This window comes from Copranaerobaculum intestinale (assembly GCF_009831105.1).
In the GTDB taxonomy this organism is placed as follows: Bacteria; Bacillota_I; Bacilli_A; order Erysipelotrichales; family Erysipelotrichaceae; genus Copranaerobaculum; species Copranaerobaculum intestinale.
This window is the reverse complement of record NZ_WUUQ01000003.1, coordinates 1-54,459: the sequence shown is the minus strand read 5'-3', so window position 1 is coordinate 54,459 and position 54,459 is coordinate 1. Positions and strand designations below refer to the sequence as shown.

The 54,459-nt window shown below is 47.1% G+C and carries 69 protein-coding genes and 2 pseudogenes (1 of these 71 only partly in view); 2 read left to right on the top strand and 69 right to left on the bottom strand.

Annotated elements, in window-relative coordinates; genetic code table 11:
* The 32 genes and pseudogenes from GSF08_RS08785 to GSF08_RS08625 all read right to left on the bottom strand — a co-directional run.
* A protein-coding gene (locus GSF08_RS08785; RefSeq protein ID WP_160625452.1) for an LPD28 domain-containing protein crosses the window boundary here: on the bottom strand, positions 1 to 2,988 show its 5' portion. It extends 381 nt beyond the left edge of the window; only the first 2,988 of its 3,369 coding nucleotides appear in the window; its start codon is at positions 2,986 to 2,988; the stop codon falls past the left edge of the window.
* A 6-nt stretch (positions 2,989 to 2,994) separates the two neighbouring features.
* A complete protein-coding gene (locus tag GSF08_RS08780; protein ID WP_430641236.1) occupies positions 2,995 to 3,216 on the bottom strand; it encodes an immunoglobulin in 222 nt (73 codons plus the stop codon).
* Positions 3,217 to 3,269: 53 nt separating this feature from the next.
* Entirely contained in the window at positions 3,270 to 5,369 is a 2,100-nt protein-coding gene (locus GSF08_RS08775) for a type IA DNA topoisomerase (protein WP_249806028.1), read from the bottom strand.
* Positions 5,350 to 6,069, bottom strand: a complete 720-nt coding sequence (locus tag GSF08_RS08770; protein WP_249806026.1) for a conjugal transfer protein TraG — start codon at positions 6,067 to 6,069, stop codon at positions 5,350 to 5,352. The genes GSF08_RS08775 and GSF08_RS08770 overlap by 20 nt, the downstream gene beginning before the upstream one ends.
* A gap of 160 nt (positions 6,070 to 6,229) precedes the next feature.
* Positions 6,230 to 6,991: a DUF4366 domain-containing protein gene (locus GSF08_RS08760; protein ID WP_249806025.1), complete on the bottom strand. Its 762-nt coding sequence runs from the start codon at positions 6,989 to 6,991 to the stop codon at positions 6,230 to 6,232.
* The gene (locus GSF08_RS08755) at positions 6,984 to 7,238 is read right to left on the bottom strand and encodes a DUF4315 family protein (RefSeq protein WP_003526242.1); all 255 of its coding nucleotides are present in this window, start codon (positions 7,236 to 7,238) and stop codon (positions 6,984 to 6,986) included. The genes GSF08_RS08760 and GSF08_RS08755 overlap by 8 nt, the downstream gene beginning before the upstream one ends.
* A 29-nt stretch (positions 7,239 to 7,267) precedes the next feature.
* The gene (locus tag GSF08_RS08750) at positions 7,268 to 9,004 is read right to left on the bottom strand and encodes a CHAP domain-containing protein (RefSeq protein ID WP_117960385.1); all 1,737 of its coding nucleotides are present in this window, start codon (positions 9,002 to 9,004) and stop codon (positions 7,268 to 7,270) included.
* Entirely contained in the window at positions 8,997 to 9,377 is a 381-nt protein-coding gene (locus tag GSF08_RS08745) for a DUF3851 domain-containing protein (protein WP_430641235.1), read from the bottom strand. Before GSF08_RS08745 ends, GSF08_RS08750 begins: the two co-directional genes overlap by 8 nt.
* Positions 9,377 to 11,776 carry a VirB4-like conjugal transfer ATPase, CD1110 family gene (locus GSF08_RS08740; protein ID WP_117698262.1) on the bottom strand — a complete coding sequence of 800 codons (2,400 nt, stop codon included), beginning with the start codon at positions 11,774 to 11,776 and terminating at the stop codon, positions 9,377 to 9,379. Before GSF08_RS08740 ends, GSF08_RS08745 begins: the two co-directional genes overlap by 1 nt.
* On the bottom strand, positions 11,733 to 12,188 hold the full coding sequence (locus tag GSF08_RS08735) for a PrgI family protein (protein ID WP_025487368.1): 456 nt from the start codon (positions 12,186 to 12,188) through the stop codon (positions 11,733 to 11,735). The genes GSF08_RS08740 and GSF08_RS08735 overlap by 44 nt, the downstream gene beginning before the upstream one ends.
* 20 nt (positions 12,189 to 12,208) lie before the next feature.
* Positions 12,209 to 13,078, bottom strand: a complete 870-nt coding sequence (locus GSF08_RS08730; RefSeq protein WP_003525155.1) for a VirB6/TrbL-like conjugal transfer protein, CD1112 family — start codon at positions 13,076 to 13,078, stop codon at positions 12,209 to 12,211.
* Between the two features lie 69 nt (positions 13,079 to 13,147).
* Positions 13,148 to 13,366: a Maff2 family mobile element protein gene (locus tag GSF08_RS08725; RefSeq protein WP_160625448.1), complete on the bottom strand. Its 219-nt coding sequence runs from the start codon at positions 13,364 to 13,366 to the stop codon at positions 13,148 to 13,150.
* Between the two features lie 219 nt (positions 13,367 to 13,585).
* Positions 13,586 to 13,891 (bottom strand): annotated as a pseudogene (locus GSF08_RS08720) (VirD4-like conjugal transfer protein, CD1115 family); the annotation flags it as partial.
* A gap of 119 nt (positions 13,892 to 14,010) precedes the next feature.
* Positions 14,011 to 15,810 (bottom strand): reverse transcriptase/maturase family protein, encoded by a 1,800-nt coding sequence (locus GSF08_RS08715; RefSeq protein ID WP_075053151.1) that lies wholly within the window; start codon positions 15,808 to 15,810, stop codon positions 14,011 to 14,013.
* Positions 15,811 to 16,385: 575 nt separating this feature from the next.
* Positions 16,386 to 17,909: pseudogene (locus GSF08_RS08710) on the bottom strand (VirD4-like conjugal transfer protein, CD1115 family); the annotation flags it as partial.
* Positions 17,906 to 18,406: a PcfB family protein gene (locus tag GSF08_RS08705; RefSeq protein WP_050005939.1), complete on the bottom strand. Its 501-nt coding sequence runs from the start codon at positions 18,404 to 18,406 to the stop codon at positions 17,906 to 17,908. The gene GSF08_RS08705 and the pseudogene GSF08_RS08710, both read right to left, overlap by 4 nt.
* 101 nt (positions 18,407 to 18,507) lie before the next feature.
* Positions 18,508 to 18,819: a DUF5720 family protein gene (locus GSF08_RS08700; protein WP_160625447.1), complete on the bottom strand. Its 312-nt coding sequence runs from the start codon at positions 18,817 to 18,819 to the stop codon at positions 18,508 to 18,510.
* On the bottom strand, positions 18,812 to 19,174 hold the full coding sequence (locus tag GSF08_RS08695) for a DUF7768 domain-containing protein (protein ID WP_027644087.1): 363 nt from the start codon (positions 19,172 to 19,174) through the stop codon (positions 18,812 to 18,814). Before GSF08_RS08695 ends, GSF08_RS08700 begins: the two co-directional genes overlap by 8 nt.
* 48 nt (positions 19,175 to 19,222) lie before the next feature.
* A complete protein-coding gene (locus GSF08_RS08690) occupies positions 19,223 to 20,101 on the bottom strand; it encodes a DUF6017 domain-containing protein (RefSeq protein WP_117509620.1) in 879 nt (292 codons plus the stop codon).
* A gap of 69 nt (positions 20,102 to 20,170) precedes the next feature.
* On the bottom strand, positions 20,171 to 20,356 hold the full coding sequence (locus GSF08_RS08685) for a hypothetical protein (protein WP_055224629.1): 186 nt from the start codon (positions 20,354 to 20,356) through the stop codon (positions 20,171 to 20,173).
* 32 nt (positions 20,357 to 20,388) lie between these two features.
* Positions 20,389 to 20,667 carry a DUF5720 family protein gene (locus GSF08_RS08680; RefSeq protein WP_160625446.1) on the bottom strand — a complete coding sequence of 93 codons (279 nt, stop codon included), beginning with the start codon at positions 20,665 to 20,667 and terminating at the stop codon, positions 20,389 to 20,391.
* A gap of 12 nt (positions 20,668 to 20,679) precedes the next feature.
* A complete protein-coding gene (locus tag GSF08_RS08675) occupies positions 20,680 to 21,606 on the bottom strand; it encodes a ParB/RepB/Spo0J family partition protein (protein WP_160625445.1) in 927 nt (308 codons plus the stop codon).
* On the bottom strand, positions 21,563 to 22,384 hold the full coding sequence (locus GSF08_RS08670) for a ParA family protein (protein ID WP_136891459.1): 822 nt from the start codon (positions 22,382 to 22,384) through the stop codon (positions 21,563 to 21,565). Before GSF08_RS08670 ends, GSF08_RS08675 begins: the two co-directional genes overlap by 44 nt.
* Before the next feature lie 482 nt (positions 22,385 to 22,866).
* Entirely contained in the window at positions 22,867 to 23,271 is a 405-nt protein-coding gene (gene rpsI, locus GSF08_RS08665) for a 30S ribosomal protein S9 (RefSeq protein ID WP_160625444.1), read from the bottom strand.
* 12 nt (positions 23,272 to 23,283) lie between these two features.
* Complete coding sequence (gene rplM / locus GSF08_RS08660; RefSeq protein ID WP_160625443.1) at positions 23,284 to 23,721, bottom strand: 50S ribosomal protein L13; 438 nt, start codon at positions 23,719 to 23,721, stop codon at positions 23,284 to 23,286.
* Between the two features lie 198 nt (positions 23,722 to 23,919).
* Complete coding sequence (locus tag GSF08_RS08655) at positions 23,920 to 24,546, bottom strand: flavin reductase (protein WP_160625442.1); 627 nt, start codon at positions 24,544 to 24,546, stop codon at positions 23,920 to 23,922.
* Between the two features lie 154 nt (positions 24,547 to 24,700).
* A complete protein-coding gene (locus GSF08_RS08650; protein WP_160625441.1) occupies positions 24,701 to 25,510 on the bottom strand; it encodes a histidinol-phosphatase in 810 nt (269 codons plus the stop codon).
* Positions 25,440 to 26,237, bottom strand: a complete 798-nt coding sequence (truA, locus tag GSF08_RS08645; RefSeq protein ID WP_347337997.1) for a tRNA pseudouridine(38-40) synthase TruA — start codon at positions 26,235 to 26,237, stop codon at positions 25,440 to 25,442. Before truA ends, GSF08_RS08650 begins: the two co-directional genes overlap by 71 nt.
* Positions 26,237 to 27,040: an energy-coupling factor transporter transmembrane component T family protein gene (locus GSF08_RS08640; protein ID WP_160625440.1), complete on the bottom strand. Its 804-nt coding sequence runs from the start codon at positions 27,038 to 27,040 to the stop codon at positions 26,237 to 26,239. The genes truA and GSF08_RS08640 overlap by 1 nt, the downstream gene beginning before the upstream one ends.
* Entirely contained in the window at positions 27,033 to 27,893 is an 861-nt protein-coding gene (locus tag GSF08_RS08635; RefSeq protein WP_160625439.1) for an energy-coupling factor transporter ATPase, read from the bottom strand. Before GSF08_RS08635 ends, GSF08_RS08640 begins: the two co-directional genes overlap by 8 nt.
* Positions 27,869 to 28,696 (bottom strand): energy-coupling factor transporter ATPase, encoded by an 828-nt coding sequence (locus tag GSF08_RS08630; RefSeq protein WP_160625438.1) that lies wholly within the window; start codon positions 28,694 to 28,696, stop codon positions 27,869 to 27,871. Before GSF08_RS08630 ends, GSF08_RS08635 begins: the two co-directional genes overlap by 25 nt.
* 62 nt (positions 28,697 to 28,758) lie before the next feature.
* Entirely contained in the window at positions 28,759 to 30,081 is a 1,323-nt protein-coding gene (locus tag GSF08_RS08625) for an HdeD family acid-resistance protein (RefSeq protein ID WP_160625437.1), read from the bottom strand.
* Between the two features lie 120 nt (positions 30,082 to 30,201).
* On the opposite strand from GSF08_RS08625, the gene GSF08_RS08620 reads away from it, so the two are divergent.
* On the top strand, positions 30,202 to 30,621 hold the full coding sequence (locus GSF08_RS08620; protein ID WP_160625436.1) for a pyridoxamine 5'-phosphate oxidase family protein: 420 nt from the start codon (positions 30,202 to 30,204) through the stop codon (positions 30,619 to 30,621).
* A gap of 102 nt (positions 30,622 to 30,723) precedes the next feature.
* On the opposite strand, the gene GSF08_RS08615 is transcribed toward GSF08_RS08620, so the two are convergent.
* The 37 genes from GSF08_RS08615 to rpsL form a co-directional block, all read right to left on the bottom strand.
* Complete coding sequence (locus GSF08_RS08615) at positions 30,724 to 31,308, bottom strand: ribonuclease E inhibitor RraB (RefSeq protein WP_160625435.1); 585 nt, start codon at positions 31,306 to 31,308, stop codon at positions 30,724 to 30,726.
* Positions 31,309 to 31,369: 61 nt separating this feature from the next.
* Complete coding sequence (locus GSF08_RS08610) at positions 31,370 to 31,951, bottom strand: O-methyltransferase (protein WP_160625434.1); 582 nt, start codon at positions 31,949 to 31,951, stop codon at positions 31,370 to 31,372.
* 7 nt (positions 31,952 to 31,958) lie between these two features.
* Entirely contained in the window at positions 31,959 to 33,128 is a 1,170-nt protein-coding gene (locus GSF08_RS08605) for a CapA family protein (RefSeq protein ID WP_160625433.1), read from the bottom strand.
* A gap of 2 nt (positions 33,129 to 33,130) precedes the next feature.
* Positions 33,131 to 34,144 (bottom strand): M15 family metallopeptidase, encoded by a 1,014-nt coding sequence (locus tag GSF08_RS08600; protein ID WP_160625432.1) that lies wholly within the window; start codon positions 34,142 to 34,144, stop codon positions 33,131 to 33,133.
* A gap of 173 nt (positions 34,145 to 34,317) precedes the next feature.
* Entirely contained in the window at positions 34,318 to 34,680 is a 363-nt protein-coding gene (gene rplQ / locus GSF08_RS08595; protein ID WP_160625431.1) for a 50S ribosomal protein L17, read from the bottom strand.
* A gap of 23 nt (positions 34,681 to 34,703) precedes the next feature.
* Entirely contained in the window at positions 34,704 to 35,663 is a 960-nt protein-coding gene (locus tag GSF08_RS08590) for a DNA-directed RNA polymerase subunit alpha (protein ID WP_160625430.1), read from the bottom strand.
* Between the two features lie 28 nt (positions 35,664 to 35,691).
* The gene (rpsK, locus tag GSF08_RS08585) at positions 35,692 to 36,084 is read right to left on the bottom strand and encodes a 30S ribosomal protein S11 (protein WP_160625429.1); all 393 of its coding nucleotides are present in this window, start codon (positions 36,082 to 36,084) and stop codon (positions 35,692 to 35,694) included.
* Positions 36,085 to 36,104: 20 nt separating this feature from the next.
* Positions 36,105 to 36,470, bottom strand: coding sequence for a 30S ribosomal protein S13 (rpsM, locus tag GSF08_RS08580; protein ID WP_160625428.1), 366 nt, complete (start codon positions 36,468 to 36,470; stop codon positions 36,105 to 36,107).
* 17 nt (positions 36,471 to 36,487) lie between these two features.
* Positions 36,488 to 36,604 carry a 50S ribosomal protein L36 gene (gene rpmJ / locus GSF08_RS08575; protein ID WP_102267906.1) on the bottom strand — a complete coding sequence of 39 codons (117 nt, stop codon included), beginning with the start codon at positions 36,602 to 36,604 and terminating at the stop codon, positions 36,488 to 36,490.
* A gap of 22 nt (positions 36,605 to 36,626) precedes the next feature.
* Positions 36,627 to 36,845 carry a translation initiation factor IF-1 gene (gene infA, locus GSF08_RS08570; protein WP_160625427.1) on the bottom strand — a complete coding sequence of 73 codons (219 nt, stop codon included), beginning with the start codon at positions 36,843 to 36,845 and terminating at the stop codon, positions 36,627 to 36,629.
* Positions 36,838 to 37,614 carry a type I methionyl aminopeptidase gene (gene map / locus GSF08_RS08565; protein WP_160625426.1) on the bottom strand — a complete coding sequence of 259 codons (777 nt, stop codon included), beginning with the start codon at positions 37,612 to 37,614 and terminating at the stop codon, positions 36,838 to 36,840. Before map ends, infA begins: the two co-directional genes overlap by 8 nt.
* Before the next feature lie 3 nt (positions 37,615 to 37,617).
* Positions 37,618 to 38,262 (bottom strand): adenylate kinase, encoded by a 645-nt coding sequence (locus GSF08_RS08560; RefSeq protein ID WP_160625425.1) that lies wholly within the window; start codon positions 38,260 to 38,262, stop codon positions 37,618 to 37,620.
* A 1-nt stretch (position 38,263) separates the two neighbouring features.
* A complete protein-coding gene (gene secY / locus GSF08_RS08555) occupies positions 38,264 to 39,556 on the bottom strand; it encodes a preprotein translocase subunit SecY (protein WP_160625424.1) in 1,293 nt (430 codons plus the stop codon).
* 1 nt (position 39,557) lies between these two features.
* The gene (rplO, locus tag GSF08_RS08550) at positions 39,558 to 39,995 is read right to left on the bottom strand and encodes a 50S ribosomal protein L15 (protein ID WP_160625423.1); all 438 of its coding nucleotides are present in this window, start codon (positions 39,993 to 39,995) and stop codon (positions 39,558 to 39,560) included.
* 15 nt (positions 39,996 to 40,010) lie between these two features.
* A complete protein-coding gene (gene rpsE / locus GSF08_RS08545; RefSeq protein ID WP_160625422.1) occupies positions 40,011 to 40,520 on the bottom strand; it encodes a 30S ribosomal protein S5 in 510 nt (169 codons plus the stop codon).
* Between the two features lie 13 nt (positions 40,521 to 40,533).
* On the bottom strand, positions 40,534 to 40,890 hold the full coding sequence (gene rplR, locus GSF08_RS08540; protein ID WP_160625421.1) for a 50S ribosomal protein L18: 357 nt from the start codon (positions 40,888 to 40,890) through the stop codon (positions 40,534 to 40,536).
* A 21-nt stretch (positions 40,891 to 40,911) separates the two neighbouring features.
* On the bottom strand, positions 40,912 to 41,457 hold the full coding sequence (gene rplF / locus GSF08_RS08535) for a 50S ribosomal protein L6 (protein WP_160625420.1): 546 nt from the start codon (positions 41,455 to 41,457) through the stop codon (positions 40,912 to 40,914).
* An 18-nt stretch (positions 41,458 to 41,475) separates the two neighbouring features.
* On the bottom strand, positions 41,476 to 41,871 hold the full coding sequence (gene rpsH / locus GSF08_RS08530; RefSeq protein WP_160625554.1) for a 30S ribosomal protein S8: 396 nt from the start codon (positions 41,869 to 41,871) through the stop codon (positions 41,476 to 41,478).
* Between the two features lie 24 nt (positions 41,872 to 41,895).
* Positions 41,896 to 42,081, bottom strand: coding sequence for a type Z 30S ribosomal protein S14 (locus GSF08_RS08525; RefSeq protein ID WP_160625419.1), 186 nt, complete (start codon positions 42,079 to 42,081; stop codon positions 41,896 to 41,898).
* A 14-nt stretch (positions 42,082 to 42,095) separates the two neighbouring features.
* A complete protein-coding gene (gene rplE, locus GSF08_RS08520; protein WP_160625418.1) occupies positions 42,096 to 42,635 on the bottom strand; it encodes a 50S ribosomal protein L5 in 540 nt (179 codons plus the stop codon).
* A 12-nt stretch (positions 42,636 to 42,647) separates the two neighbouring features.
* The gene (gene rplX / locus GSF08_RS08515) at positions 42,648 to 42,956 is read right to left on the bottom strand and encodes a 50S ribosomal protein L24 (RefSeq protein ID WP_160625417.1); all 309 of its coding nucleotides are present in this window, start codon (positions 42,954 to 42,956) and stop codon (positions 42,648 to 42,650) included.
* 12 nt (positions 42,957 to 42,968) lie between these two features.
* On the bottom strand, positions 42,969 to 43,337 hold the full coding sequence (rplN, locus tag GSF08_RS08510; protein WP_160625416.1) for a 50S ribosomal protein L14: 369 nt from the start codon (positions 43,335 to 43,337) through the stop codon (positions 42,969 to 42,971).
* Between the two features lie 20 nt (positions 43,338 to 43,357).
* Entirely contained in the window at positions 43,358 to 43,618 is a 261-nt protein-coding gene (rpsQ, locus tag GSF08_RS08505; protein ID WP_160625415.1) for a 30S ribosomal protein S17, read from the bottom strand.
* Between the two features lie 13 nt (positions 43,619 to 43,631).
* Positions 43,632 to 43,832: a 50S ribosomal protein L29 gene (gene rpmC, locus GSF08_RS08500; protein ID WP_160625414.1), complete on the bottom strand. Its 201-nt coding sequence runs from the start codon at positions 43,830 to 43,832 to the stop codon at positions 43,632 to 43,634.
* Positions 43,833 to 43,834: 2 nt separating this feature from the next.
* Complete coding sequence (rplP, locus tag GSF08_RS08495) at positions 43,835 to 44,251, bottom strand: 50S ribosomal protein L16 (RefSeq protein ID WP_160625413.1); 417 nt, start codon at positions 44,249 to 44,251, stop codon at positions 43,835 to 43,837.
* 2 nt (positions 44,252 to 44,253) lie between these two features.
* Entirely contained in the window at positions 44,254 to 45,069 is an 816-nt protein-coding gene (gene rpsC / locus GSF08_RS08490) for a 30S ribosomal protein S3 (RefSeq protein WP_160625412.1), read from the bottom strand.
* A gap of 11 nt (positions 45,070 to 45,080) precedes the next feature.
* Positions 45,081 to 45,416: a 50S ribosomal protein L22 gene (gene rplV / locus GSF08_RS08485; RefSeq protein ID WP_160625553.1), complete on the bottom strand. Its 336-nt coding sequence runs from the start codon at positions 45,414 to 45,416 to the stop codon at positions 45,081 to 45,083.
* A gap of 12 nt (positions 45,417 to 45,428) precedes the next feature.
* Positions 45,429 to 45,707 (bottom strand): 30S ribosomal protein S19, encoded by a 279-nt coding sequence (gene rpsS / locus GSF08_RS08480; RefSeq protein ID WP_160625411.1) that lies wholly within the window; start codon positions 45,705 to 45,707, stop codon positions 45,429 to 45,431.
* A gap of 21 nt (positions 45,708 to 45,728) precedes the next feature.
* Positions 45,729 to 46,562 (bottom strand): 50S ribosomal protein L2, encoded by an 834-nt coding sequence (rplB, locus tag GSF08_RS08475; protein WP_160625410.1) that lies wholly within the window; start codon positions 46,560 to 46,562, stop codon positions 45,729 to 45,731.
* A 56-nt stretch (positions 46,563 to 46,618) separates the two neighbouring features.
* Positions 46,619 to 46,921 (bottom strand): 50S ribosomal protein L23, encoded by a 303-nt coding sequence (rplW, locus tag GSF08_RS08470; RefSeq protein WP_160625409.1) that lies wholly within the window; start codon positions 46,919 to 46,921, stop codon positions 46,619 to 46,621.
* Positions 46,914 to 47,549, bottom strand: coding sequence for a 50S ribosomal protein L4 (gene rplD, locus GSF08_RS08465; RefSeq protein WP_160625408.1), 636 nt, complete (start codon positions 47,547 to 47,549; stop codon positions 46,914 to 46,916). The genes rplW and rplD overlap by 8 nt, the downstream gene beginning before the upstream one ends.
* A gap of 4 nt (positions 47,550 to 47,553) precedes the next feature.
* Positions 47,554 to 48,243, bottom strand: coding sequence for a 50S ribosomal protein L3 (gene rplC / locus GSF08_RS08460; protein WP_160625407.1), 690 nt, complete (start codon positions 48,241 to 48,243; stop codon positions 47,554 to 47,556).
* Between the two features lie 17 nt (positions 48,244 to 48,260).
* Positions 48,261 to 48,572, bottom strand: a complete 312-nt coding sequence (gene rpsJ / locus GSF08_RS08455; RefSeq protein ID WP_160625406.1) for a 30S ribosomal protein S10 — start codon at positions 48,570 to 48,572, stop codon at positions 48,261 to 48,263.
* A gap of 284 nt (positions 48,573 to 48,856) precedes the next feature.
* A complete protein-coding gene (gene tuf / locus GSF08_RS08450) occupies positions 48,857 to 50,041 on the bottom strand; it encodes an elongation factor Tu (protein ID WP_160625405.1) in 1,185 nt (394 codons plus the stop codon).
* A gap of 65 nt (positions 50,042 to 50,106) precedes the next feature.
* A complete protein-coding gene (gene fusA / locus GSF08_RS08445) occupies positions 50,107 to 52,185 on the bottom strand; it encodes an elongation factor G (RefSeq protein ID WP_160625404.1) in 2,079 nt (692 codons plus the stop codon).
* Positions 52,186 to 52,203: 18 nt separating this feature from the next.
* Positions 52,204 to 52,674 (bottom strand): 30S ribosomal protein S7, encoded by a 471-nt coding sequence (gene rpsG / locus GSF08_RS08440; RefSeq protein WP_160625403.1) that lies wholly within the window; start codon positions 52,672 to 52,674, stop codon positions 52,204 to 52,206.
* A gap of 29 nt (positions 52,675 to 52,703) precedes the next feature.
* On the bottom strand, positions 52,704 to 53,123 hold the full coding sequence (gene rpsL, locus GSF08_RS08435; protein WP_160625402.1) for a 30S ribosomal protein S12: 420 nt from the start codon (positions 53,121 to 53,123) through the stop codon (positions 52,704 to 52,706).
* A 573-nt stretch (positions 53,124 to 53,696) separates the two neighbouring features.
* Between rpsL and GSF08_RS08430 the strand changes: the two genes are divergently transcribed.
* Positions 53,697 to 53,882 (top strand): rubredoxin-like domain-containing protein, encoded by a 186-nt coding sequence (locus tag GSF08_RS08430; RefSeq protein WP_160625401.1) that lies wholly within the window; start codon positions 53,697 to 53,699, stop codon positions 53,880 to 53,882.
* Positions 53,883 to 54,459: the final 577 nt, after the last annotated feature.

Below are 54,459 nucleotides of genomic sequence, written 5' to 3'. Positions count from 1 at the left end.
AAAGTCCACGGGCTTTTCCAGATTGAATTGCTGATAGAGTTTTTCCAACTGCTCCGGCACAGTGCCAGACGCACTTAGCGGAGCTGTGTAAATGAGGTCATAATTGCTGCGGTCTATGGAAATGTCATGGGACTTTAACCAATCCAGATTCATAAAGCGCACATTCTGCGGATCGTCACGGCTCACCTGATAGATGGCAAAGCAATCTCTGTTCTGGGATAGAAATGCCTGTTCGCGTTCCTGCTGATGTTCCTGACGCTCCATGACCTTTTCGTGGAACTGAGGGCTTTTCTCCCATTCCTCATGGTCCACACCGAAAAGACCGCCATGATCCATGATTTCCTGCGGGTCAAACACCATGCTCTCCGTATTGTCCTCATGCAGCACATAGACGGTCAAACCGGCGGCATCCAGTTCCAGCGCCCGTTCTCTGGTAACAGGGAGCATCCCATCATAGGAGTAGCCATATTCCTGCATATCCGGTGTGGAGACCTGCTCATCCGGCATGGGGTATTCATCCAGTGCCTGCTCCTGTGCCTCCGGCAACTGGGAAGAAGCAATCATCTGACTGGTCTCTGCCTGCATTTGCTGATAGGCCGCTTCCTGCAAGGTCTCAATCATGGACATAGGAGCGTGTCTGAGCGAAGTGCTGTCCAGATTGTTGTCATCACAAATCTGGAGAACTGCATTTTTGCGGGAAAGCTCCGACATATCCAGCTGACCACCATCCAGCTCTTTCATGGACGCAGCATCGTAAAGAGTGTAGTCCCATCCGCTGTCACAAGGCTGGATATGAAGATAGGTAGTATCGTTGATCAGAAACAAAGCCTCCTGCTGGTTGGCATCCGCCCCCAGTACCTCCATTTCCGGCATGGTCGCAGCCAGTTCCTTTACCGCTTTCTGTACCAGCGGATTGTCACGGTAATAGTCGATTGCCTGAATAGTGTCCAGGTCAATGGTCTGCCCGGTCAAAATCGGAAACGGTCCTTCATAGTCGCTTCCGTCTTTCAGCTCAAAACCAATTCCTTTGATCCCGTTCATTCGCTCTGCCGGAATTTCCTGATAGATGCGGACCGCCTCCTCCAAAGACAGGTTATCGTGGTATTCTCCGAGGTTTGGAAACTCCATGCACTCTGCCACATAGTAAGTCAGATTGCCGGTTGGCTGCTCTATCGGGGCGGTTTCCGGCTCTGCCTTTGCATGGGGATCAATCCCACGCTCTTTGCAGATTTCCTTATAGTGGCGCTCAATGTCAGAGATCAAAGTGCCGGAGGTCTTATTGATGGTCTCCAAACTGGCTCTCAGCTCTTTCAGTTCCTTGCCCTGACTCCAGCTTGCAATATAGCCGAAGCTGTTTTCTCCGGTCTCAATGCCAAAATATTTGCAGACCGCATAGGAGATGCTTTCAGCCTCCACTTCCTCCGTGTGGCGGTCTTTCCTCTGTTCTTGCAAAAACTGGGTGAGGGTAGAAAAGCCGCCAACAAAATTCAGCCCTTCTTCCTCGGTCAGCATCAGGCGTCCATCTTCCGCCAGCTCCAGCGGCTCTGTCAGCAGAACGGAACCTGCATGGTTTACAACTACTTGTTCTTCTACACAGACCGGCTCTCCGGGGTCGTAGTCAGAACCGCACAGGTCATAGCAATAAACGCCCTCCGGCAGATTATCACGGACAATCCGCCCATTGGAGAACAGACCGGGTTTATCAAACAGCTCGATCTCCTGATATTGCTCGTCATTGGCAATCTGAATCTTTTTCTGATTGTGGAGCTTGCTGTGGGCAATCTCGTGTACTGTGGCCGAAACCGTCTGCACCTCACTCATGCCCTGACGAATGGCGATTTTCTGATGATCGGCAGAAAAATAGCCGTCCGTATCGGCGGCCATTGCTTCAAAAGTGATCGGCACCGGCGCACTGCGGCGCAGAGCCTCCATGAATGCCTCATAATTTGGCACATTGCCGGAAAGGGAGGAAGCAAGCTCCGGCAAAGGTTTCCCGTCGGTCTGGCTCACATCAAAGACCTTGACCGGACGAAACATGGGGATTTCGATTTCTTTTTCCTCTGTGACGATCTTTCCGTCTTTATCCAGAATCGGAGCCTTGGTATCCGGGTCCAGTTTCTGCTCCTCGATTTTCTTCTTATACGGTGTGGGGGCAATGATGGTAATGCCATGCTCGCCCTTTTTTACATGACGCTCAAACTGGTCTTTCCACTTATTGTATCCGGCTACCAAAGTGGCGTCCGGCTTCTGCATATAGATGAGCATGGTGTTGTTTACCGAATAGCGGTGAAATCGGGACATGACGGACAGATAACGCATATACTTTTCGCTTTCAAACAGTTCTTTGATACCCTGCTCGATGCCATCTGTGATTTCCCTTAGCCGTTCTCGGTTGGTGGGTTTATTCTCAGCCATGATTTTCAATCTCCTTTCCAAGTGTGTGATTTCTGCTGTGTGTTCTGCAATCCATGCCTTTTGTTCTTCTTCACTTTCATAAAGAAAAAGGTCCAGCAGGTACTCTACATAGGTTTTCTTCTGGATTGCTTCCACAAAGCGGGGGTGCGGTTCTTCCTCCGGTGTCCTGGGAGAACGGTCGGCTTCCCATTTTTTCAGCAGATAGTAGTAATCGGACAGTACACGGTAACAGCGCTGTCGATCCTCCCGAAACTTCTGTGCCTCGGTTTTTTGCCGGACATATCTCCTGCGGGGCGGGGCCTGACTGTCATAGATCAGGCCAAAGTCCTGTGCCAGTTTCTCCGCCGCTTCTTTTGGGGAGAGGTCAAAGAGCTTTGCGGTAAAGTCGATCACATCCCCATCTTCACCGCAGCCAAAGCAGTGGAACCGCTGGTCTACCTTCATGCTGGGGTTCTTATCATCGTGAAAAGGACAGCAGGCCATGCCATTTCGCCTGACTTTTATCCCATAAAACTCTGCCGCTTCTCTGGTGCTGACTGACAGCTTGACTGCTTCAAATACATTCTCTGCCATGTGCCTTTAACTGCTGGGCTTTCTCACAGGAGGCTGGTATCCGGCAGCTTTCGCACGCTCACTGGCAGCTTTGCGGCGTTCTGCGCTGTATGGCTCCCTGACTGATACACACCGCTTGGGGACGGTAAAGTTATGGGCGTCCTTTCGGATGATCTGGTCGGGGTGCTTTTTTGCCAGCAGTTCCAGCTTCTCCATCAGATGGGGATCGTGGGTGTAAACCTCAGCCATTGGTTCTTCCTGGTTATAGAGGAGAATGGTTTCCCGTTCCACTAAAGAGAGCTTCATCGGCTGCCTCCTTTCCGCTGGTCAAATTCCAGCTTGAAATTGGCATACTGTCCATCGTCCTCCAAAACCACAGTGGCATCGTAGGTCTTGCCGGTTTTCTCCGAATATAACCCCGTCACACGGACACGGCCATCGTTCAGCAGCGCAGACACCACAGCTTTGGTCGGCTCTTTTTTCTTGGCAGCCCACCATTTGTTGTTTTTCCAGATTGCAAATCTGCAAGAATCATTCTGACAGAAGAAGCCTTTTTGCAGTTCTGCAACCTCCCCGCCGCAGCGAGGGCATTTGCCCACCACCTCACGGGGCGGAGTGAACAGGTACTCCGTTCCCTTGATGACCTGATAAGTCCCCACCAGGTCTTTCAGCATGGTGCTGATCCCGTCCAAAAACTCCTCCGGGGCAAGCTGCCCGCGCTCGATCTCGCCCAGGCGGTACTCCCACTCGGCAGTCAAAAGCGGCGATTGCAGTTGTTCCGGCAGAACGGTGATCAGGGAAACTGCATCATGGGAAGGGAGAAGCTGCACCGTTTTCCTGCTCTTTTTTCGTTCCAGAAAACCGGCAGATACCAGCTTTTCCAAAATACCGGCACGGGTGGCCGGTGTCCCCAGACCTTTTCGTTCGGCATCCTCCGGCATATCCTCTTTTCCGGCAGTCTCCATCGCGGACAACAGGGTGTCCTCCGTAAAGTGCTGGGGCGGACTGCTTTTGCCTTCTTTGACGATTGCAGCAGCAACCGAAAGGATCTGTCCTTCGGTCAGCTCCGGCAGGGCTTTCTCTGCGCCCTCTTTTTTCGGCTCTGCATCCTTCATTTTGGCACGGTAGGCGTCCTCCAGTGCTTTCCATCCGGGGTGCTTCACCGTTTTTCCTTTGGCAGTAAACTTCCTACCGGCACACGTTGCAATCACAACGGTTTCCGAATAGATATGGGGCTGGGCCACGGCACACAGCAGACGCAGGGCCACCAGCTCCAGCACCGCTTTTTCTCCCGCAGGAAGGGCAGAAAGGTCTGCATCCTTGAGATTTCTGGTAGGGATTACTGCGTGGTGGTCGGTTACTTTCTTGTCGTTGATGACCGTCTGCGGATCACAGGTAATGGCGATCCCTTTGCGAAATGGCATAGCATTGGCAACCAGATTCACCAGCACCGGCAGGCTGTCTGCCATATCACCGGTCAGATAGCGGCTGTCAGTACGGGGATAGGTGCAGAGCTTCTTTTCATACAGGCTTTGCAGATAGTCCAGGGTCTGCTGGGCTGTAAATCCAAGCAGGCGGTTGGCATCTCTTTGCAGAGTAGTCAGGTCATAGAGGGCAGGCGGCTTTTCGGATTTTTCCTTGCACTCCACCTTTTTGATCGTGACAGCTGCACCCTGGCAGGCTTCTTTCAGCTGCTCAGCAGCGGCCTTATCCGCCATGCGCTCCCCGGATATGGTAAGACCGGGCAGTTCCAGCGCCACGGTATAAAAGGGAACCGGCTTAAAGGTGTCGATCTCAGCTTCTCGCTGAACAATAAGCGCCAGCGTCGGGGACATCACGCGCCCGATGTTGAGGGTTCGGTGATACAGCACGGAAAAAAGCCTTGTCGCATTGATCCCCACCAGCCAGTCGGCCTTGGCACGGCAGAGGGCAGCATCCCGAAGTCCGTCATAATCCGCACCGGGGCGCAGATTTGCAAAGCCTTCCCTTATGGCAGAGTCCTCCATCGAAGAAATCCAGAGCCTTTTCATAGGCTTTTGACAGTCTGCCAGCTCATAGACGCTGCGAAAGATCAGCTCGCCCTCGCGTCCGGCATCACAGGCATTTACTACCTCCGTCACATCCGGGGCGTTCATCAGCTTTTTGAGAATATCAAACTGCTTTTTCTTATCCTTTCCCACTACCATCTGCCAATGCTCCGGCAGAATAGGCAGGTCATCATATCGCCACTTGGCGTACTTGGGGTCATAGCTGTCTGCGTCCGCAAGACCGGCCAGATGGCCCACACACCAGCTGACACGCCAGCCGTTGCCCTCCAGATACCCGTCCTTACGGGCAGTTGCACCGATCACCGCCGCCAAACTCCGGGCAACTGATGGTTTTTCAGCAATCACCAGCTTCATATTCTTCAACCTCCCATTCTTCCCGCACAGGCGTGTGCAGTTTTTTCTCTATGCTGTTTTCCTCATCCAGTAGCAGGTTATAACCAAACCGGTAGTCATAGCGGTACAGTTTCCCCAGCAGGTCATTGATGATGATGCGGCAAGCCAAAATGACACGGGTTTTATCCACCTGCATCAGCTGGTAGCGTTGATAATTGCTGTAATATTCTTCGTGACGGCGGGTATTGCAGGCGGCATCTTCAAGTAAACTATCTACTGCATCCTGGCAACCATCTTCTTTTTCCCCTTCCATGCAGTTCAGAAGTTCCATCATCAAAGGAAAGCTCTGTTCATCCATAGGAGCTTCTGCTGCAAGAAAACCGATCAGAGCAGATAAGAGCAGACGAGTCGCCGTCTGTTCTTGTTCCGTTAAAACGGCCATTGTTTTCCCCGCATTTGGCAGGATCTTTTCTTCCACAAACTCTGCCGCGTCACCGGAATAAAGCTGACGGATAGAATCTATGGACAATGAAACTGTCACGGTATCTAAGGAGAAATCAAAGGGGTCATCTTGCTTTGGCTTTCTCCGAAGTTTGTTTAACATGGTAGAAAGAATGTCGCCGCCAAAATACACGGCGATCACCAGCAGGTCAAAAACAGCAATCAGCTTGATAAATATAATCAGAACACTCATTTTTTTCGTTTCCTTTCTTTGAGCCATCGTTCCATCTCACGGTGGCAGACACCTACGCAGGGGCTTCCATAATTTCCGCAGCCATAACAGGGGTGGCTTTGGGGCAAAGAGGGAGGACGGGAAGTTTCCTTCCCGCCCTCCGGCCTGCGTGTCATCATGCGTTCATAGGGACTGTCTGTGAAACGGGTCATTTCACGCTGTCCTCGTCATCTTCTTCTGCGCTGCCCCCGTCAGCATCCGGCTCGTCCGACTCCTCATCCTCGGTTTCCCATTCCTCGGAATCTTCCTCGCCATAATCATAATCGTCCAGACTGTCATTGCCCTTGGTCTTAGGCTTGTTCTTAACGAGCTTCAAGTAGGCAAATACACCACCTCCACCAAGCAGAGCCAGCAGCAGGATCAGCGCAGCCGGGTTCAGTCCGGCAGGCTTCTCTTTTTCTGGCTTCGGTGTTTCTGCCGGAGGTTCCGGTGCTTTTCCCGTACATTTACTCTTATCCGTTACACAGACCGGACAGGCCGTATTGACTGCCCCTGCTTCACATTTCTTCGTGCAGCTGCACACCGCAGGCGGCTCCTCTTTGGCATTTCCATCTTCCATCAGTGCCATCAAATCCGCTTCATCCACCTGGTTCAGAAAGTGAACAGCAGTCTTTTTATCCTCATTAGCCCTGTCGATCAAAATGTAAAAATAGTTGCCAGCCTTGGTAGTAACGGTAATGAGCTGCTTATTGCCACCAAAATCATCCACCAGAGCGGCATTGCCATCTGGTGTAAGTGCCGGTGCCGGTTCTGTTTCTTCCACAATCACATTGCTGTCATTGGTAGAATCCTCTGCCGGTGCCGCCGGAGCCTGTTCTGACCCCTGTGCAAAAGCAGGGATCGTAAAGCCAAATGCCACAACCATTGTCAGGCAAAAGGCGGAAAGTGTTTTGCAAATTCTTTTATTCATAAGCGGTAGCCTCCTGATTATTTGATTCCGACAGTGCTGTATCTCTGCCGTGGTTCATTCCACCGGAAAGCATAGCGTTCAGCTGTGCTGGAGTCATGCGTAACGCACGAACCATCTGAACGATCTCCAAATTTTCTGCCTCGGTTTTCTGTGCTTCCAGCGCCTTGAGCTTTTCCTGATACTCTGCGATCTTCTCGCGGACCTTTGTAATCTCCTGGTCAATGCGCTCAATTTTGTTCTTTGCCATCGTCTATCACTCCTTCTTAAAAATCTCTGTTACCAGTTCATCAGGCCGTAGCCCTTAATGCTTTGATAATTCAGGTCATAACTTTTGATCTTGCAGGCATCGCCGGAATTTCCCTCCACGGTATAAACACGGCTGCCATCCGTACCGATCACGATACCTACATGGTCTGCTGTCCCATCCAAATCCCAGTCAAAGAAAATTGCATCTCCGGGAGCCAGATTGTTATAGCCTCTTGCACCCCATTGTCCATGGGACTGGAACCACGGAACGCCCTGCCACTCACAGCCTGCAAAGCGCGGTTCACTTTTTCCTGCCTGGTTATAGCACCAGGATACGAAGCAGGCGCACCATTCCACACGGGAGTCAAAGCCGTACCAGCTCCAGTAGGGATAACCGCCCACATTGCCCACCTGACGCTTGGCCAGTTCCACCAGCTGAGGATTGCCGGGGCGGGTACCGTTAATGAACTGCACACCGGACAGATCTTCCGAGCCGCTGGTATCAGGGGAGCCGCCGCCAAACAACAGCGGCTTATTGCCCATGGTCTGCCGGTAAACCTGATACATTTTCATCTGCTCCGGGGTCAGAAGCTCCGACACCACAGCGGAAATGGGCTTGCTGGCGAGTTTCACATTCAAAATGTAATACTCATAGGGGACTTCTTCTGAGGTGGTCTCGCCGGTCTCCGGGTCGGTGGAGGTCTCCGTGCGGTAGCGAATCTCCACTTCCTCAGTAAGCGTCAGCTGATACTGTGCTGCAAACACACGCGCCAGCTCTGCCTGAGCGCTCTGCCGGGTGTAGCCTTGCAAAACGGCAGACAGAAATGCTGCCAGCTCATGAGGGTCATGGCCGATCATACCAAGGTCATAGCGATACTCGTCATACCCTGGGTGGCTGCTTTCTATGTTGTCGATTTCCTCCTGCAACTGGGCTTCTCTGGCTGCATAATCTGCCTCCACCGCCAGCATTTCCGGGTCATCCGACGGATAGGTGGTGCCGGAGAGAACGGAACCGATGCTCTGCGCCATCATGGAGCAGGAGGACATGGTATTCATCAGCATACAGGTAATGAGGAACAAAACCCCTGCCATCAGGAAACCCTTCTTGTGGCGCATGACGAATGCCCCTGCCTGCTGTACCTTTTCTTTTACCGTCCTTGCGGCTTTTCCTGTTTTGGATGCAGCCTGGGCAGTATTTCCAGCAGTCTGACCGGCATGTTTGGCGGCGGCATACTGCTTTTTGATGGCCTGCTTTTGCTGCCAGCGGGAAAGTGGATTGCTGGCAAACTGGGGATTTTCCTGCAAAGATTTCTGGTACAGAACATTTACATTTGCCTTTTCCAGTTGGCGCTCTGCCTGTGCTGCTTTGCGGTACGGCTTCAGCTTGTGGCTGCGATAGCCCTCCCGCACCAGATAAGCGCCGGTCTCCACCGCTTCCTCGGACTTGTGGGCGCTTTCCACGCCCACATTGTCCTGTTCTGTTTCCCGGATCTCTTTGTGGAGCTTGCCCACAACCAGATGGACGGGAGCTTCCTTGACCCCTTGAGAAAGTTTGGAGGGTGGCTTTTTCTTGTCCTCAAAGGTCAGCTTCGAGGTCTTTTTTCCGGTATCCGGGTCGATGACCGTCTGCCTGACCTTTTTCTTTGGGATATTGGCCTGCGCCTTATCTGCTCTGGCCGCAGCTTTCTCCGCTTTACGGATCGGCTTTTCCAGTGCAGGGTCAGACCGTTCCTCATCAGTAAAGCGCAGGCGCGGCTCCTTATTCAAACCATTCTCCCAGCATGAGGGAGGACATCATGTAGTGCAGCTCTGCATAAATGGCCATTCCCACAGGATCGTTGAACATACAACCGGACAGGTAGGCGTAAAACTGTGCCACCACATCGGACAGGATTTTCGCTTCGGTTCCTTCCAGAACCAGACCACTCATACCTTCCTTGGCACGGATGGTGCTCCAGACCTCTGCCAGACGGAGCAGCCCCACCTGACCGGTCTCATTCAGTTCGGCTGCCTGATCTGCCGCCGTGCGGCACTCACTTACCGCATCGGCCATGACCGTAAGCAGCTGGCTGCGCTGGGCATTTACCGCCCTGTCAAAAAACATCAACGGGTTTTGATTCAAAATGTTGGGGTTCATCATCATTCATCCTCCTTTTTCAGTTCCTGGGGTTTGGTGGTCATAATGCGGTACAGCTCGGTATTCTTCGGGAAGTGGTCCACGAAAGGCAGAATTGTGGAGCCATAGAACAGCAGGCCCTCGCCCTCACCGGAGTGGGTCACATAGCTAAGCTGGTGTGTGGAAATGCCCAGCTGCTTGGCAAGTATCTGACGGTCTCCGCCTGCCTGGTTGAGCATATACACGAAGTCGGAGTTTTCAAAGATGTTCTCTACCTCGCGGCTGCTCAAAAGGTCTTTGACATTCTGGGTAATACCTGTCGGAATACCGCCCCATTTACGGAATCGCTTCCAGATTTCCACCGTATAGGCAGCGGTCTGTTCCTCCTTCAAAAGCAGGTGCATCTCGTCGATATAGTAACGGGTGGACTTGTGGGCGGCACGGTTAATGGTAACACGGTTCCACACCTGATCCTGTACCACCAGCATACCGATTTTCTTAAGCTGCTTGCCCAGTTCCTTGATGTCATAGCAGACAATGCGGTTGTTGATGTCCACATTGCTCTGGTGGTTGAACACATTGAGGGAGCCGGTTACATAGATTTCAAGGGCCGTAGCGATATACTGAGCTTCCTTTTCCTCCTGTTCCCGAAGCAGGTTATACAGATCCTCCAGTATGGGCATATTCTCCGGGCGCGGGTCATTGAGGTAAGTCTGATAGACCAGACGCACACAGCGGTCGATGATGGTTTTCTGCACCGGCTGCAAGCCCTCCTTACCGCCCACGATCAGCTCACACAAGCTGAGAATAAAGTCAGACTTGAGGGACAGCGGGCTTTCATCATCCGAGTAGTCCAGGTTCAGGTCCATCGGATTGATGTAGTTGGTGGAGGTAGGCGAGATCTTGATGACCTGCCCATGCAGACGCTCCACCAGAGGTGCATACTCCGCTTCCGGGTCACAAATGATAACATCATCACTGGTAAGCAAAAAGCAGTTTGCGATTTCTCGTTTTGCGCTGAAGGACTTACCGGAACCCGGCGTACCCAAAATCAAGCCGTTGGGGTTTTTCAGCAGCTTTCGATCCACCATGATGAGATTGTTGGACAGGGCGTTGATGCCGTAGTACAGAGCTTCTTTGCCGTTCTGGAATAATTCCTGTGTGGTGAACGGTACAAAGATGGCCGTAGAACTGGTGGTCAGTCCTCGCTGGATCTCGATCTGATTGAGTCCCAGGGGCAGACAGCTCATCAGCCCTTCTTCTTGCTGGAAGTCCAGCCTGGTCAGCTGACAGTTATACTTCTGGGCAATGGAGCCTGCCTGGAAAATGTTGTTGCCAAGCTGACGGGGATTGTCCGCTGTGTTCAGCACCAGAAAGGTCAAAAGGAACATTCTCTCGTTGCGGCTCTGCAAATCCTGCAAGAGTTTTTTCGCTTCACTGCCGTATGTGGCAAGGTCAGAGGGAATGATGTCCATGTCATATCCGGCGCGGACCGCTTTTTTCTGTTCCTCAATCTTACTGCGGTCAAGGTCGGTAATCTTGCGCTTTACCGTTTTGATGGCTTTCACCTGATCCACCGACTGAATGTGCATACTCACAATGAGCGAGCTTTCCATATCCAGAAAATCAGCCAGCAGACGGTCATTCAGCTCCGGTGCGAGAATCTGCAAAAAAGAAACAGCCCCGTATTTCTTGCCCATACGGAACTGCTTGCCGGTGCGGAACTCAAAGGAGCTTGGTGCAATAAAATCCTTTGTGGACAGACCGGAAGGGGCCAGCCAGTCCCATTCAAACTGAAATGGGAGCTGTTCGTCCATGTGGAATACTGCATGAAGCTGAGAAAGCCTTTCTTTACCGTCCAGCGTTCTGGCAGCTACACCAAGACGCTTGAAGTTATTAAGTATATCGGTCTCAATACGCTCCAGACGGGGCTTGGCAGCTTTGATGCTGTCTGCGTCGATACCAAAAGTCAGGTATTTGGTCTTGATGAGACCGTTGTTACCTCTGGCCAGCTGATTTTGCAGCATTGTGGTGTATTCCTCGCGGATACTGTCAAAGGCATCCCTCTGGGGCGGGATGGAAATGGAGTTAGCAAAGGTCTCCTCCGATGCCGCAAGGTTCAAAAAAGACAGCTGGAAATGAATCGAGCTGTCAAAATAATTGAGGAAATCACACCAACCCTCAAAGATTGCCGTCTTATCTTCGTTTTGGGAGAGCTGATAGTTGATGTCCTGAAACTGAATGGTCTTTGTGTAGTGGCTGTCCGATATGCGGCAGATTCCGTCCGGCCACATCCGTTCATAAGGGATACTGTCCTGCGCAGATTTTCCTTTTTTGTCCGTGCGGTTGGCGCGGACAATGGCCGCTTCGATCTGCTTCTTATCGGCGCGGGACAGCTTTTTCTTTGTCTTTACCGGCTGCACAGTTTTTTCCTCGGTTTTCCCGAACATCCGATGCAGCCATTTTTTTATTGCGGTGAACAATGTCATACACCTCCTTATCGAGCATTTCCTGCCGCTTTAATACGGCATAAAAGTTATTGGTCTGGTAGGGACGCTGCTTGGGACGGATCACAGCTACTTTGAGAATGTTGCCCACGATCTTTTCCAGGGGCTGTCCATGCTTTTCGTACATAGCCATCATAAAGAATGGCAGCATAACCAGCATCATACACATAGCCGCTACACTGTTTCCGGTAGGTTTTCTGAGCAAAAAGAAAAGCGGTACGCCAATAAGCGCTCCGCCCGTGAAGCAGATAAGCTGCCGCTTGGTCAGATTGAACATGACCTTTGTTTTGACTTTTGTTAAGTCCTTGGGTACGGGTACATAAGCCAATGTGGAAACCTCCTTCCGTTTTAGTGCGCCTGAAAGACTGATTTGGCGAGACTGCCGGTTTTGAACAGCGTAAAACATAGCAGTACGGTGTAGCCCACGCAGCTCCAGATTGCCATGATGATGTCATCTTCCAGAGCGATGTTCTGCACCAGCACAGCATAAATTGCCACGCAGACGATAATGAGAAACGCCTGAAAGCCCAGCGCCAGCAGGGATCGGAGATAATTCTGGCCCATACCGCCCCATTCTTTACCCATCATTGCAGCCATTGGAACGGGAGCCACCGAAGTCACAAGGTAGATTTCGATCATACGGCCATAAATAACGATAAAGATACAGATATATAACGCCCACATAGTAATGCCAATAAAGAGGGATTGGAACCACAGTCCGAACAGCGGTCCCAGATCCATTTCCATCAGCCTCGGTTCCAGATCGGTCATAACTGAGGAAATGTCAATGGACGCATCCGAATTGATAACCCCTGCCGCCTGCGCCACTACGCTCTGCGCCATATCAAAGACGCCCATCACGATATTCCATGTGTTTGTGACAATGAGGATGGCAGCGGCTGATTTGAACACCCACTTGAAAATCATCCAGGTGTCCACATCATGCAGGTTGTTCTTGTCTGCGATCATCTGGATCAGGTCTACGGTCATCACGATAGCCAGGATCACGCCTGCAATCGGCACCATGATGGAGTTGGACAGATTCTCAATCATGCTGAAAATATTGCCATTCCATCCCTGTGGGGTCTGGCCTACCTGTACGGATATATCCGCGACCTGCTGATTTACACTGTCAAACATCCCCGAAAGGTTGCTCATAATGCCGCCCACCAGCATTTCTTTCAGCCAATTTGTCAGGGCTTCAAGTAAGAAATCCATACGGTGTCAACCTCCTTTCCGCCGCCCCCGCAAAACTGCGGGAGCGGCAAGGATTTCATACGGAGACGCTTAGACAGAGAAAAGCCCGGAGAGCAGAGGTACAAGGATCATGCCTACCACGGCTACACCAGCACCGGCCATGAGCTGCTTCATGCCCTGGCTCTTGGCGCCGGGGTTGTCGTTGCCGTAACCTTCCAGCAGGTTGATAACGCCCCAGATACCGAGACCGGCACCGAGCGCGATAACGAGGGTCTGAAGAACGGTGATTGCCTGTTCAAAAAATGCCATATAGTTTGTTAGCCGGAATCTGATTAAAAAATAGGTTTGTCATGTTTCATAGGCATACAAAAGCCGGAACAATCTGCCGCCCGGTTTCCGGGGGCATGATTCCGGCTGTCCTCCTTTTTCATTATTTTTTCTCGCGATTGTCCGCTTTGTACGCCAATGGCCCATAGAGGGCAAGTGCGGCGAATAGATAAGATCACTCCCTTCTAAAGCGGAACGAAATTAAGCGCCCTTTGTGTCTACTTCATATACATCGCAGACCTCATTGGGCTTGAGTTTCAGCCTTGCAGACAAGAATGCTTCAATGTCAAAAGCGTTCTTATCATCCGCGTCGGCAGTGTACTTGAAATTGGGGTGCTTGGTGATGTCGTACTTATCCGAAAGGAAAGGACGCACACCGCGCAGCTGGAGGATACACTTGCCTCCATCCATAACAGCAAGCTCATCCTGGCTCATCAGCTCTTTCCCCAATTTTTGATAGTTGAGTGAATGGGAGGTTTCCCTCCCACGGCTCTCTCCGGTGTTGTAGTGGAGTAGGGAGGCACCGCCTTGCCATATTACTATGGTAGGTTCGCACCACCCTCTCCGGGAACCGGACTTACATCTCTCAATGTATCCGGCTCTGTTATCGTTCGGTCAGCAGTTACTCACTGGTTGTGGATTGCAACATGGCATTTTTTGCACACAACCAGCGTTTTACGCCGTTTTGCAATCATTGCAACCTCCCATGCCTGCTTGCCCTTAAGGTTTTTGAGCTTGTTGACATGGTGAACTTCGTAACAATCGCTCTCGGTCGTACCGCATAGCTCACAGACCTTTGCTTTCAATCTCTGCTCCAAGGCTGTTCGGGAATATCCGTACTCCACCGCAGCATTGCATACGATGTCCGTCGGATTGGCCTTATCCTTGCAATCGGAGTATTTTGCAAAATAGCATCGTTTTTGCCCCGTTTTGGTTTCGTAGGGGATTCCCCATTCTCCGTAGTGGTCTTTGAATTTCTCAACCACCTTGGCTATGGTGCATTTATGCTTACTTGCGAGGGTTTTGAGGCAACTGTATTCCATGAGATAGGAAAAGTAGCACAGTTTATAAAAATTGCTGGCAATTCCATAGTAGTTGCAGATTCCCCGCAGTTCCGCATTGTAGGCAGAAACGATTTCCAAATCTGTGAGTCGCAAAAGAGATTTACGGCGGACAGGCATGAGTTTCCCATCCGGTTTCTGTATCGCAATTTCCTTGGCGAAAATGAAGCTGTGAATCTTATCATCGAATGGGATAGACAGTTCACAGGAATTGTTGAGGGTGCGTTTTGTCTTTTTGCCTGGCCCACCATGCTTGATAATGCTGCTTCTGCGAACACGAACATCATACCCCAAAAATCTTGCCCTTTCGCTGCTGTGAGTGATGAGTGTTTTTTCTTCGCTGAGTTCCATCTTTAAGGTTTCACGGATAAACTCAGAAAGTTTACTCTTTATCCACTGGCAGTCCTCTTGACTTCCTTTCACACCGAGAATAAAGTCATCCGCATAGCGGATATACTTGATGCACTTTTTTGTCTGAGCTGTACAGGGCATTTTCAGCATGAGCTTCCGCTTTTCGTTGTATTCGGAAAGCAGTTGTTCTCTTTCTGCCCCGGTGCGTCTGCCGATGTGATAGGAAAGTTTCTGGAGGTCATTGCTTAGGAGGCGATATTCTGTCCTGACAGGTTCTTGCCCATGGGTATCAAATTCGCTTTTCAGCTTCATTACAAATTTGTCCAGCTCATGCAGATAGATGTTAGCAAGGAGCGGAGAAATGATACCGCCCTGTGGAGTACCACTGTAGGTTTTGTGATATTTCCAATCCTCCAAATATCCAGCCTTTAGAAATTTGTAAATCAGCTTTATCAACCGGGCATCCTTGATTTTACTATGAATCAAGCCTACAAGAACGCTGTGGTCGATATTGTCAAAGCACCCTTTGATGTCACCCTCCACGAACCAACGCATACCATTGAACTCCATTTTTAAGGATTTCAGTGCGGTATGGCAGCTCCTTTTGGGTCTGAATCCATGGGAAACTGGCAAGAAAACAGGCTCATACACCGCTTCGAGAACCATCCGCAGAACTTCCTGTACCAGCTTATCTGTGAATGTCGGGATTCCCAGAGGTCGCTTTTTCTTGGGATTGTTCTTCTTCTGGATATAGGTTCTTCTGGCGGGTGTGGGCTGGTAGGTTTCATCAGCGAGCCTTTGGATGATATTTGCGATTTTGGCTTCGCTGAATCCATCTGCCGTGTCATCGTTTGCACCCTTAGTTGCGGCACCACTGTTGGCATACAGATTTTTATATGCCAGAAAATACAGGTCTGGCCTCAGCATATAGCGATACAGTCTGGTAAAAATTTCATCTTTATTTGCGAGTGAGTTTCTACTGATTCTTGCTAAAATTTCGGTTGTTGGTTGCATTTTGAGGTTTTCCTCCCTAATCAACTTTTCTTTTAGTACACAATAACTACGCCCCTTCGCCATGTGAGGGTCATTACCCCTCTCGGACTACTACGGGCGTTCCGTGCCCATGCAGGATTTTCAGGCTCTACAGCCATAGCCGAATTTTCACCTCCTTCGGTTGGCGTTCCTGTTTAGGGCATCCCCAGTTAGCGTTGAGCATAGGCAAATGTGGATTGTCGGTCTCCGCTTTCGTTTCCTTGCCATAGGTTCTCCTACAGATTGCACACCGTTTTTGATAACCGATTGATTGACACCTATAACCAATCGCCAGTGTGCCAGAGGTTACAGATACTTTCCTCCGTCTGACCGATAACAGAAATTAGAAACTTGCGTTCAGTAAACCCAACTTAAGCCTCATATCCACTTAACATTGCAGTTCAGTCGCACCAAGTTATCTTTAGGTGACTTACTGCTTTCCTGCCGTGCTGTGTTCCCGTTTCAGCTTTCGCCTTTCGGTTAGGCAGGTTGTTTCCCGTGTTATCTTACGGGGTAGTGCCTTACACTACTTTGCTCAACGCCCTATCTGGGCGCACGGTGTCGATGGTTTCCTTTCCCAGCACGGCAGCCAACTCTTTGAGGGTAGTCGGCTCTTTACCGCCCAGGAAGATGGATGTATCCATGTTGCCGATGATGGTATCTGCGTTATCCTTATAGATCGCCTTGAGCTGACTCTGTGCCTGCAACACCAGACAGGCAGAGATCTCACGGCTTCGGATGGTGGCCACCAGCTTTTCCAGTTTCGGAATCTGCCCGATGTTAGCACACTCATCAATCAAACAGCGCACATGAACCGGAAGCCTGCCGCCATACACATCGTCGGCTTTTTCGCAGAGCAGATTGAAAAGCTGGGTATAACACATGGAGATCAGGAAGTTAAAGCTGTCATCCGTATCACTCATAATGAGGAACAGAGCAGTTTTCCTGTCTCCCAGAGTATCCAGCTCCAGCTCATCATAAGCCGTGACCTCACGCAACTCTGCAATGTCGAACACGGCAAGGCGAGCGCCGCAGGAAATCAAAATCGACTTGGCTGTTTTTCCAGCGGCCAGCTTATATTTCTTATACTGGCGCACCGCAAAGTGGTTTGGCTTCTCGGCTTCCAGTGCATCAAACATCAGGTCTACGGGGTTTTTGAACTCCTCGTCATCCTCACGGACTTCCATGGCGTTGATGAACTCAATGAGGGTGGAGAAGTTTTGTTCCTCCACCGGAGCCTCATAATGGATATAGCCAATAAGCGCGCAGTACAACAAGGTTTCTGCTTTTACCCAGAAATCGTCTCCGGCCTTGCCTTCACCTTTGGTATTAGCGATCAGCGTTGTTACCAGCTTCAAGATGTCCTTTTCGCTATGGATATAGGCGAAAGGGTTATAGTGCATGGACTTCTTGAAGTTGATGGTATTTAGGACCTTGATTCGGTACGGCTCATAAATGACCTTGCCGTGCTTATCCTTCATAGGCTTTCCGTCTTTCCCCAGCTTGGGTGCGCCCCGCTGGAGCATTTTTCCGCACTCCACAAGAATTGTTCCTTTCGGGTCCGTCACAACATAGGAACTGTGCATCTGCATCAGGTTGGGTTTCAGCCAGAATCGGGTCTTACCGGAACCGGAGCCGCCGATCACCAGCACATTTTTGTTTCTGGCGGTCTTGGGGTCCTTGGGGCGGCTGTTCATTGTCAGGCTCTCTGTTTTCGTCAGAATCACGTTGTTCTGAAATACAGGATCAACGTAAGGTGCAATATCCTCACGGGTTCCCCAGCAGGCCGAACCGTATTCAATGCCGTGCCTGTACTTCTTGGCGTTCTTGCTTTTCAGGTACACAGCCAGCCGCAGGCCGCCGCCGCAGCACAGGCCCACCAGCAGGTCCAGCGAGTGCAGGCTGGGCCACCAGCTGGTCAGCGCCACCGGCAGCGTGGAGAAGAACGAGAGCATTTTTGCCGAAGCGTCCGCACCCACGGCCATCCGCCACGCTTCACCGAAGTTGGTGGAGAAAAGCCCCATCAGGATATACGGCAGGTTCAGCAAAATGAGCTTTTTGATGTTCAGCTGCTTTTTCATCGTTCCAGCTCCTTCCGCTTGTTCCGGTCCACGACGGCGTGTTTCACCAGCTCTTTGAACTGGCTCAACTTTGCCAACACAGACGGACGCTCGGATTTCTCCGCCTTCCTGACCTTTTTCCCGGTGTACTCGGTAAAAGCAGCGGTCAGGGCATCCGCGTCCCGACCCTTGAAAAAGATCAGGTACTTGGGTGGGGAGCTGCTGCGGTCCTTCTTCACCGCATAGTCCACGCCGTATTTCCGGGCGATCTTCTCAAACTCCTTGATGGAGGGGTCGGTGATCTCAATGTTGGAAACCCCTTGGTTTTGACCAATCAGCTGTTTCACCGTCTGCTTGCCCTGGGGCTTCACAGGCGCATCACGGCTTCTCTGCTTTTGCAGCTTCTTTTCCTTGCGGTGGGCAAGGTACTTGGTGATGGCGGCTTTCATCAACCGCCCGGTAAACTTTGTTCCGCTGACTACCAGCGTCAAAGTCCTGTTTTCCACTTCCTCCTGCATAGGTCATCGCCTCCTTTCCACGGATTTTGCAGGGGTGGCACTTGATACTAAGGCGGGACCACCAGCCGCCGCAGCAGGTATTTCAGCATGGCAGGCTCCTTTCAGCGCAGCTGGTCGGAGCGTTCATAGTACAGATGACCCTGGCGCACTTTGGCATGGCTGAGAATCTTGATGTGGCCCTTTTCCTGGTTCTCCAGGCTTTTCTGGTATCCGGCCTCCGTCAGAAACAGGCGGGTTCGTTCACCTTTCCAGTCCACCGGGGAATCGTCGGTCAGCACATCGAAGATAATCATGTGCCGGGTGTCCTCGGCAAACCGCTCCAAATCCATGTACTCATGGCCGTGGTAGTTCTGCGCCCCGGCTTTGAGGCGCATTTCCTCCATCAGCTGGCCCACGGTCTTACGCTCAGGCATGGCGTGCGCCTCCTTTCCCGCGTCCCTGGCCCTTCACGGCCAGGATACCGTCCAGGGTGGTGGCGGTGATCCGCAGGCGCTCGGCGGTGGCAATGTCATTCTTCACGGTCTCGTCGATGCCGTGGCCGCAGACCACCAGCACATGGGACCGGCGCAGGTAGTCCCGCGCCATATCCAGCCCGTCCTTGTGTTCCTGGGGAATCTCGTCTTTGAGGAAGGTAGGCAGGAACAGCACCGGGCAGATGGGCGAATACCCGGCATCGTACACCTGACGGCAGTAGGCCGCAGCGTTCTCGGCGTTCTCATACTGGCTGTTGCTCCAGGGAGCCGTAATGTAGGCAAGAGGTCGTTTCATGGCAAAATCCTTTCTCCCGGTGTTTTCGGGCAGCAGAAAAGCGGCTGTTTACCAGCCGCCTGCGTACATATCGTGGTTAACTTGTGCGGTGTAGTGGTTGCTGATCGTGGTCGGCGCATTAAACAGCACCGCAAGCAGATACTGCTTCATGTTGCGGATTTCGGTGGTATTGTTCCGCAGGCATTCCATGACAAACTCGATGTGGGAGCAATCCAGCTTCAAAAAACGGGAGCGGACCACCTCATGGGGGAAGTCGCTGCCAGCGATCCGGGTGGTTTTCCGCTTGGCGCAGACGGTCTCCACCATCAGCTCCACAATCTCGTCCAGGTCCTCCCGATAGGTGGTAAACTCCCGGCACAGGTGGTCATACTCGATGTTCTCCAGAATCAAATCCCGATAACTTTCCATCTCTGAGACAGACATCGCATCCCTTCCTTTCCGTTCCGGCAGCTGTGCTGCCGCTGGCTCCCGGAAGGGAATAGAATCGGTACTTGATCCATAAGTAATTGTTTTTTCTGTATTTGATTTCTCTATATTTAATTCTGCGGGCTTTTCCGTATCCGGTTTTACCATATCCGGGTTTTCCGTATCTGGTGAAGCCGTATCCGGCTGGGGCGTATCCGGGTTCTTCGGCTGTGGTTGCTCGTAGATAACATACTCGGTATCGCTGATCCGACCCTGCCGGTCTCGCAGCTGATGGCGGACAATGTACCCGGCAGTTTCCAGCTCCCGCAGCGCGCCGCCGATAGCGTCCACGCCCTCTTTGCAGATGGCGGCAAGCCCTCTGGTGGTATAGTTCCAGTCCTCCGGTAAGGACAGCATCATGGAAAGCAGCCCCTTGGCTTTCAGGGACAGTTTCCCGTTGCGTAAATGGTGATTGCTCATCACGGTATAATCTCTGGTTCGTTCAATGCGAAATACGGCCATTGACCTCACTCCTTCCAAATTTCTCAGGGTATGAAAAAAGCCACAATCCTGTAAAAAGAATTGTGGCAGTCAGCTGTTTTGTTCACTTTTTCTGCGCCGGTAGGGGCGCTTGGGAATGGGCGGTCTGTCCAACAGGTCATTTCCCTGAGAGAATGGCAGAGTTTGCAGAACACGGTCAATCTCTATAAATTCCATACCATGCTGGGAATGGCAATCCTCCCGGATTGCTTCCCGGATTTCCTTTACAGTACACATTTCAATCCTTTCCTTTCGCAGTAATGATTTGTTTATGAGTGGCGGCGGTGTTTTCCCGGTTTGAAATCGAGGATATGTCCCTCAATCACACGAGCGTAACGCTTGATCTTGATCTCCCGACGCTGCTGGCTTTGCAGGGCGGCCCGATACCCGTCCTCAGTCAAAAACAGTCGTATTTCCTCTCCGGGGCTACCGTAAGCTGTGCTGGGACGCAGGACGGAAAACTCAATCATCCAGCGGGTGTTATCCCAAAACCTCTCTACGGCAAGAATGTTATGTCCTTTCAGCTCACGGGCTGAAATATCCCTCATAGGCGGCTCCTTTCATCGTTCCTGGTCTCTCTGACGCTTTTTCTGCCATGCCTCCAGCAGCTTGATGATAGTGTCCTGCATCCGCTGGGGCGTATAGCTTTTAGGGAAATACTTCCGCAAGGTGTCAGAGGTAAATGTCACTCGGTCCAGATCGCTTTTCTTTTCCTCACCCATGATGACACGCATCATATCGAGGGTCAGATGCCCCTCCTGACTGTATTTCTTGAGCCGCTGGGCTTGAGAAAGAGAAGGGGTAGCCTGTTCGCTGTCCATTGCATCCAGCAAATCTCTCTGTTCCTCTTTTTTGAGGAAGGACAGCTCATAAGCAGGATTTAAGGCAATTTTCTTTTCATCCACCATGTCCAGCAGTTCGGGAATCAGCTCGGTCAGACGGATAAATCTTTTAATCTGTGATTTGCTATCTGGACTGTTCTCCGCGATTTTTTCTGCCGCAGTCAACTTCGGCCCAACTTGGGCCGAGGTTAAATCCGTCCTGGCTCCTTGGTGCTTAATGGCATCCAGTTTCATCTTATAGGCAAAGGCCCTTTCACTGGGAAGCAGGCTTTCTCGTTGCAGATTGCTGTCAACCATAATGATCGTGGCGGCATCATCATCCAAATCCCGAACAATGACCGGCATGGTCTCCTTGTCTGCCAGCTCACTGGCTCTGTGCCGCCTGTGTCCGGCTACCAGCTCATAACCGCCCTCCGGGTCCGGTCGAGCAATCGCCGGAACCAGAACGCCATACTGCTTGATACTGTCAGCGGTCTCCATCATGGCTTCGTCATCCTTGACTTTGAATGGGTGGTTCTTAAAGGGATGCAGTTCAGACAGCGGAATCTCCTGAATCTTTTCCAGCTTTGCATCCTGACGGACTTCTTCGGTGGAGAACAGATCATCTACCGAGACCAGCTCTATTTTTTTCGCGCTGCTTTTCAAGTTTCAACACCTCCTTCATCAGATTTCGATACCCCTCTGCCACCTTGCCACCGGGATCATGGGCAAAAATACTTTTTCCCTCAGCGCTAATTTCCTTAGCCCGGACAGAGTGGGGAATCTCTGTGCCGAATACTTTGATCTTGCTGCCATAGGTCTCACGCAGGAGCGCGGAGATCTCTTTGGCAAAGTTGGTTCGGCTATCCACCATCGTCAGCAGGATACCGTCTATCTGGAGCTTGGGGTTGATCTGCCGCTTTACCTTGTTTACCGTGGAGAGCAGCTGTTCCAGCCCTTTGGCGGGCAGATACTCCGCCTGAACGGGAATGATGATCCTGTTCGCAGCGGCCAGCGCATTGACTGTGAGCATACCCAGGGAGGGCTGGCAGTCGATGAGGATATGGGAGTATTGCCCCTTCAGCGTGTCCAGATATTGCCGCAAGATAGTCTCGCGACTCATGGCGTTTACCAGGGATACTTCCATACCGGATAACTGGATGTCCGCAGGCATCAGGTCTACACCCTCTGGGTGGTGCAGGATACCCTCGCCGGGACGAAGCGGCTCATCCATCAGGATACGCCCCATAGCGTCCGACAGCGTAAAGGGCAGCTTGTCCGGCTGGGGATGGCCCAGGCTGATTGTCAGGCTCCCTTGCGGGTCCCCGTCGATCAGCAGGACTTTCTTTCCGGCCTGCGCCAGCCCGATTCCCAAGTTGGCACAGGTCGTTGTCTTGCCAACGCCGCCTTTCTGGTTGGCAATGGCAATGATTTGCGTGTTCATTAACTTCACCTCATTTCTAATTGTTGCTGTTGCTTCTGGAAATAGAAAAAGCCGCCACTCCAAAATAAAAAGTGAAGTGACGGCTCTTTCTATCGCCGGAATACGAGTTCCTGAAATGAAAAAAGCACCCAGTCATTTATGTGATCTGTGTGCTACATCAAATTCATATTCAATTATTCAAATTAGCTCAAACTATGCCAAACTGCCACAGCCAAAAAAACGAGGGGAAGGAGGGCTGAAAAGCGCCCCCAAAACACCCCCCAAATCGGCTCTCGGTTAACCACTTTGGGAACCACTTGACCCTCTTTTTACCCCCTTTTTGGCCGGTTAACCACTTGCGGACCACTAAAAATTGGGTGAAAACGGCTCTCGTTTTGTCAAATTTGGTCAAACCATATCAGCCCATTTAGGTATAAGAAAACCCCGGAAAACCTTGATTTTCCGGGGTTTTTGAACCATTTTGATATAGTCTGAGCAGTCGATTATCGCTTGCTGAACTGCGGAGCGCGACGAGCTGCTTTGAGACCGTACTTTTTACGCTCTTTCGCACGTGGATCTCTGGTAACGAATCCAGCTGCTTTCAACGCAGGACGGTAATCAGCGCTTGCTTCCATCAATGCTCTTGTGATACCATGGCGCATCGCACCTGCCTGTCCGGTGTATCCTCCGCCCTGGACATTAATCTTAATGTCAAACTGGCCAAGAGTTTCGGTCAGTTCAAGCGGTGAACGAACAACCATACGCAGAGTTTCCAGTGGTAAGTATTCTTCAAGTGTTTTACCGTTTACAACGATATTTCCTTTACCCGGAGTCATAAAGACACGAGCAACTGATGTTTTACGGCGACCTGTGCCGTTGTAAGTAACTGTATTTTTCTTAGCTGCCATCTCTTATTCCTCCTAACCTTTGATAACCAGTTCAACTGGTTTCTGTGCTGCATGCGGATGCTCTGTACCTGTATAAACAAACAGATGTCTACGCTGTACATTTCCAAGTCTTGTATGAGGAAGCATACCGTAAACAGCTTTTTCAACCCATTCAACCGTATATTTGTCCTTCATAGTGCGTGCTGTACGAACACGCAGTCCGCCTGGATACATAGAGTGTGAATAATATTTTTTATTCTCAAATTTGTTTCCTGTCAGTTCAATTTTGTCAGCATTTAAAATGATAACATAATCTCCACAGTCGACGTTCGGTGTATATGTCGGTTTGTTTTTACCACGTAAAACCGATGCTACTTCTGTAGCAATACGACCTAAGTTTTTTCCTGCTCCATCAACAACGTACCAAGTACGCTGTACTTCAGCAGGTTTTATAAAAGTAGTCTGGCGCATAATCTTTTTCCTTTCCAATGTAGTTTCCGGGGCTACAAAGGCATAAACGTGCCTTTTAATATTTTAAAGGTTTTTTATAGTGGTGTCAATAATTTTTGTTCTTAATGGTTAGAAATCACTTCTTATTCCCCATTTTATATACATTCATGATCTAGCTTCATATAATTCGATTGTAAAAAATACTGGCGTTGCCAGTATTTATGATAATTTTTCGAATGCGCTTGCCGGAGCACCGCACAGCGGACAGATATAATCCTCAGGAAGCGGATCACCATCGTAGATATAACCGCAGATCGTACAGCGCCAACCGACCTTCTTTGTTTCCTTTTGATAGCTTGGGGCATTCTTCGGTGTCGCACCATTCTTCACCTGATGATAATACGCATACGTCATGACCGGCTCTTCGCTGAGTACCTCTGCACTTTCCACTTCACCGATAAACATAACGTGTGTTCCCAAATCAATCTGATTCACAACTTTGCAAGTGAATCTTGCTGTTGCATGATCAGTGATGTATGGTGAACCTAGTTCATCCATCTTGGTATCGTATCCTGAAAATTTATCCGTATCCTTAGAAGATTGAAAACCAAATGTTTTAATGAGCTCCATATTTGTCGATTCACTTAACACGATCGCCGCAAAGCGTCCGCTCTTTGCAATTGTCTGCATGGTGTCATTATCTTTATTCAGCGTTACCGACATGCGGGCAGGGTCATTGGTTACCTGATTCAGCGTATTGGCAACACATCCGGCTTTATGATCGCCTACACTGCTGCTGATTACATATAATCCGTAGCTCAGCTTAAAAAATGCTTTTAAATCCATTGCTTGTTACCTCCGTTTTTCTTTAGCTACATTATGCTCTGAAATTAAGAAAAAATCCATCGTTTTACTCTTTTATGCATTCATTCCCTTGCATATAAAAGAAATCCAAAGGTAACCGCGCGTTTTCATAACAGAAAAAAAAGGCATTTCTGCCTTATTTTCCGAAATAATGAGGTTCAATATGATCCAGCACATGCATGTGCAGACTATTCAAATACTCATGCGCACGCTGCCAGCGGCCTGAATTTTCTAAGTCCTGATTATCATGGGCATCTACGCCGACAATCGCATCACATTCCATTTCCGCCGCAATTTCCCAAAAGCAGTGATGCGGATATTCTTCGGTATGCATCTGTTCATTATACGCCAAACCAGCCAAATTGTATTCAAGCGGAATATGCAGTCGTTTGGCCGCTTCGCAAATGTGGATGGAGGCTTCCCGACAGGCTTCATCAAACTTCGGATAGCAGCGCATAAAGAGCTCAGGATGCGCTAAATAACTGTACAATCCCGTTTCCATTCCGGCGATAGCATCCTCCACATAAGCATTCAGTGATTCTGCATCTTTGCAGATACGCCCGTAATAGCGATGAATTTCATCCGTTTTCTGATAATGATTACCGAACAGAATATAATCGATTTTCTCATCCTTAAGAAACTGCTTCAGCCAATCCATATACTTCGGATAATACTCACATTCCAAACCGATCAGAATTTCAATCTGATCCTTATATTTCTCACGCAGAGAGGATATGCTTTGATAGTAATCCTGAAATTGTGAAAGCGGCATACGCATATTGGCTTTGAAATCCGATTCATACTTCCATGGCGTATGATCAGAAAAACCCAGCACGTCAAATCCGCTCTTAATAGCACTTTTTACGTAATCTTCATCACTGCCTACTGCATGCATGCAGCGGCGGGTATGTGTATGATAATTCGCTTTCACTTGTATCCCCTCCATATCTCACTTCCATTAAATATAATCCGCACGCTTCTGCTTTATAGCGACAGGCATGCTTATCCTTTGCGTCCAGCATTTGCTGAATCTGTTCTTTACTTAGATGGTGCTTTCCGGCTTCGATCAACGTTTGTGCCATCATTCTCACCATATAACGAAGGAATGCCTTTCCTTCAAAAATAATTCGCAGATAACCATCTTCCTCAAGGATCTGAATGGATGTAACGGTTTTGATCCGCGGTTTGCGAGGATCGATCCGGCTGCTCGTGAAAGAGGTAAAATCATGTGTACCGATAAAAACAGTTGCACAGGATCGCATATAAGCAACATCCAGCTTTGCCGTATCAATTTTCATCCGCTTCTGGATAAAAGGATCGTTTTTACGATTCGTTATGAAATAATCATATCGTTTGCCGATGCAGTCAAAGCGGGCGTGAAAGGTTTCTGATACTGCAATGACTTCCTGCATGCGGATGGTGATCGGCAGTAAACTATTCAAGGCACGGGTGAAATGATCGGAATTCAACTGCAAATCACTGTCGAAGTGAAACACTTGTCCGACTGCGTGTACACCGCTGTCAGTACGCCCGGCTGCCGTTATTTCAACCGGACGCTGATGCATTACCGCAAGTGCTTTTTCAATTTCTTCTTGAATACCATGCGCGTTTATTTGTGACTGCCAACCGCTATACAAGCTTCCGTCATAGCTGACTGTTGCTTTATAACGCATCAGATAAATCCTTTCCAGATACAGATATTCAAGATCAGAATCAATGTTGACAGAAGCAGCAGCACATAATCTTTAAAGGTCATTTCCAACTGTTTATAGCGAGTACGGGGACGATTTGGTATATACCCGCGAGCCTCCATTGCATTTGCTAATTCTTCCGCTCTTTGAAATGCAGAGACAAATAACGGAACAATCAATGCCAGAATTGCCATCAATTTCTCCTTTAATGTCCCTTCATCAAGATCAACCCCGCGCGAGGTCTGTGCCTTGATGATCCGATTTGTTTCTTCAATCAAGGTAGGAATAAAACGCAGGGCAATGGATATCATCATCGCAATCTCGTGTGCCGGTACATGAATCACCTTAAAGGGTGTCAACAGATCCTCAATGCCCAGAGTAAGCTCCAAAGGCTTCGTCGTCGCGGTCAAAATCGTTGTCACGATGATCATCAGCAGCAGCCGAATAATGATAAATAAGGTTTGAAAGATCGCATCGGAATACACCTTGAATCCGAATACCGTAAACATCACATAACCGGTGCGCAGCACCAGTACGTTGATGATCCACAAAAACAACAGCATAAACATCATCGGTTTTACCGAACGCCAGATAAAATTCAATCTCAGCTTTGACAAGAATACAGCTGTAATAATCAAGACCGCAATAACTGCATAGCCGATATATCCGGCAGGAATAAAGATCGCCACCATAAGCAGCAGCATCGCTCCGATTTTCGCTCGGGGATCCATACGATGAATAATCGAATCAAGCGGCATGTATTTTCCTAAAGCAAAATTATTCATGCCCCTTCACCTCACTCGCTACCGCATCAATGAGTTGTTCAACATCTATCATATCATCCGGTATCTGAAATCCTTTTTCCCGCAGCTCCTCTCGCAGCCGGATAACCGCAGGTGGGTTTATTTTCAATTCCTTCAGCAATTCCACACTGCGGAAAAACTCGTGAACCTCGCATTGTTCACGGATATGTCCGTCAGCTACTACGATCACTTCATCACAATAATGCAAAACATGTTCCATGTCATGCGTAACGATCAAAACCGTCTTTCCATATTCCTTGTTCAGCCGACTAAACAACTGCATCATTTCTTTGGCACCCTGTGGATCTAAGCCGGCCGTTGGCTCATCTAATACCAGAACCTGCGGATCCATAGCCAAAATTCCGGCTATCGCAACGCGGCGCTTCTGTCCACCTGACAGATCAAACGGTGACTTGTGAAAATCACTTTCATCAATACCAACGATACGCAAATATTTTTCGGCAAGTTGAACAGCCGTTTCCTCATCTACTCCGAAATTCTTGGGCCCGAAACAGACATCCTTAATGATCGTTTCTTCAAACAGCTGGTATTCGGGAAACTGAAAGACAAGTCCTACATCCTTGCGAAGTGCTTTTAAATGCTTTGGCTTTTCATTGCTGGAGATGGTACGCCCCGCCACTTCCAGCTCACCGCCAGTTGGCAGAAGCAGTGCATTCAGATGCTGAACCAGGGTAGTTTTTCCAGAACCAGTCTCACCGATAATCGCGGTAACCTTCCCTTCTGGAATCGCGAGTGATACATGATCCAGCGCCAAATATGCAAAGGGAGTGCCGAGATTGTATTCATGGCTTAGTTCTTTGAATGTAATCGGCATACTTCCTCCACAGCTCCTTCCATAGTTGTACACAGTCTGCAGGAAATTCCTTTCCTTTGCAGACCCTTTGTGAATTTGAGGGCAAAGGGTATATCCAGTTTTAAAGCAACCAGCTCTTTTTCTCTCAATAATATGTCCTCCGGCTTTCCATCCATAACGATGTGGCCTTGATCCATAACGATCACATGGTCACTGTGGCTCACTTCTTCAATATCATGGGTGATGGAGATAATGGTCATTCCAGTTTCTCGGTGAATAGACTGAATCATTTCATTAATTTCAGCTTTCCCCTGCGGATCCAGCATACTGGTAGCCTCATCAAATATCATAATCTGCGGAGCCATCGCCAGCACACCGGCTATTGCGACTCGCTGCTTTTGCCCACCGGACAGATGGGTCGGTTCACTCAGCAAATAGCGACTCATGTTGACCCGTTTTGCATACGTTTGAATGATTTGTTCCATGGCTTCGCTGGCCACCTGATGATTCTCCAGACCAAAAGCAATATCATCTGCCACTGTGGCACCGATAAACTGATTATCGGGATTTTGAAATACAATCCCGATTTTATCACGAATCGTGTAGATATTTTCATCATTCAATTCCATACCGTCTACGATAATCGACCCGCTGTCTTTTTCTAATAGATCGATCAGCAGCTTCGCTATCGTTGATTTTCCACTGCCGTTATGACCAATGATCGTAGTATAGCTTCCTGCTTCGATCTGAAAAGAAACGTGCTCTACCGCATTGGTTTCTTTATCGTAGGAAAAGCTGATATCACATACCTGTATTTTCGCCATTTCATCACCTCAAAGCTTTACCATTATACAACGAAACGGTTTTGATGACAAATCAAAACCGCTTACTGTCCGATATGGGATTTCAGGTCTGGTAAATCCCTTTTTGTATAAACCTTACGGGAAATCACAAAGCTCTTATCCCGCATAAACTCATGATTTAAAAAGTCATAATAGCTTCCCGGTGAAACGATACCGCTGATGTCAAACAGATCGAGTCCAATTGTCCGAACAATTTGCAGGGTAAAGGATACACAGTTTGTATATAAGACAAAGAAAGTCTTAAAAATTCCCTGATTGATTTTATAAAAATGCGCGTTATGTACACGGCGGGTAACCCGCGATATATAATCATCCTTGATCCCGAGTATTGGCAGTCCCTGTTGATCGCGTTCTTCATCACTTTGAAAGTCTACAAATTTCCCAAAAACCTCCAGCACTCGATTATTTATGATCTGCTTCTGATTACTGTTTAATACGATACCGAACACAATCAGTGTTTTGTTTTCATTTTCCAAACAGTTGCTTAGATATTCATCGCGCGGAGCGACAATTACAACACCATCGCCAAGTGTTCCAAAGAGTCTGCGTTCGTGAGGATCGTAACAGCCATAGGAGATGACGGTTCCATGATACACTAAATCAATATGTCCAAACATTGCTGGTCCTCCGGGTGCCAGATGCATCATGATTTCCAAATCGACCGGAATGTCGGCTTTGACGGTATCGAATTCTTCCTTTGCAATGTCATCCTCACTCTTGTTCAAAATCATCCGCAGCAGCCAAACCGGGACAATGGCTGCCATCCAAGGAGGTATTGCCAGCTGTATTTTTTTGCCGAGGGAACTGCCGAAATCATCTGGCAGCAGATCCTGTATAAATTCTAAAAGATTTTTCCCGCCGTAAATCAAAAAATAAATACCGATGCCGTAAGAGATCAATTCATAATACTGAGTTGGTTTGAACAATAGGATAAACGACATGATAAGATCAACAACCAAAAAGAAAAAAGAATTCATCTTCCCTGGAAGATGATCACGGCATTTTACCGTAAATACAATTCCCTTAACAATCGCATGAAGCAAAATCCACGCTCCGATGATACGGGGAAACAGCGAATAAAATAAATTCGGCTCTGCCAGAGAAAAGCACGAAAGAATGATCCATACAATCACATCCAAAAATTGCAGGATGCGGTGATGCACCTTATGATAATTCACGATAATATTAAAAAAGCGAATTGCAATCATACCAAGCAAACCGCAAACCAGCATTATGTAGAGCCAGTTCCAGATTTCAAGCTTATTGGTCATGAAGCAGATTCCCATAATACAGAAAAACAGGCCGGACAACAATGACGTCGCAATATTTAATCTTTGTTTTAGCATGTTATCCTCCTATCCCTACCATTCCATTATATTGATTTATGGAATTAATACAATGTTTTCCCGGGTAATAATACCTACTGCATACAATTACTGTTATAATTAAAGAAAAGGAGTGATTACATGAGAGATGCAGTTAAAACCATCGGTAACCTGATTGATAAGCAATCGATTTGTTATGTAAGCTCTGTAGATGAAGCAGGATATCCGAATACCAAAGCGATGTTCGCTCCGCGTAAGCGTGATGGCATCCGCACATTTTACATGACGACTAATACCTCATCGATGCGGGTCGGCCAATATCAGAAAAATCCCAAGGCGTGCCTGTATTTTTGTGACCGTCGTTTTTATCGGGGTGTGATGCTGAAAGGAACGGTAGAGGTGCTGCATGACCCCCTGCTCAAGCAAGAAATTTGGCATGATAAAGATATTCTGTATTATCCGCTGGGGGTGGATGATCCGGATTATTGTGTTCTGCGGTTTATCGCAGTGGAAGGCCGCTATTATCAGAACCTAAAATCAGAGACCTTCACAATTCAATAGTATTCTTTTCTTACAGGATATAAAAAAAGTAGATTTATAGAAATGTGCTCCTCAAATAAATTTTCAGAGTCACTGGTAATCTACTTTTTTTAAATTACTTTTTTAATAGCTTATTTTACTCTGCCAACCTTTATAGCTGCCATGATTTGCATATGCTTGATCGGCAATAAACAGCACATTTTCCATAAGCTTGATCGAATCAATGGATGAAATATGCAGAACCGTCAATTCAAAGTCAGATACACCCTTTGTTACAACGAAACCTTTGTTGACAACTTTATTTTTAAAGTTTTCCATATCTTCTTGATTTTTGAACGTCACGGTATGCTGAATCGGACGTTCATTTTCGTTTACATCACCCTGTTCATGAAGCTTTCCGATGGCTTCTTCATTCATGTGTGAGATATCATCGTATTCTTCATCACTCACGTTTGGATATTCCGAATGTGAATAGACCGGTTTTTCTCCAGTCTCCACTTTTATTTCTTTGGGCTTCGACGCATCTGCTTCTTCATCTTCTTCATCACAATCACAGGCTTCACACGCTTCTTCATCTGCGGAAGTTTCATCCACTAGTAAATCCTGATCGAGAGCCATGATTTTCTTTTTTTCTTCCTGCTTCAGCTTATAAACAGCAAAGGCTGCTGCACTTCCCAGTACTGCTAATAATGGAATTGTCTTTTTCATGTTACATCACCACTTTCTTTTTACTATTGTATCATATTTTATGATTCTTAACACAGGGAAGCTACTTTTTGCGGGTGCTGAGAGCTATCCCATCTCCAAACTCATAAAAAATCGTTGTGAACTCTTCATTCACTTCTAAAAACGAACGGTATTCACGAATTTTTCTGACCAACCTTCGCAGATTTCGCGATGCAATTTCCGCTTGGCTGTCAACCAGACCATGAAATCCCAGATTGTCAGTCAGGATCGCTCCCGATGGATTCAAATACTGTTTATATTTTTCAAAGAAGCGAATATACTGAGCTTTAGCAGCATCAATAAAAATGAAATCGAACATACCTTCCGGGGTCCACTCCAGCGCGTCGGCCAAATGAAATGTGATCCGCTGATCCAGCCCTGCTTTTTTACGATTTTCTAATGCCTGCTGATACCGTTCTTCATCTCGTTCTACACTGACTACCTTGATATTTTCTCTTACCATGGCCATGCGAATGGCTGAATAACCGATAGCAGAACCGATTTCTAAAATACGTGTTACCGGATGTTCCTGAATATAGGCCAACAGAAAAGCTAAGCCTTCCTCCTGCATAATCGGCACCTGATTCTCCTTCGCATATATCTCCATCTGTTTTATTATGTCCATATGTCACCTACTTTAAGAACTTCGCATCGATTGAAGCATTGGTTATCTGATGAATGACATCCATGCTGAAGGTTTGCCCCTCATAGCCGTTTAATGCGTGACGCTGTGCCAATTCATCAGAGTAATCACTTACCTTGTACACTTTGTAGTTATGGCGGCTTTCCATGATATTGTCAGGGTTGCCGTCGCCGTCAAAATGTGTAACGATCGGTGTCCATTTTACATTTTCCACTGCAATCTTTTTCGTTTTCGCATCTTTGACAAAATCAAATCCAATCATGCCGCCAACAACATTGTCTACGCTCAGCATTCCGCTTAAGAAATTGCCAAGCGAATACACAACTAAGGTCTTGCTCGTGCCATCCGTGCTGTTTACCCATTCCACCGGCTGAATGACATGCGGGTGAGTACCGATGACAACATCGACCCCAAGATCGGCAAACAATTGCGCATAGTGCTTCTGTTCATCATTGATTTCATGAATGTTCTCCGTACCCCAGTGAGCGGATACAATGACGACGTCACTGACTTTTTTAGCCGCGGCCACATCCTTGCGTATCTGCTCATCATCGAAATAAGCAACGCTGTAATCATATTCAGGAGCTACACCATTGGTTCCGTATGTATAAGCCAGAAAGGAAAAGCGAATCCCTTTACGCTTGATAACCCGGACTGTATCACGATCCTTTTGAGAGGTATAGGTACCCGCCGCAATCACACCTTTGTATTTAGCCCAAGTCGCAGAGCTGTTATTGATACCGGTTTGAAATTTGTCCAAACAGTGATTGGTTGCGGTATTTACGATATCGAATCCCGCATCCACAACTCCGTTGGCTACATCACTTGGTGTATTAAAGGTCGGATAACCGGATAATCCCAGATCATCACCGCCTAAAATTGTTTCCTGATTGATAAAAGCTAAGTCTGCCTTTTTGGTATCCTTTTTGATTTTCTCATACATGGCAGAAAAATCATAATGTCCATCCTGATCGGCACCATCCAGTTTATCCGCTTCTTTATAGATGGAGTCGTGAATTAGATTATCTCCAACACCGACAAAGGATACAACTGTATTCTCAGATGTTTTTTTTGTTTCTTTTTTCTCATCCTTCGGCGCATTTGCGGACGAACATCCCGCCAGTAATGCACAGCATATTAGAATCCATAATTTTTTCATGTTTACTCCTTCACTTTCATCGCATGATACTCATCAAGGGTAATCCCTTGATCCATGATTGATTTCGCGGCATGTTTGCCTACATAACGCAGATGCCATGATTCATAACCAAAGCCGGTTACATCTTCCTTATCCTTCGGATAGCGAAGAATAAAGCCATAATCTGCCATATGCTTCAGCAGCCAGTCGTAATGAGGTGATTTTTCAATTTCTGTATAATCCATATGATCGATCGTAATATCAACTGCCAGACCAGTATTATGTTCACTTTGACCAGGGCGCGCATAATACGTATCGGCATACTCCACACCGTTAGCTTGTGCGTAATAGTTATATAGCATCTCCTGATACTGATATCCACGAAGCGAAGCGATGGCAGTTATTGTAAAGCCTTTTTGCTCGGCTGCGTCGATCAGCTGCTGAAAATGCACAGCTGCCGCTTTGACAATATACTGTTTATCAGGAAAGCAGGAATATTCATTCGTACAGGGGGCAGGTGTTTCTACCAAATCCTTCGGTTCATAATTCACCGGTAATTTTTGATATTTGTTTACCAGCATCGTGCTATCATCCGTATCAGAGATGGTTTTCACATCGGTGTAATAAGGTTTATCCAGATTCATATTCACCTTTAGCACAATATCCTCCGCCTGCTTCTCCTTGCCCGCATAGGCAACGTAACGGCCTGCATTTTCTTCCCATGCATATTTCACTTCACCAAATGCTTTTGCCTGCTCAGCGCTTCCGTTTGCTTTCAAAACCGCATTTACGATCTTTGGCGAACTTTTACTCATATTCACCGAGCAATACTGCTTACTATATTTCTTTATGATCTTTCCTTTACTCATCGAAATAAGCGATGAAGGGTTCTTGCAGGATTCCGCAGTTTCTTGATCAATTCCTGCCGCCTTCAACTGTTCACTTTGCTTTGCCGTGTAGCCATTCCAGGATGAGGATGACGAGCATCCACCAATCAGCAAACAGATTCCTACTATTTTCATCCAATTTTTACCCATACATATCCTCCTGATCGTTGTATTTATTATAATATATATCTGCGTATTTATCATAATTCATATAAAATCTTCTGAAACTCTTTTGAAATACAGTTCATGCTTCACATTCATTCCTTTTCCACAAAAAAATACGGACACATGCTCCTTGCCCGTATTTTTTTATGTTCCTTGAATTATACCAGCTCGATGATTGCCATCGTGGCATTGTCACCGCGGCGGTTGCGTGTTTTGATAACACGTGTATAACCACCATTACGATCCTGATATTTTGGTCCGATTTCATTGAACAGTTTCTGCAAAGCAGTCTGTCCGGTTGCTTCATCAACTACGACATCGCGAACAAAGCTTGCTGCCTGACGACGAGCATGCAGATCTCCACGTTTTGCCAGAGTAATTAATTCATCAACTACTGTACGCAGTTCTTTTGCCTTCATTTCCGTAGTTTCAATTTGTCCGTTGGCAATAATAGAAGTAGCCATGTTACGGAACATTGCTTTACGGTGATCGGCAGTACGTCCTAATTTACGATTCCACATTCGTTAGGTTCCTCCTTCACACTTTACTCGTATGACTTGAAGCTGAGCCCCAGATCATAGATTTTATCTTTAACTTCCTTGAGTGATTTCTTACCCAAGTTTCTAACTCTCATCATTTCGTCTTCAGTACGCTGAGTCAGCTCTTCAACAGTCTGAATACCAGCACGCTTCAAGCAGTTATAGCTTCGTACTGACAGGTCTAAGTCTTCAATCATCATAACCAGACCCTTGTTCTGAACTTCGCCCTGAGCTTCCTTCATGACGGAATCCATATCATTGACTGCCTCATGAACATTTGTCAACAGCTCCAGATGATCAATCAGAATCTTCGCAGCGAGGGCTACGGATTCCTGAGGGGTGATTGAACCGTTTGTCCAAATCTCCAGTACAACCTTGTCATACTGAGCATCCTGACCGACGCGAGTCGGTTCAGAAACATAGGCAGCCTTTTCAATCGGTGTATAAATAGAGTCGGTATAAATCGTTCCCAATGGCTGATTTGGAGACTGATACAGAGACTTATTGGTATCGGAGCTTACATATCCGCGACCAATCCGTGCCTGCAGTTCCATTTCCAGAGAACCGCCTTCTTCTATCGTACAGATGTATAGATCCGGGTTCAGCACATTAACGCCATCCGGGCAGATAATATCGCCGGCAGTTACAGCACCAGGACCCTTTTTGGAAATACGCAGTGTATACACTTCATCATCCTGAATATCCAGAATTATACTTTTGATATTCAGAATCATTGCCGTCACGTCTTCTACAATTCCCGGCATGGCGGTAAATTCATGGTAGACACCGTCGATTTTTATAGAAAATACGGCCCCACCTGGCAAAGAGGAGAGCAGAACCCGACGCAGAGCATTACCGATGGTCGTCCCAAACCCTCTTTCGAGCGGTCCGATAACGAATTTTCCGTAATTTTCTGAATCTACGTATTCTTTTACTTCAAAATTTGCACGTTCGAATTTTTGCATACAAATACCTCCTCAGTATAGTTTATGATTAACCACGTGGCCGTTTTGGCGGACGACATCCGTTGTGAGGAATAGGAGTTACATCATTGATCATTGTAATTTCTAATCCTGCAACCTGCAGAGCTCTGACAGCTGCTTCACGTCCTGGGCCTGGGCCTTTTACGTTAACAGATACTGTCTTCATTCCGTTATCAACTGCGGCTTTACCAGCGGCTTCACCAGCCATCTGTGCAGCGAACGGTGTTGATTTACGGGAACCTTTGAATCCTAATGCTCCGGCACTGGACCATGCAATTGCGTTACCGTTCTCATCCGTGATCGTTACGATCGTGTTATTGAATGTAGAATGAACATGTGCACATCCACGAGCTATATTCTTACGGGCACGACGCTTGTGTCCGCCTTTGGTTGTTTTTGCCATGATTGCTTCCTCCTATCTTCTTATTTCTTCTTGCCAGTTACTGCACGTCTAGGACCTTTGCGAGTACGGGCATTTGTTTTGGTGCGCTGACCGCGAACCGGTAAACCTTTACGGTGACGAATTCCGCGGTAGCATCCGATTTCCATCAGACGTTTGATGTTCAACTGAACATCACGGCGTAAATCACCTTCTACTTTAATTTTATCTACTTCATTACGGATGGCATTTACTTGATCTTCACTCAGATCCTTTACGCGGATGTCTTCGCTGATGCCTGTTGTTTTCAGGATATCTTCAGCAGTCTGACGTCCGATACCATAAATATAAGTTAAGGATACAACCACACGTTTATCGCGTGGGATATCTACTCCTGCAATACGAGCCATTCTCTATTACACCTCCATTAATTTCCCTGTCTTTGTTTGTGTTTCGGGTTTTCACAAATAACCATGACGCGGCCTTTACGTTTAATGACGCGGCATTTATCGCATATAGGTTTTACAGATGGTCTTACTTTCATGCGTTTTCCTCCTTATCCCGCCCTACTTATGACGGAATGTAATGCGCCCACGTGTTAAATCATAAGGTGAAATTTCAACAGTAACACGATCCCCTGGTAAAATGCGGATGTAATGCATGCGGATTTTACCAGAAACGTGAGCCAGTATAGTGTGTCCGTTGGCTAATTTCACTTTGAACATTGCGTTCGGCAGAGTATCTTCAACTACTCCGTCGATCTCAATAACATCTTGTTTACCCATTACCTGGATATTCCTCCTTATCGGTTAAAGTCGTGAGTATCTCATACCCATCGGCGGTGACAGCAATCGTGTGTTCGAAATGCGCTGACAGCGAACCATCCTTGCTGACAACGGTCCAGCCGTCATGCAGCGTTCTGGTTTGTGGTCGCCCCATGATCACCATTGGCTCAATGGCCAGCGTCATTCCCTCCTTCAAGAGAATGCCGTGCCCTGCCGCCCCAAAATTTGGTACGGAAGGATCTTCGTGAACACTGGTACCGACACCATGGCCTGAAAAGTCGCGTGGAATACTGTATCCGAACTCATATACAATCGCTTGGATTGCATGGGATATATCAGTTAAACGATTCCCTGCTTTTACCTGTTTCATACCTGCAAACAACGATTCTTTTGTCACCTTGAGCAAGCTTTGCGCGGCAGTCGATATCGCGCCGACTCCATACGTCCAGGCAGAATCTCCGTGATACCCGCGGTAACAGGCTCCGATGTCCACTGAAACGATATCGCCTTCGTTCAGAATCGTATCATCAGGGATACCATGAACCAAGACGGAATTAATCGATATGCATGTGGCAGCGGGAAATCCATACAATCCTTTAAAGGATGGGGTTGCTCCATAGGAGCGAATAACATCCTCACAGATCGCATTGATTTCGCGGCTGGAAATACCTGGACGAATGCTTGCGGCAACCGCCTGGTGAGCCAGCGCAACAATCCGTCCCGCCTCCCGCATATAATTTAATTCTGAAGCTGATTTGATTGTGACCATCGGTTATGCCTCAAGGGCTTCCAATACGTCACTCCACACTTTATCGATCGGCTGATCAGCATTGATTCGTACCAGCTGTCCCTTTGCCTCATAATAAGCAAGAACCGGCTCGGTCGATTTCTTATACTCATCAAGACGAACACTCAGACTTTCAATTGTATCATCTTTGCGCTGATACAGTTCACCGCCGCATTTATCACAGATACCTTCGGTTTTTGACGGATGGTTCTTGATATGATAAATTTCATCACAGTTTTTACAGATGCGGCGGCCGGTGATCCGCTCCTTCAGAATTTCGAAATCCAACTCCAGTACCAGCACCTTGTCTACAGACAGGTCGGTACCTTCAGTCAGTTTATCGAATACTTCTGCCTGAGCAGTTGTGCGCGGATATCCATCTAAGAGATAACCATTACCCAGATCGAGTTTCTCTAAGAAGCTCTTGACCATCGGATTGGTTACCTCATCCGGAACAAGCAGTCCCTGATCGGAATAGCTTTTAGCTTTCAGTCCGAGCTCTGTCTGCTTACTGATCTCAGAACGAAAGATGTTGCCGGTCGAGATGTGATGGACTTGGAAATGTTCTACAATCTTGGCAGACATGGTTCCTTTACCGGCCCCAGGTCCTCCCATAATCATAATGTTCATATCAGTTTCCCTCTGCTTTTGAAATGAATCCGCGGTAGGAACGCTGTGTCAGCTGACCCTTCAAAGACTTCCATGTTTCCATGGCAACACCGACAACGATAATGATTCCGGTTCCGCCTAGTCCCATAGATTTTGGCAGATTGGTAACCATTGGCATCAGATACGGTATCGCAGCGATGAAGGCCAGTGCCAGAGATCCCAGCACCGTTAAACGATTCAGAACTTGATTAATGTATTCTTTTGTTTCCGTTCCCGGACGAATACCAGGAATATATGTGCCTGACTTATTCAGATTCTCAGCCACTTTCTCCGGATCTACCATCAGCTTGGTATAGAAGAACGTAAAGAGAATGGTCAGAATCACGTAGATGATCAAGCCGACCGGCTTGGTCATATCCGTAAAATTCGTCAGTGCTTTCGTAAAGCTGTTTTGCGTGAAGAAGCTGGCAATCGTGGCCGGCGCAATCATCACGGAAGAAGCGAAAATGACGGGAATTACACTGGCTGAGTTTAACTTCAGCGGCAGGTAGGTCATGTCCTTCTTCTTCGTCTGCACCGTGCTGGATGTATACTGAATCGGAATCTTTCGTTCCGCCAGCTGCATTAGCACAACGCCGACAATAATCAACAGATAGACAAGGATATAAACCGCGAACATGGCAATGCCAGTCCAGCCGGCTTTACCGCCGGTCATCTGCTGAAACACCTGAGTGAACTGAGACGGCATACGTGCTACGATTCCCGCAAAGATCAAAATGGATACACCATTTCCAATACCCTTCATGGAAATCTGATCACCGACCCATAATAGGAACATCGAACCAGCTGACAGGATGGTTACCACAAACAAATAATCGGCAACGCCTGCATTTGGCATAATGTTATAGGAACGATTAAATGCTATCATCATTGTCAGACCCTGTACAAAGCCCAATACCACAGCCAGATAACGTGTGTAACGATCAATTACCTTTTTGCCGGAGGCACCGCTTTTTGACAGCTCGGTCAGATATGGAATAACATCCATGGACAATAGCTGCAGGATGATGGATGCCGTAATGTATGGCCCCACACCCATTGAGAATATGGATAACTGCTGGATCATACCTCCACCCAGCAGATTTAACATATTCAACAGTGAATTACTGTTTACACCAGACATCAGAGATGCCGTATTCACGCCCGGTACAACGATTGCCGCACCGAAACGGAAGATAAACAGCATGAGCAGGGTGAACAGGATTCGCTTACGGATTTCCTTGTTCTTGAACATGCTGATTACTGTGGCTATCATATTAGATTACCTCAGCTTTTCCGCCTGCCTGCTCAATTACAGTCACAGCTGACTTTGAGAACTTGTTAGCTTTCACTACCAATTTCTTAGTTAATTCGCCCTGACCTAAAATTTTGATACCATCTAATTCTTTTTTAACCAGACCGCTTTCAATCAGCATCTCTGGAGTCACTTCACCATCTTCGAAGCGATTCAAGCTCGCTACGTTCACAATTGCGTATTCTTTACGGGTGAAGTTTGTAAATCCGCGTTTTGGCAAACGTCTTGCGAGCGGTGTCTGACCACCCTCGAATCCTAAACGTACACCTCCGCCGGAACGAGCCTTCTGACCCTTCTGTCCCTTACCGGAAGTTTTACCATTACCAGATCCCTGTCCGCGTCCGACACGGTTACGTGATGAACGTGCACCTTCTGTATATTGCATTTCATGTAATTTCATGTCTATTCCCTCCTATTAACCGCGAATTTCTTCCGGCTTTTTTCCACGGAGACGAGCTACCTGTTCAACAGTCTTCAGATTCTGCAGAGCAGTCATTGTAGCGCGCACCATGTTGATCGGAGTACGTGAACCGATACATTTTGACAGAACATCATTGATACCAGCCAGTTCCAAAACATCACGGACAGCACCGCCCGCGATAACTCCAGTACCTTCTGAAGCTGGACGCAGGAAGATTTCACCAGCGCCGTAAACACCAGTGATTTCGTGCGGAATGGTCGTGTTGACAACCGGTACAGTGAAGACATTCTTTTTAGCATCTTCAATTGCTTTTTTGATGGCATCAGGAACTTCGTTTGCCTTGCCGGTACCAAAACCGACACGTCCCTTTTTGTCACCAATTACCACTAAAGCCGCAAAACGGAAACGGCGACCACCCTTAACAACCTTGGTTACACGGTTGATGGTGACTACACGTTCTTCGAATTCCTTAGGCTCGCGGTCTCTTCTTGGTTTGCGTTCCATTCGCATGACCTCCTTAAAATTTCAATCCGGCTTCTCTAGCTGCATCAGCCAAAGCCTTAACACGTCCGTGGTAGATATATCCGCCACGATCGAATACTACATTTTCAATTTTTGCCTTCTGGGCACGGACAGCCAGTTCTTTACCAACCTGAGCTGCTGCTTCTACGTTACCGCCGTTTGCCAGTTTCATATCAACGCTGCTTGCGGCAACAAGAGTTTTACCATTGACATCGTCAATGATCTGCGCGTGAATGTGCGCATTTGAACGGAAAACGTTCAGACGGGGACATTCAGGAGTACCGTTCACTTTCTTGCGAACGCGCAGATGACGACGGATACGTTCATCATTTCTAGACACTTTCTTAAGCATAGTCTTATTGCTCCTTTCCCACTATTTCTTAGCTGCCGTCTTACCTTCCTTACGGCGTACGTGTTCACCTTTGTAGCGAATACCCTTGCCTTTGTAAGGTTCTGGCTTTCTGACAGCGCGGATGTTTGCGGCCCATTCACCGACTCTTTGTTTATCGATACCTGAAACCTTGATTTCGGTAGCAGATACACATTCCACTTTCACGCCTTCCTCTACCACAAATTCAACCGGGTGAGAATAACCGACGTTCAAAGTTAATTTGTTGCCTGATACTGCAGAACGGAAACCGATACCAACCAGTTCCAGGGTCTTTTCAAATCCTTGTGATACTCCTTCAACCATGTTGTTCAACAGAGCGCGGGTAGTACCGTGTAACTGTTTTGTGTGCTTCTCTTCGTTTGGACGAGAAACAGTTAAAATGCCTTCTTCAATTTTGATTCCCAAAATCTCTGAAAACTGACGCGTTAAAGTTCCCTTAGGCCCCTTAACAGTCACCTCATTCTTGTCAGAGATGGAGACTTCCACTCCGGCAGGAATGGTAATCGCTTTATTACCGATACGTGACATTAGCTATATACCTCCAGATTACCACACGTAAGCCAGCACTTCGCCGCCTACATGTTTTGCTTTCGCTTCTTTGTCTGTCATCAGACCTTCGGAAGTAGAGATGATAGCAATACCCAATCCGTTTAATACGCGTGGGATGGAATCCACTTTCGCGTATACACGTAAACCAGGTTTTGAGATTCTCTTCAGTCCGCTGATCACTTTTTCATTGTTCGGTCCGTATTTTAATACAACCGTAATGTTTTTCTTAACATCACCGGCTACGCTGTAGTCGGTAATGAATCCTTCGTTCTTCAAAATCTTTGCGATTTCCACTTTTTCTTTACTTGCTGGAACTTCCACGCTTTCGTGACGAGCCGAAACTCCATTACGAATTCTAGTCAGCATATCAGCAATCGGATCTGTCATAATCATCATGACTATACCTCCTTCTTCTGCCTACCAACTAGCCTTTTTCACACCCGGGATCTGACCTTTGTAAGCCAGCTCACGGAAGCAAATACGGCACAGTTTGTATTTACGTAAAACTGAGTGAGGACGACCACAACGTTCACAACGTGTGTACTCACGCACCTGGAACTTCTGAGGACGTTTTGATTTTAAAATCATTGCTTTTTTTGCCATATCCTTGAGTCCTCCTATTTCTTGAACGGCATACCCATTGCTTCAAGCAGCGCCGTTCCTTCTTCGTTTGTTTTTGCACTCGTAACAATGACAATGTCCATACCACGAGTTTTGTTGACCTTATCGAAATCGATTTCCGGGAAGATCAACTGTTCTTTGATACCCAATGTATAGTTGCCGCGGCCGTCAAATGCCGTCTTGGATACACCGCGGAAATCTCTTACACGAGGCAAAGAGATGTTCATCAGCTTATCCATGAAATCGTACATTTTCACACTGCGCAGCGTTACCTTACAGCCGATTGCCATACCTTCACGCAGTTTGAAGTTGGCGATGGATTTTTTTGCTTTGGTTACCACTGGCTTCTGACCGGTGATCTGCTGCAGCTCAGCAACTGCATCCTCTAACACCTTCGGGTTGGAAATGGCTTCACCAACACCGATATTGATAACGATCTTTTCAACTTTCGGTACTTCCATTACGGAAACATAATTGAACTGTTTCATCATGAAAGGGATGACTTCTTCTCTATATTTCTTTTCTAGGCGGTTCATATCTTAACCCTCCTACTTCAGGACTGCGCCAGTCTTTTTGAAATAGCGCACCTTTTTGCCTTTCTCTTCTTTGAAGCCGATCTTGCTGGCAGTTTTTGCCTTTGCATCATAAGCCATTACATTTGATACATGGATCGGAGCTTCCTTTTCAACAATTCCGCCATCAGGATTTTCCTGTGTCGGCTTCAGGTGTTTCTTTACAATGTTGACACCCTCGACAATAACCTTATCCTCCTTTGGGAAAACTTTGGTTACGTCTGCGATAGTGCCCTTGTAAGCACCAGTAATGACCTGAACTTTATCACCTTTTTTGATCTTCACAAAGACACCTCCTTACAATACTTCCGGTGCCAGAGAAACAATTTTCATGAAATCTCTGTCACGCAGTTCTCTTGCCACCGGGCCGAAAATACGGGTACCCTTTGGCGTGTTGTCATCTTTAATGATAACAACCGCATTATCATCAAATTTGATGTATGTTCCGTTGTCACGGCGCACACCGTACTTCGTACGTACGATTACCGCTTTGACAACATCACCTTTTTTAACAGTTCCACCTGGAGCTGCCTGTTTTACCGTACAAACAACGATATCACCGATGTTTGAATATCTACGTCTACTTCCGCCTAATCCACGGATAACTAAAACTTCTTTAGCACCAGTGTTGTCGGCAACTCGTAATCTTGTTTCGTTTTGAATCATGACTCATTACCTCCTATGGCCTAAAGAACAACAGCCTTTTCAACGATTTTCACCAAGCGGAAACGTTTGGTAGCGGACAATGGACGAGTTTCCATAATCTCTACTTTATCACCGATTCTCGCTTCGTTCTTCTCGTCGTGAGCTTTGAACTTTTTAGAATATTTTACACGCTTACCGTATAACGGGTGGGTCTTTTTCGTTTCAACGATAACTGTGATCGTTTTATCCATCTTATCGGAAACTACGGTTCCACGATATACTTTACGGTTTGATCTTTCCATTTATATCGTCCTCCTATTCCTGAGAACCAAGCTCACGCTCAGTCATCACTGTCTTAATGCGGGCGATGGTCTTCTTAACGGTTCTCATGCGAGCAGTGTTCGTCAAGTTACCTACAGCCTGCTGGAAACGAAGGTTAAAGAGTTCTTCCTTAAGCGTTTCGATCTCTTGGTTTAATTCAGTATTGCTTTTTTCTCTGATCTCTTTCGCTGTCATTTTTACTCCTCCTCGCCTTTACGTACAAATTTGCATTTTACCGGCAGTTTGTGGGAAGCCAAACGGAATGCTTCGCGTGCAATTTCTTCCGGCACACCAGCAATCTCGAACATAACACGGCCCGGCTGTACAACTGCTACCCATCCTTCAGGAGCACCTTTACCAGATCCCATACGTACTTCTAACGGCTTCTTAGTTCTTGCCATGTGAGGGAAAATTTTGATCCAAACTTTTCCGCCACGCTTCATGTAACGCGTCATCGCGATACGGGCTGCTTCGATCTGGCGGTTACTTACGTAGTTACCAGACTCCGCTACCAATCCATATTCACCGAAAGCTACTTCACGTCCTGCTTTCGCACGGCCTTCATAGCTTAAACGGTGAGGTCTTCTATATTTTGTTCTGTTAGGCATTAACATGACTATTTACCTCCTTCAGTTGCCGGAGCGCCTGCCTGTGCCTGAGGAGCCGGCTTTGACCCAGAAGCATTTCTGTTGTCATTGCGATTTCCTCTGTTGTTTCCACGACGATCATTGCGGTCATTTCTGCGACGGCCGCGACGGTCGTTATACGGATTCTTCGGTGCTTCTGGTTCCGTTACCATCTGGCCCGGCAGAACTTCACCGCGGCAGATCCAAACCTTGACACCCAGACGGCCGTAAGTTGTAGATGCTTCTTCCCATGCGTAATCAATATCAGCACGCAGTGTGTGCAAAGGTACAACGCCTTCTGAATAGCCTTCGCCACGAGCGATATCAGCACCGCCTAAGCGGCCGGAAACCAATGTTTTGATTCCTTTCGCACCGCAGCGCATAGTTCTCTGGATGGCTTTCTTCTGTGCTGTACGGAAGGAAGCACGCTGTTCCAGCTGATCCGCAATGTTGCGGGCAACCAGACGAGCATCCAGATCAGGATTCGCAATTTCCAGGACTTTCAGGTAAACTGTTTTGCCAGCTACCATCTTTTCCACTTTCTTTTTCAAGTTTTCAACATTTTCACCGTTGGTACCGATAATCACACCCGGACGAGCAGAGCGGATGATAATTTCCACACGGTTTTTGGAACGTTCGATTTCAACTCTTGATACTGAAGCCGCTTTCAGCTCAGCCATCAAGAATTCACGAATTTTAATATCTTCTAACAGATAATCGGCATATTCTTTGTCTGCGTACCATCTTGATTCCCAATCACGGATGACACCAACTCGGAAACCGATTGGACTAACTTTCTGTCCCATGGAATACCTCCTTAATCTCTCTCATCAACCACAACTGTAATGTGGCTGGTGCGTTTGTGGATCGCGCTTGCAGATCCTTTGGCACGCGGCATGAAACGTTTCAATGTAACACCTTCGTTTACATAGCATGCTTTTACATAAAGCTTTTCTTCATTCATATCGTTATTGTTTACAGCATTTGCCACTGCAGAATGCAGGGTCTTACCGATTGCCACAGAAGCGGCATTCGGAGTAAATCTTAAGATTGCGGCTGCTTCAGCAGCATCTTTCCCACGGATCAGATCGATTACCAAACGAGCTTTTCTAGGTGGGATACGCAATGTTTTAGCAGTTGCTTTTACTTCCATCATCGTTTCCTCCTATTTTTTCGCTTTCTTGTCGTCTGAACCATGACTCGCATATTTACGGGTCGGTACGAATTCACCTAATTTATGACCAACCATGTCTTCAGTTACATAAACAGGCAGGTGTTCTTTTCCGTTGTAAACAGCAAAAGTGTGTTCCACAAACTGTGGGAATATGGTTGAACGACGTGACCAAGTCTTGATTACTTCTTTTTTGCCGGACGCATTCAGAGCTTCTACTTTTTTCATTAAGTGTTCGTCACAGAAAGGTCCTTTTTTCAAACTACGACTCATATTTCATTTCCTCCTTTGCGCTTACTTGCCGTTACGACGACGAACGATCATCTTCGTCGAAGCCAGCTTCTTCTTACGAGTTTTCACACCCATAGCTTTTTTGCCCCAAGGAGTCATTGGTGATTTACGTCCAACCGGTGTACGTCCTTCACCACCGCCATGAGGGTGGTCATTCGGGTTCATAACGGAACCGCGAACGGTAGGACGAATGCCTTTCCAGCGGGAGCGTCCTGCTTTACCAATGTTTACTAAGCTGTGATCTTCGTTACCAACCTGTCCGATCGTAGCACGGCAGTTTCCTAAAATCTTACGAACCTCGCCGGAACCCAAACGAACGGTTACATACTTATCTTCAATACCCAAAATCTGAGCAGATACACCAGCAGAACGCGCCAGCTGTCCGCCTTTGCCCGGCTTCAATTCCACATTGTGGATGAAGGTACCTTCTGGCATATCGCGCATTTCCATGCAGTTTCCGACCTTGATGTCAGAACCGGCACCGGATACAACGCTCATGCCTACGGTCAGGCCTTTTGGAGCAATGATGTAACGCTTTTCACCGTCTGCATAATTCAGCAGCGCAATGTTAGCGGAACGGTTTGGATCATATTCAATCGTAGCAACTTTTGCCGGGATCAGATCCTTATCGCGTTTAAAGTCAATGATACGATACGTACGCTTATGTCCGCCGCCCTGATGGCGAGTGGTGATGCGTCCGTTATTGTTACGTCCGCCTTTACTTTTTAAAGGCGCTGTCAGGGAACGTTCAGGCTTACTTGCGGTAATTTCCTCAAACGTTAATCCTGTCATACCACGACGACCCGGAGTCGTCGGCTTATATTTCTTAATTGGCATGGATTACTTTTCCTCCTTACACATATTTATACAGGAAATAGTGTGAATCTTCCTGTCTATTCAGCAGCCTCTTCTTCGCCGAATAAATTGATGTCCTGACCTTCAGCAATTGTAACGATCGCTTTGCGGACAGCATTGGTTGTACCAATGTATTTACCCATTCTTTTTTTCTTAGGCTTGCAATTCACAACGTTCACTTTTACAACGTCAACGCCGAAGATCGCTTCCACAGCCTGTTTGATCAGGGTCTTATTTGATCCCTTCTTAACTTCGAAAGTAACTTTGTTTTCTGCGTCCATGTATTTCATCGTCTTTTCAGTGATGATCGGACGTACGATAATATCTCTATAGTTATTCATTTGCGAGCGCCTCCTCAACATTCTTCACGGCAGCTTCCGTGAATACAACCTTGTTGGCATTCACGATGTCGTAAACGTTGATAGCATCCGCTGTCAGCATCATCATCGTCGGGATGTTGCGCATTGACAGGAATGCATTCACAGCATCTTCTTCATTTCCGACTACAAACAGTGTTTTGTTTACAGCCTTGATATTTTCGATGACTGCTTTAAAATCCTTTGTTTTAGGAGCATCCAGCTTCAGTGCGTCGACTACGATCATATCGCTGCTCAGCACTTTTTCGCTTAATACAGATTTCAGTGCCAGACGGCGAACTTTCTTGTTTAAACGATAGCTATAGCTGCGCGGAGTCGGTCCAAACACCGTTCCGCCGCCGCGCCACTGGGTAGCACGGATAGAACCCTGACGCGCACGTCCGGTTCCCTTTTGACGCCAAGGTTTACGTCCGCCTCCGCTTACTTCACTGCGGCCCTTGGTATCATGTGTTCCCTGATGCATGCTTGCACGCTGCATAATAATTGCATCAAAGATACACTGCTGATTTGGCTCGATGCCAAATACATCCTGGCAAAGATCAATTTCGTGCAGTTCTTTACCTTCCTGGTTTAATACGACCATCTTAGGCATCTTTCTATTCCTCCTCTGCGTTCGTGTAATCCACTAATACCGCAGCCGGACGAGAGCCCTTGGCACGCTTAGCGGACTGAACGATAACCATACCGCGCTTTGGTCCCGGTACGTTACCTTTGATTAATAAGTAATTCTGCTCAGCATCCACTTTAATGACTTCCAGGTTCTGGTTAGTTGTGCGAAGTCCGCCTTCCTGACCAGGCATTGTCGTACCCTTCAGAATTTTACCCTGACGGGAAGTAATACCATTGGTAGCCAATGAACCAACGTGTCTGTGGTGTCCTGAACCGTGAGCAGCAGGTCCCAGTTTTGAGTTATTACGGTAAACCTGTCCCATGAAGCCTTTACCCTTGCTTGTACCGATGACATCAACTAAGTCACCAGCCGCAAAGATGTCAACCTTGACTTCATCACCAATACCATAGCTCATCATTTCTTCGCTGCGAACTTCTCTAGCGAAGCGCTTCGGTGCTGTATTTGCTTTTGCCGCATGCTTTACTGCAGCCTTGGTAGCGCGTGCTTCTTTCATATCTTCAAAGCCGAGCTGAACAGCTTCATAGCCGTCGTTCTCTTTTGTTTTCTTCTGCATTACAATGTTCGGGCATGCTTCAACTACAGTAACCGGAATCAAAGTTCCGTCTTCTGTAAACACCTGAGTCATACCTAATTTACGTCCTAAAATACCTTTCATGATGTTCACCTCCATCACTACAGCTTGATCTCGATGTCAACACCGCTTGGCAGCTCTAAACGGCTCAGTGAGTCGATTGTTTCTGCTGTCGGTCCGACAATCTCAATCAAACGTTTGTGTGTTCTGATTTCGAACTGTTCACGAGAATCTTTGTACTTGTGTACCGCACGCAGGATCGTGATTACCTGCTTTTCAGTTGGAAGCGGAACTGGTCCAACAATCTTTTTGGCACCGTGAGATTGTGCCGCCTGCACGATCTTTTCTGCAGATGCATCCAAGATTCTGTGCTCGTAAGCTTTTAAACGAATTCTTACGCTGTTTTTTGCCATGAATAAATCTCCTTTCGTCTATATAGGTTATAGACTCGCTCGATGCGAATTCCCCAGCTACTGCGCCATGACAACGCTTATCAGTGTGCCAGCAACCTCGCACGTCCATGCGGTCGTAACGGTATTATATAACAAAAGCCCAACGGAATGCAAGCCTTTTTTCAGAAAAAACGAAATTCATAAAAAGACGATAAATAAAGGATTTTGATGTGCTTATCCGCGATCGGGTTCGCCCTTTCAAACACAAAAAAAGAAGATGCGGACATCTTCTTTTCTTACATTTTTTACTTAATGATTTCAGTAACGTTACCAGAACCAACTGTACGTCCACCCTCACGGATAGAGAACTTTGTGTTGTTTTCGATAGCAATTGGAGCGATCAATTCAACTGTCATTTCAATGTTGTCACCCGGCATAACCATTTCTACACCTTCTGGCAGTGTGATAACACCAGTAACGTCAGTTGTACGGAAGTAGAACTGAGGACGGTAGTTAGAAACGAATGGAGTGTGACGTCCACCTTCTTCTTTTGTCAGAATATAGACCTGAGCTTTGAAGTTTGTGTGTGGGTGTACGGAACCAGGTTTAGCCAGTACCTGACCACGCTGAATTTCATCACGGTTAATACCGCGCAGCAGCGCACCGATGTTATCGCCGGCCTGTGCAACATCCAACTGCTTACGGAACATTTCCAGTCCAGTGACAACTGTTTTCTTAGTTTCGTGGATACCAACGATTTCAACTTCTTCACCAAGCTTGATTTCACCGCGCTCAACACGTCCAGTAGCAACGGTACCACGACCTGTGATAGTCATAACATCTTCTACAGACATCAGGAACGGTTTGTCAGTTTCACGCTGAGGATCAGGTACGTATGCGTCAACAGCATCCATCAGTTCTTTGATAGCGCCAACGTATTTTTCATCACCTTCCAGAGCTTTCAGAGCAGAACCGCGGATGATTGGAGCATTGTCTCCGTCAAATCCGTACTCGCTCAGCAGTTCGCGTACTTCCATTTCAACCAGGTCGATCAATTCTTCATCATCAACCATGTCGCATTTGTTCAGGAATACAACGATATAAGGAACACCTACCTGACGAGCAAGCAGAATGTGCTCACGAGTCTGAGGCATAGGTCCATCAGATGCAGCAACAACCAGGATAGCACCATCCATCTGTGCAGCACCAGTGATCATGTTCTTAACGTAGTCAGCGTGACCCGGGCAGTCAACGTGTGCATAGTGACGAGTTGCTGTCTGGTATTCAACGTGTGCAGTGTTAATTGTAATTCCACGTTCTTTTTCTTCAGGTGCACCATCAATCTGGTCATAAGCCTGAGCCTGAGCCATTCCGTCTTTTGCAAGAACATTTGTAATAGCAGCAGTTAACGTAGTTTTACCGTGGTCAACGTGACCGATTGTACCAATATTTACGTGGGTTTTCGATCTGTCAAATTTTTCTTTAGCCATTTTATATTTCCTCCTGTTATAGATTTCATTAATATTCTAATCTAAACGCTTTCCAAAAGCAACAATTAATTATCGGAAGCGTTGTTTTTGATAATTTTCTCTGTGACGCTCTTTGGAACTTCTGCATAATGGTCAAATTTCATGGAGTAGTTACCGCGTCCCTGCGTAAACGAACGCAAGTCTGTAACGTATCCGAACATCTCAGAAAGCGGGATCATCGCACGTACGATAATCGCAGTTCCGCGTTCTTCCTGTTCTACAATCTGACCGCGGCGGCTGGATACATCACCCATAACACTACCGAGGTATTCAGCAGGCGCCGTAATATCAACTGCTTCAATCGGCTCAAGAATAACCGGCTTACATTTTTTAGCGGCTTCCTTCAGCGCCATCGAAGCGGCAATCTTATATGCCATTTCCGATGAATCGACATCGTGGTAAGAACCATCGAACAGAGTAGCTTTGATGTCTACAACCGGATATCCGGCTAACAGACCGTTATTCAGAGCTGCTTCCAATCCTTCATTGGTTGGCTTGATAAATTCACGCGGTACGCTTCCGCCGACAGTTGCATCAACGAATTCGAATCCCTTGCCCTCTTCCTGAGGCTCGAAGCGAATCCAAACGTGACCATACTGACCGCGTCCGCCGGACTGCTTGATGTATTTACCTTCACACTCAGCACTCTGACGGATTGTCTCACGATAAGCTACCTGAGGAGCTCCGACATTGGCTTCAACCTTGAACTCACGGCGCATACGGTCAACAATAATATCCAGGTGCAATTCACCAACACCGGCAATGATTGTCTGTCCGCTGTCCTGATCTGTCCAAGTCTTGAAGGTCGGATCTTCTTCTGCCAGTTTGGCAAGCGCCAGACCCATTTTATCCTGATCTGCCTTAGATTTCGGCTCAACGGCAACCGAAATTACCGGATCAGGGAATTCCATGGATTCCAGAATAACCGGATTTTTTTCATCACACAGAGTGTCTCCGGTCGTTGTATCCTTCAAACCTACGGCAGCGGCGATATCACCGGCGTAAACCTGATCAATTTCTTTACGAGAGTTTGCGTGCATTTGAACGATACGGGCAAAACGCTCTTTTTTATTTTTGGTTGAGTTCAGAACATAAGTGCCGGCTTTCGCAGTACCTGAGTACACGCGGAAGTAGGACAGCTTGCCGACAAACGGATCCGTCATGATCTTGAAAGCCAGTGCCGAGAAAGGCTCTTCATCGCTCGCATGGCGTTCCACTTCTTCACCATCAATGGTCGTACCCTTGATAGCCGGAATATCAGTCGGGGCAGGCAGGTAAGCGATTACCGCATCCAACACCATCTGAACACCCTTGTTCTTATAAGCAGATCCGCAAAGTACTGGGAAGAATTCACCGGTACATACTCCCTTACGGATCGTAGCCTTGATTTCATCAATCGTCGGTTCCTCACCTTCCAGGACTTTCATCATGAAGTCTTCATCGTAATCAGCGATCATTTCAATCAGCTGAGCGCGATATTTTTCACAGTCTGCCTGAAATTCTTCGGGGATTTCCGTAATCTGAATATCTGTACCCATATCATTGGTGTAGATTTCAGCCTTACGTTCAATAATATCAATGATACCCTTGAAGCTGCTTTCAGCACCGATCGGCAGCTGGATCGGAGTTGCCTTCGCACCCAAACGCTTAACGATCGACTCCGCTGACATAATGAAGTCAGCTCCCGTAGCATCCATCTTGTTGACAAATACGATACGAGGAACGCCGTAAGTAGTAGCCTGACGCCATACGGTTTCAGTCTGCGGTTCAACACCAGCTTTTGCATCCAGTACCGTTACAGCACCATCGAGTACACGCAGGGAACGTTCAACCTCAACCGTGAAGTCTACGTGGCCCGGAGTATCAATAATGTTTACACGGTGTTCTTTCCACTGACAGGTAGTAGCAGCAGAAGTGATCGTGATACCACGCTCCTGCTCCTGTGCCATCCAGTCCATCGTGGAAGCTCCATCATGTGTTTCACCGATCTTGTGGTTAACACCAGTATAGTACAGAATACGTTCTGTAGTTGTCGTCTTACCGGCATCGATGTGAGCCATGATACCAATATTACGAGTTTTTTCTAATGAAAATTCACGTGCCATAATAATTTAGGCTCCTTCCTACCAGCGGTAGTGTGCGAATGCCTTATTGGCCTCTGCCATCTTGTGGATGTCTTCGCGTTTCTTAACCGACTGACCAGATCCGTTCGCTGCATCGATAATCTCAGCAGCAAGTCTCTGTTCCATCGTCTTTTCACTTCTCAAACGAGCATATTTTACAATCCAGCGCAGCGCCAGTGTTAAGCGTCTCTCCTGAGAAACTTCAACCGGCACCTGGTAGTTAGAACCGCCGACACGGCGAGCTTTCAGCTCCAGCAACGGCATAACATTCTCCATCGCCTGTTCGAAAACCTCCATTGGTTTACGCTCTGTTTTTACTTCAATAATATCGAATGCGTTGTATAGGATCGTCTGTGCAACCCCTCTTTTCCCATCAATCATGATTTTGTTGATCAGACGAGTGACCAGCTTGGAGTTGTAAATAGGATCTACTAATACATCGCGTTTTGCTATATGTCCTTTTCTAGGCATTAAGATTTCCTCCTTTCATCACGAATGATTTATTTTGCTGCTTTTGGTTTCTTCGCGCCATAGCGGGAACGAGCCTGATTACGGTTCGCAACACCAGCACAGTCCAGTGTACCGCGAATAATGTGGTAACGAACACCTGGCAGATCCTTAACACGACCGCCACGAATCAAAACCACACTGTGCTCCTGCAGGTTATGTCCAATTCCAGGAATGTAAGCAGTTACCTCCATTCCATTACTCAGACGAACACGGGCGTATTTACGTAAAGCAGAGTTTGGTTTTTTCGGGGTCATAGTACCGACACGCGTACATACTCCACGTTTCTGAGGAGCGCTGATGTCAGTAGGACGACGTTTCAGTGAGTTGTAACCTCTATTTAAAGCAGGTGATTTTGAAACCCACACATTCTGTTCACGACCTTTACGGATCAATTGGTTAATTGTTGGCATGAATATCCTCCTTTCACTTGTAACACACTTTTCCGGGTGTGCCATCTTACAGCATAATTTTAGTTCCCTTGATACGGGAACCAATTCTACGCTAGCTTACATATAATAATGGATTTCCAAAAACATGTCAATCTTTTTTTGAATAAATTTTTTGAAATGAGAACATTGCGGCATTTCCTAAGAACAATCATATTACATTCATTTAAACATATGATAAAACTGGTTTTAAAAAAAGGAATTGATGTGAAAGAAAAAGTAAGCAGCCCTGCTAATTATACGATCCTCGCAAAGGTAAAGCTACATAGAACCGCAATTCATTTATTTTGAAAACGCAGCTATGAAAATATCAATGCAGCAGATATCCCGAAGAATCAGAAGCGGGTATCAGTACCTCAACTGACATTATGAATCAAAGATACACTTTACCTGGACATGCTCATCCGTCCCTCTCTCAGGTGAGAAAAGCCGGGCATAAGGATAAGGATTTCTCATTATCAAACTGTCGGGCATTTAGCATGACTTATTCAGCAATTTTTCATATACTGTTCATGTTGGAAAGTGAGGACATTGAAAATGAGTTACATGTGCAATATATGCGGTTACATCTACGACGGCGATGATTTCAAAAAAGAACCAAATGATTATCAATGCCCATTGTGTGATGCTTCCCGTTCAGAATTCACAGAACGTAATATTGAAGTTGAAGTATGTAACGCAACAGATGAGTTTCATCGAATCAAAAACAGTAAAATCGTGTAGATCACGATTTTTTTATTTATGCAGTTAATCAAATCTATCATTGATGAAATCAGAACAAGCCTATTCATAACTTATCATAACCAAAACATCATGAACGCTTGATGATTGAATACTTCAGCAGTTTCATTCTGCATAAAGATACTATGTACATAGCTATCAAACCATAACGATATCAATTATTGATGATTTACCCATGTATCTCATTGATTTAATTCTACATACTTTTATTAGTGTCCTCCATGAACTGTTCTATGGATAATAAAGCAGTTTGTTGATTCTTCTATATGTATCAACAGTCATTCATGACATGCCAAATTAAATATTTAAGGAATCTATATTTTTTTTACTCGATCTGCAATTCACCAAATATGTATTAGAATCAGCAGCTTTCTTACCCCTGCGCCTTATAAATGAAATGATAAAGCACCATACTTAATAATAGATTTCAAAATCATTCATTATACAAGAACCGAAGCAGGAAAGGAATAAAAAAAGACTCTCAACAAAGAGAAGAGAGTCGATCACCTGGCAATGAGCTATCTTCACACGGGGCAGGCCCGGTTATTGTCGCCGCTGG

What these genes read in the sequence shown, in the direction of transcription:
- GSF08_RS08700 (WP_160625447.1), bottom strand. Translation starts at nt 18,819, where the DNA reads ATGCCTGAGCGTAAGACCGTGGGCCAGCTGATGGAGGAAATGCGCCTC.
- rplM (WP_160625443.1), bottom strand. Translation starts at nt 23,721, where the DNA reads ATGCGCCAGACTACTTTTATAAAACCTGCTGAAGTACAGCGTACTTGG.
- GSF08_RS08630 (WP_160625438.1), bottom strand. Translation starts at nt 28,696, where the DNA reads ATGGCGAAAATACAGGTATGTGATATCAGCTTTTCCTACGATAAAGAA.
- rplQ (WP_160625431.1), bottom strand. Translation starts at nt 34,680, where the DNA reads ATGTGGAATCGTAAATTAGGACGTACTGCCGATCACCGTAAAGCAATG.
- GSF08_RS08690 (WP_117509620.1), bottom strand. Translation starts at nt 20,101, where the DNA reads ATGGCCGTATTTCGCATTGAACGAACCAGAGATTATACCGTGATGAGC.
- rplC (WP_160625407.1), bottom strand. Translation starts at nt 48,243, where the DNA reads ATGAAAGGTATTTTAGGACGTAAATTAGGTATGACTCAGGTGTTTACA.
- rpsM (WP_160625428.1), bottom strand. Translation starts at nt 36,470, where the DNA reads ATGGCTCGTATTGCAGGAGTAGATATCCCACGCGATAAACGTGTGGTT.
- rplW (WP_160625409.1), bottom strand. Translation starts at nt 46,921, where the DNA reads ATGAATAACTATAGAGATATTATCGTACGTCCGATCATCACTGAAAAG.
- GSF08_RS08605 (WP_160625433.1), bottom strand. Translation starts at nt 33,128, where the DNA reads ATGAAAAAATTATGGATTCTAATATGCTGTGCATTACTGGCGGGATGT.
- tuf (WP_160625405.1), bottom strand. Translation starts at nt 50,041, where the DNA reads ATGGCTAAAGAAAAATTTGACAGATCGAAAACCCACGTAAATATTGGT.
- rpsK (WP_160625429.1), bottom strand. Translation starts at nt 36,084, where the DNA reads ATGGCAAAAACAACCAAAGGCGGACACAAGCGTCGTGCCCGTAAGAAT.
- rplV (WP_160625553.1), bottom strand. Translation starts at nt 45,416, where the DNA reads ATGGAAGTAAAAGCAACTGCTAAAACATTGCGTATCCCACCTAGAAAA.
- GSF08_RS08705 (WP_050005939.1), bottom strand. Translation starts at nt 18,406, where the DNA reads ATGCAGGAGGAAGTGGAAAACAGGACTTTGACGCTGGTAGTCAGCGGA.
- GSF08_RS08775 (WP_249806028.1), bottom strand. Translation starts at nt 5,369, where the DNA reads ATGAAGCTGGTGATTGCTGAAAAACCATCAGTTGCCCGGAGTTTGGCG.
- GSF08_RS08525 (WP_160625419.1), bottom strand. Translation starts at nt 42,081, where the DNA reads ATGGCAAAAAAAGCAATGATTTTAAAATCAAAACGTCCTCAGAAGTTC.
- rplP (WP_160625413.1), bottom strand. Translation starts at nt 44,251, where the DNA reads ATGTTAATGCCTAACAGAACAAAATATAGAAGACCTCACCGTTTAAGC.
- GSF08_RS08755 (WP_003526242.1), bottom strand. Translation starts at nt 7,238, where the DNA reads ATGGCAAAGAACAAAATTGAGCGCATTGACCAGGAGATTACAAAGGTC.
- GSF08_RS08635 (WP_160625439.1), bottom strand. Translation starts at nt 27,893, where the DNA reads ATGCCGATTACATTCAAAGAACTAAGCCATGAATACAATCTCGGCACT.
- rpsH (WP_160625554.1), bottom strand. Translation starts at nt 41,871, where the DNA reads ATGATTATGACAGATCCGATTGCTGATATGCTGACTAGAATTCGTAAT.
- GSF08_RS08620 (WP_160625436.1), top strand. Translation starts at nt 30,202, where the DNA reads ATGAGAGATGCAGTTAAAACCATCGGTAACCTGATTGATAAGCAATCG.
- GSF08_RS08625 (WP_160625437.1), bottom strand. Translation starts at nt 30,081, where the DNA reads ATGCTAAAACAAAGATTAAATATTGCGACGTCATTGTTGTCCGGCCTG.
- rplE (WP_160625418.1), bottom strand. Translation starts at nt 42,635, where the DNA reads ATGAACCGCCTAGAAAAGAAATATAGAGAAGAAGTCATCCCTTTCATG.
- secY (WP_160625424.1), bottom strand. Translation starts at nt 39,556, where the DNA reads ATGATAGCCACAGTAATCAGCATGTTCAAGAACAAGGAAATCCGTAAG.
- GSF08_RS08640 (WP_160625440.1), bottom strand. Translation starts at nt 27,040, where the DNA reads ATGAATAATTTTGCTTTAGGAAAATACATGCCGCTTGATTCGATTATT.
- GSF08_RS08730 (WP_003525155.1), bottom strand. Translation starts at nt 13,078, where the DNA reads ATGGATTTCTTACTTGAAGCCCTGACAAATTGGCTGAAAGAAATGCTG.
- fusA (WP_160625404.1), bottom strand. Translation starts at nt 52,185, where the DNA reads ATGGCACGTGAATTTTCATTAGAAAAAACTCGTAATATTGGTATCATG.
- GSF08_RS08590 (WP_160625430.1), bottom strand. Translation starts at nt 35,663, where the DNA reads ATGCAAAAATTCGAACGTGCAAATTTTGAAGTAAAAGAATACGTAGAT.
- GSF08_RS08780 (WP_430641236.1), bottom strand. Translation starts at nt 3,216, where the DNA reads ATGGCTGAGGTTTACACCCACGATCCCCATCTGATGGAGAAGCTGGAA.
- rpsJ (WP_160625406.1), bottom strand. Translation starts at nt 48,572, where the DNA reads ATGGCAAAAAACAGCGTAAGAATTCGTTTAAAAGCTTACGAGCACAGA.
- rpmJ (WP_102267906.1), bottom strand. Translation starts at nt 36,604, where the DNA reads ATGAAAGTAAGACCATCTGTAAAACCTATATGCGATAAATGCCGCGTC.
- GSF08_RS08615 (WP_160625435.1), bottom strand. Translation starts at nt 31,308, where the DNA reads ATGAAAAAGACAATTCCATTATTAGCAGTACTGGGAAGTGCAGCAGCC.
- GSF08_RS08725 (WP_160625448.1), bottom strand. Translation starts at nt 13,366, where the DNA reads ATGGCATTTTTTGAACAGGCAATCACCGTTCTTCAGACCCTCGTTATC.
- truA (WP_347337997.1), bottom strand. Translation starts at nt 26,237, where the DNA reads ATGCGTTATAAAGCAACAGTCAGCTATGACGGAAGCTTGTATAGCGGT.
- rpsC (WP_160625412.1), bottom strand. Translation starts at nt 45,069, where the DNA reads ATGGGACAGAAAGTTAGTCCAATCGGTTTCCGAGTTGGTGTCATCCGT.
- rplB (WP_160625410.1), bottom strand. Translation starts at nt 46,562, where the DNA reads ATGCCAATTAAGAAATATAAGCCGACGACTCCGGGTCGTCGTGGTATG.
- GSF08_RS08600 (WP_160625432.1), bottom strand. Translation starts at nt 34,144, where the DNA reads ATGGGTAAAAATTGGATGAAAATAGTAGGAATCTGTTTGCTGATTGGT.
- GSF08_RS08430 (WP_160625401.1), top strand. Translation starts at nt 53,697, where the DNA reads ATGAGTTACATGTGCAATATATGCGGTTACATCTACGACGGCGATGAT.
- rpsI (WP_160625444.1), bottom strand. Translation starts at nt 23,271, where the DNA reads ATGGCAGCTAAGAAAAATACAGTTACTTACAACGGCACAGGTCGCCGT.
- rpsS (WP_160625411.1), bottom strand. Translation starts at nt 45,707, where the DNA reads ATGAGTCGTAGTTTGAAAAAAGGACCTTTCTGTGACGAACACTTAATG.
- GSF08_RS08715 (WP_075053151.1), bottom strand. Translation starts at nt 15,810, where the DNA reads ATGCAACCAACAACCGAAATTTTAGCAAGAATCAGTAGAAACTCACTC.
- GSF08_RS08770 (WP_249806026.1), bottom strand. Translation starts at nt 6,069, where the DNA reads ATGGCTCAAAGAAAGGAAACGAAAAAAATGAGTGTTCTGATTATATTT.
- rpsE (WP_160625422.1), bottom strand. Translation starts at nt 40,520, where the DNA reads ATGGAACGCAAACCAAGAAGAGACCGCGAGCCTAAGGAATTCGAAGAA.
- GSF08_RS08560 (WP_160625425.1), bottom strand. Translation starts at nt 38,262, where the DNA reads ATGAACATTATGATTATGGGAGGACCTGGGGCCGGTAAAGGAACCATG.
- map (WP_160625426.1), bottom strand. Translation starts at nt 37,614, where the DNA reads ATGGTCACAATCAAATCAGCTTCAGAATTAAATTATATGCGGGAGGCG.
- GSF08_RS08745 (WP_430641235.1), bottom strand. Translation starts at nt 9,377, where the DNA reads ATGATGAACCCCAACATTTTGAATCAAAACCCGTTGATGTTTTTTGAC.
- GSF08_RS08610 (WP_160625434.1), bottom strand. Translation starts at nt 31,951, where the DNA reads ATGGACATAATAAAACAGATGGAGATATATGCGAAGGAGAATCAGGTG.
- rplN (WP_160625416.1), bottom strand. Translation starts at nt 43,337, where the DNA reads ATGATTCAAAACGAAACAAGATTACGAGTTGCCGACAACACTGGTGCT.
- GSF08_RS08760 (WP_249806025.1), bottom strand. Translation starts at nt 6,991, where the DNA reads ATGAATAAAAGAATTTGCAAAACACTTTCCGCCTTTTGCCTGACAATG.
- GSF08_RS08670 (WP_136891459.1), bottom strand. Translation starts at nt 22,384, where the DNA reads ATGAACACGCAAATCATTGCCATTGCCAACCAGAAAGGCGGCGTTGGC.
- rplD (WP_160625408.1), bottom strand. Translation starts at nt 47,549, where the DNA reads ATGCCTAAGATGGTCGTATTAAACCAGGAAGGTAAAGAACTGCACGAA.
- rplO (WP_160625423.1), bottom strand. Translation starts at nt 39,995, where the DNA reads ATGAAATTACATGAAATGCAATATACAGAAGGTGCACGTTCATCACGT.
- GSF08_RS08695 (WP_027644087.1), bottom strand. Translation starts at nt 19,174, where the DNA reads ATGAAACGACCTCTTGCCTACATTACGGCTCCCTGGAGCAACAGCCAG.
- rpsG (WP_160625403.1), bottom strand. Translation starts at nt 52,674, where the DNA reads ATGCCTAGAAAAGGACATATAGCAAAACGCGATGTATTAGTAGATCCT.
- rplR (WP_160625421.1), bottom strand. Translation starts at nt 40,890, where the DNA reads ATGCTTAAGAAAGTGTCTAGAAATGATGAACGTATCCGTCGTCATCTG.
- rpmC (WP_160625414.1), bottom strand. Translation starts at nt 43,832, where the DNA reads ATGACAGCGAAAGAGATCAGAGAAAAAAGCAATACTGAATTAAACCAA.
- GSF08_RS08650 (WP_160625441.1), bottom strand. Translation starts at nt 25,510, where the DNA reads ATGGAGGGGATACAAGTGAAAGCGAATTATCATACACATACCCGCCGC.
- rpsQ (WP_160625415.1), bottom strand. Translation starts at nt 43,618, where the DNA reads ATGGAAAGATCAAACCGTAAAGTATATCGTGGAACCGTAGTTTCCGAT.
- infA (WP_160625427.1), bottom strand. Translation starts at nt 36,845, where the DNA reads ATGGGTAAACAAGATGTTATTGAGATCGACGGAGTAGTTGAAGATACT.
- GSF08_RS08655 (WP_160625442.1), bottom strand. Translation starts at nt 24,546, where the DNA reads ATGGATTTAAAAGCATTTTTTAAGCTGAGCTACGGATTATATGTAATC.
- GSF08_RS08685 (WP_055224629.1), bottom strand. Translation starts at nt 20,356, where the DNA reads ATGTGTACTGTAAAGGAAATCCGGGAAGCAATCCGGGAGGATTGCCAT.
- rplF (WP_160625420.1), bottom strand. Translation starts at nt 41,457, where the DNA reads ATGTCACGTATCGGTAATAAAGCGATTACCATTCCTGCCGGAGTGGAA.
- rpsL (WP_160625402.1), bottom strand. Translation starts at nt 53,123, where the DNA reads ATGCCAACAATTAACCAATTGATCCGTAAAGGTCGTGAACAGAATGTG.
- GSF08_RS08680 (WP_160625446.1), bottom strand. Translation starts at nt 20,667, where the DNA reads ATGAGGGATATTTCAGCCCGTGAGCTGAAAGGACATAACATTCTTGCC.